Origin of the sequence: Sphingomonas sp. ATCC 31555 (assembly GCF_000282895.1) — a bacterium.
Taxonomy (GTDB): Bacteria; Pseudomonadota; Alphaproteobacteria; order Sphingomonadales; family Sphingomonadaceae; genus Sphingomonas.
Genome location: NZ_ALBQ01000001.1, coordinates 1 through 56,868 on the forward strand (window position 1 = coordinate 1; position 56,868 = coordinate 56,868).

General features: G+C 66.8%; 53 protein-coding genes (1 of these 53 only partly in view). 21 read left to right on the plus strand and 32 right to left on the minus strand.

Features of this window, described 5'->3' with window-relative positions; all coding sequences use genetic code 11:
* Positions 1–115 precede the first annotated feature (115 nt).
* Positions 116–1,270, minus strand: coding sequence for an isovaleryl-CoA dehydrogenase (locus tag B215_RS0100005; protein ID WP_019367565.1), 1,155 nt, complete (start codon positions 1,268–1,270; stop codon positions 116–118).
* 90 nt (positions 1,271–1,360) lie between these two features.
* On the opposite strand from B215_RS0100005, the gene B215_RS19290 reads away from it, so the two are divergent.
* From B215_RS19290 to B215_RS0100020, 3 genes are all read left to right on the plus strand, one after another.
* Positions 1,361–2,233, plus strand: a complete 873-nt coding sequence (locus tag B215_RS19290) for a LysR family transcriptional regulator (protein ID WP_019367566.1) — start codon at positions 1,361–1,363, stop codon at positions 2,231–2,233.
* A gap of 144 nt (positions 2,234–2,377) precedes the next feature.
* On the plus strand, positions 2,378–3,589 hold the full coding sequence (locus B215_RS0100015; RefSeq protein WP_037512611.1) for an MFS transporter: 1,212 nt from the start codon (positions 2,378–2,380) through the stop codon (positions 3,587–3,589).
* The gene (locus B215_RS0100020) at positions 3,586–5,211 is read left to right on the plus strand and encodes a glycoside hydrolase family 43 protein (protein WP_019367568.1); all 1,626 of its coding nucleotides are present in this window, start codon (positions 3,586–3,588) and stop codon (positions 5,209–5,211) included. The genes B215_RS0100015 and B215_RS0100020 overlap by 4 nt, the downstream gene beginning before the upstream one ends.
* On the opposite strand, the gene B215_RS0100025 is transcribed toward B215_RS0100020, so the two are convergent.
* From B215_RS0100025 to B215_RS0100045, 4 genes are all read right to left on the minus strand, one after another.
* Positions 5,181–6,245 (minus strand): LacI family DNA-binding transcriptional regulator, encoded by a 1,065-nt coding sequence (locus B215_RS0100025; protein WP_019367569.1) that lies wholly within the window; start codon positions 6,243–6,245, stop codon positions 5,181–5,183. The two genes, B215_RS0100020 and B215_RS0100025, sit on opposite strands and share 31 nt — an antisense overlap.
* 91 nt (positions 6,246–6,336) lie before the next feature.
* Positions 6,337–7,419 carry a DNA polymerase IV gene (gene dinB, locus B215_RS0100030; protein WP_019367570.1) on the minus strand — a complete coding sequence of 361 codons (1,083 nt, stop codon included), beginning with the start codon at positions 7,417–7,419 and terminating at the stop codon, positions 6,337–6,339.
* 810 nt (positions 7,420–8,229) lie between these two features.
* Entirely contained in the window at positions 8,230–11,148 is a 2,919-nt protein-coding gene (locus B215_RS0100040) for a glycosyl hydrolase 115 family protein (protein WP_443209507.1), read from the minus strand.
* A gap of 86 nt (positions 11,149–11,234) precedes the next feature.
* On the minus strand, positions 11,235–12,728 hold the full coding sequence (locus tag B215_RS0100045; RefSeq protein ID WP_019367573.1) for a tryptophan halogenase family protein: 1,494 nt from the start codon (positions 12,726–12,728) through the stop codon (positions 11,235–11,237).
* A 118-nt stretch (positions 12,729–12,846) separates the two neighbouring features.
* Here B215_RS0100045 and B215_RS0100050 point away from each other — a divergent pair, with 118 nt between their 5' ends.
* Positions 12,847–13,203, plus strand: coding sequence for an L-rhamnose mutarotase (locus B215_RS0100050; protein WP_019367574.1), 357 nt, complete (start codon positions 12,847–12,849; stop codon positions 13,201–13,203).
* 14 nt (positions 13,204–13,217) lie between these two features.
* On the opposite strand, the gene B215_RS0100055 is transcribed toward B215_RS0100050, so the two are convergent.
* Both B215_RS0100055 and B215_RS0100060 read right to left on the minus strand, forming a co-directional pair.
* Positions 13,218–14,225: a zinc-binding alcohol dehydrogenase family protein gene (locus B215_RS0100055; RefSeq protein ID WP_019367575.1), complete on the minus strand. Its 1,008-nt coding sequence runs from the start codon at positions 14,223–14,225 to the stop codon at positions 13,218–13,220.
* A gap of 75 nt (positions 14,226–14,300) precedes the next feature.
* Positions 14,301–15,131 carry an amidohydrolase family protein gene (locus B215_RS0100060; protein WP_026008782.1) on the minus strand — a complete coding sequence of 277 codons (831 nt, stop codon included), beginning with the start codon at positions 15,129–15,131 and terminating at the stop codon, positions 14,301–14,303.
* A 171-nt stretch (positions 15,132–15,302) separates the two neighbouring features.
* On the opposite strand from B215_RS0100060, the gene B215_RS19295 reads away from it, so the two are divergent.
* Complete coding sequence (locus tag B215_RS19295) at positions 15,303–16,562, plus strand: SDR family oxidoreductase (RefSeq protein ID WP_019367577.1); 1,260 nt, start codon at positions 15,303–15,305, stop codon at positions 16,560–16,562.
* A gap of 12 nt (positions 16,563–16,574) precedes the next feature.
* Here the strand turns inward: B215_RS19295 and B215_RS0100070 are convergent, their stop codons facing one another.
* Positions 16,575–18,422 carry a CocE/NonD family hydrolase gene (locus B215_RS0100070; protein WP_019367578.1) on the minus strand — a complete coding sequence of 616 codons (1,848 nt, stop codon included), beginning with the start codon at positions 18,420–18,422 and terminating at the stop codon, positions 16,575–16,577.
* A gap of 83 nt (positions 18,423–18,505) precedes the next feature.
* Positions 18,506–19,474: a class II fructose-bisphosphatase gene (glpX, locus tag B215_RS0100075; RefSeq protein WP_026008783.1), complete on the minus strand. Its 969-nt coding sequence runs from the start codon at positions 19,472–19,474 to the stop codon at positions 18,506–18,508.
* A gap of 158 nt (positions 19,475–19,632) precedes the next feature.
* Between glpX and B215_RS0100080 the strand changes: the two genes are divergently transcribed.
* On the plus strand, positions 19,633–19,986 hold the full coding sequence (locus tag B215_RS0100080) for a hypothetical protein (RefSeq protein ID WP_050990095.1): 354 nt from the start codon (positions 19,633–19,635) through the stop codon (positions 19,984–19,986).
* 68 nt (positions 19,987–20,054) lie between these two features.
* Positions 20,055–20,381, plus strand: coding sequence for a hypothetical protein (locus tag B215_RS0100085; RefSeq protein WP_050990093.1), 327 nt, complete (start codon positions 20,055–20,057; stop codon positions 20,379–20,381).
* Positions 20,382–20,388: 7 nt separating this feature from the next.
* On the opposite strand, the gene B215_RS0100090 is transcribed toward B215_RS0100085, so the two are convergent.
* The 3 genes from B215_RS0100090 to B215_RS0100100 all read right to left on the minus strand — a co-directional run bounded on the left by B215_RS0100090 (position 20,389) and on the right by B215_RS0100100 (position 23,350).
* Entirely contained in the window at positions 20,389–21,681 is a 1,293-nt protein-coding gene (locus B215_RS0100090) for a homoserine dehydrogenase (RefSeq protein ID WP_019367582.1), read from the minus strand.
* Between the two features lie 136 nt (positions 21,682–21,817).
* Positions 21,818–22,765, minus strand: coding sequence for an isopenicillin N synthase family dioxygenase (locus B215_RS0100095; protein ID WP_019367583.1), 948 nt, complete (start codon positions 22,763–22,765; stop codon positions 21,818–21,820).
* Between the two features lie 93 nt (positions 22,766–22,858).
* A complete protein-coding gene (locus B215_RS0100100) occupies positions 22,859–23,350 on the minus strand; it encodes a hypothetical protein (protein ID WP_019367584.1) in 492 nt (163 codons plus the stop codon).
* A gap of 104 nt (positions 23,351–23,454) precedes the next feature.
* Here B215_RS0100100 and B215_RS0100105 point away from each other — a divergent pair, with 104 nt between their 5' ends.
* From B215_RS0100105 to B215_RS0100135, 7 genes are all read left to right on the plus strand, one after another.
* Positions 23,455–24,690 (plus strand): multidrug effflux MFS transporter, encoded by a 1,236-nt coding sequence (locus B215_RS0100105; protein ID WP_019367585.1) that lies wholly within the window; start codon positions 23,455–23,457, stop codon positions 24,688–24,690.
* 79 nt (positions 24,691–24,769) lie between these two features.
* On the plus strand, positions 24,770–25,111 hold the full coding sequence (locus B215_RS0100110; RefSeq protein ID WP_019367586.1) for a hypothetical protein: 342 nt from the start codon (positions 24,770–24,772) through the stop codon (positions 25,109–25,111).
* A gap of 118 nt (positions 25,112–25,229) precedes the next feature.
* A complete protein-coding gene (locus B215_RS0100115) occupies positions 25,230–25,634 on the plus strand; it encodes an ExbD/TolR family protein (protein WP_019367587.1) in 405 nt (134 codons plus the stop codon).
* A 31-nt stretch (positions 25,635–25,665) separates the two neighbouring features.
* Entirely contained in the window at positions 25,666–26,328 is a 663-nt protein-coding gene (locus B215_RS0100120; RefSeq protein WP_019367588.1) for a hypothetical protein, read from the plus strand.
* A 9-nt stretch (positions 26,329–26,337) separates the two neighbouring features.
* Entirely contained in the window at positions 26,338–26,745 is a 408-nt protein-coding gene (locus tag B215_RS0100125) for an acyl-CoA thioesterase (protein WP_019367589.1), read from the plus strand.
* A gap of 67 nt (positions 26,746–26,812) precedes the next feature.
* On the plus strand, positions 26,813–27,505 hold the full coding sequence (locus tag B215_RS0100130) for an extensin family protein (protein ID WP_019367590.1): 693 nt from the start codon (positions 26,813–26,815) through the stop codon (positions 27,503–27,505).
* 39 nt (positions 27,506–27,544) lie between these two features.
* Positions 27,545–28,420 carry an LOG family protein gene (locus B215_RS0100135; RefSeq protein WP_019367591.1) on the plus strand — a complete coding sequence of 292 codons (876 nt, stop codon included), beginning with the start codon at positions 27,545–27,547 and terminating at the stop codon, positions 28,418–28,420.
* A gap of 9 nt (positions 28,421–28,429) precedes the next feature.
* Here the strand turns inward: B215_RS0100135 and B215_RS0100140 are convergent, their stop codons facing one another.
* The 6 genes from B215_RS0100140 to B215_RS0100165 all read right to left on the minus strand — a co-directional run bounded on the left by B215_RS0100140 (position 28,430) and on the right by B215_RS0100165 (position 36,220).
* The gene (locus B215_RS0100140) at positions 28,430–29,455 is read right to left on the minus strand and encodes an alanine racemase (RefSeq protein WP_037512597.1); all 1,026 of its coding nucleotides are present in this window, start codon (positions 29,453–29,455) and stop codon (positions 28,430–28,432) included.
* Between the two features lie 9 nt (positions 29,456–29,464).
* Positions 29,465–31,051, minus strand: a complete 1,587-nt coding sequence (locus B215_RS0100145; RefSeq protein ID WP_019367593.1) for an MFS transporter — start codon at positions 31,049–31,051, stop codon at positions 29,465–29,467.
* A 76-nt stretch (positions 31,052–31,127) separates the two neighbouring features.
* Complete coding sequence (locus B215_RS0100150) at positions 31,128–31,814, minus strand: StrG-like protein (protein ID WP_236704521.1); 687 nt, start codon at positions 31,812–31,814, stop codon at positions 31,128–31,130.
* Positions 31,811–32,740: a hypothetical protein gene (locus B215_RS0100155; RefSeq protein ID WP_019367595.1), complete on the minus strand. Its 930-nt coding sequence runs from the start codon at positions 32,738–32,740 to the stop codon at positions 31,811–31,813. Before B215_RS0100155 ends, B215_RS0100150 begins: the two co-directional genes overlap by 4 nt.
* 50 nt (positions 32,741–32,790) lie before the next feature.
* On the minus strand, positions 32,791–34,143 hold the full coding sequence (locus B215_RS0100160; protein WP_019367596.1) for an SAM-dependent methyltransferase: 1,353 nt from the start codon (positions 34,141–34,143) through the stop codon (positions 32,791–32,793).
* 205 nt (positions 34,144–34,348) lie between these two features.
* On the minus strand, positions 34,349–36,220 hold the full coding sequence (locus B215_RS0100165) for an ABC-F family ATP-binding cassette domain-containing protein (protein WP_019367597.1): 1,872 nt from the start codon (positions 36,218–36,220) through the stop codon (positions 34,349–34,351).
* Positions 36,221–36,352: 132 nt separating this feature from the next.
* Between B215_RS0100165 and B215_RS0100170 the strand changes: the two genes are divergently transcribed.
* Together B215_RS0100170 and pdeM are read left to right on the plus strand one after the other, a co-directional pair.
* On the plus strand, positions 36,353–37,759 hold the full coding sequence (locus B215_RS0100170) for a M20/M25/M40 family metallo-hydrolase (RefSeq protein WP_019367598.1): 1,407 nt from the start codon (positions 36,353–36,355) through the stop codon (positions 37,757–37,759).
* Positions 37,760–37,800: 41 nt separating this feature from the next.
* Positions 37,801–38,463 carry a ligase-associated DNA damage response endonuclease PdeM gene (pdeM, locus tag B215_RS0100175; RefSeq protein ID WP_019367599.1) on the plus strand — a complete coding sequence of 221 codons (663 nt, stop codon included), beginning with the start codon at positions 37,801–37,803 and terminating at the stop codon, positions 38,461–38,463.
* Positions 38,464–38,487: 24 nt separating this feature from the next.
* Here pdeM and B215_RS20745 read toward each other — a convergent pair whose 3' ends face one another.
* Positions 38,488–38,634 (minus strand): hypothetical protein, encoded by a 147-nt coding sequence (locus B215_RS20745; protein ID WP_201785402.1) that lies wholly within the window; start codon positions 38,632–38,634, stop codon positions 38,488–38,490.
* Positions 38,635–38,650: 16 nt separating this feature from the next.
* Between B215_RS20745 and B215_RS20750 the strand changes: the two genes are divergently transcribed.
* On the plus strand, positions 38,651–38,737 hold the full coding sequence (locus B215_RS20750) for a helix-turn-helix domain-containing protein (RefSeq protein WP_236704523.1): 87 nt from the start codon (positions 38,651–38,653) through the stop codon (positions 38,735–38,737).
* Positions 38,738–38,837: 100 nt separating this feature from the next.
* Here the strand turns inward: B215_RS20750 and B215_RS0100185 are convergent, their stop codons facing one another.
* From B215_RS0100185 to B215_RS0100205, 5 genes are all read right to left on the minus strand, one after another.
* Positions 38,838–39,563 carry a head GIN domain-containing protein gene (locus B215_RS0100185; protein WP_019367601.1) on the minus strand — a complete coding sequence of 242 codons (726 nt, stop codon included), beginning with the start codon at positions 39,561–39,563 and terminating at the stop codon, positions 38,838–38,840.
* A 112-nt stretch (positions 39,564–39,675) separates the two neighbouring features.
* Entirely contained in the window at positions 39,676–40,209 is a 534-nt protein-coding gene (locus tag B215_RS0100190; protein WP_019367602.1) for a CarD family transcriptional regulator, read from the minus strand.
* 259 nt (positions 40,210–40,468) lie between these two features.
* On the minus strand, positions 40,469–40,807 hold the full coding sequence (fdxA, locus tag B215_RS0100195) for a ferredoxin FdxA (protein ID WP_019367603.1): 339 nt from the start codon (positions 40,805–40,807) through the stop codon (positions 40,469–40,471).
* A 67-nt stretch (positions 40,808–40,874) separates the two neighbouring features.
* Positions 40,875–41,186, minus strand: coding sequence for an RNA-binding S4 domain-containing protein (locus tag B215_RS0100200; RefSeq protein WP_019367604.1), 312 nt, complete (start codon positions 41,184–41,186; stop codon positions 40,875–40,877).
* Positions 41,179–43,656, minus strand: a complete 2,478-nt coding sequence (locus B215_RS0100205) for a helicase-related protein (protein WP_019367605.1) — start codon at positions 43,654–43,656, stop codon at positions 41,179–41,181. Before B215_RS0100205 ends, B215_RS0100200 begins: the two co-directional genes overlap by 8 nt.
* Positions 43,657–43,893: 237 nt before the next feature.
* Between B215_RS0100205 and B215_RS0100210 the strand changes: the two genes are divergently transcribed.
* A complete protein-coding gene (locus B215_RS0100210) occupies positions 43,894–45,372 on the plus strand; it encodes a M23 family metallopeptidase (protein ID WP_037512627.1) in 1,479 nt (492 codons plus the stop codon).
* A 21-nt stretch (positions 45,373–45,393) separates the two neighbouring features.
* On the opposite strand, the gene B215_RS0100215 is transcribed toward B215_RS0100210, so the two are convergent.
* From B215_RS0100215 to B215_RS0100245, 7 genes are all read right to left on the minus strand, one after another.
* Positions 45,394–47,055, minus strand: a complete 1,662-nt coding sequence (locus tag B215_RS0100215; RefSeq protein WP_019367607.1) for an ATP-binding protein — start codon at positions 47,053–47,055, stop codon at positions 45,394–45,396.
* A gap of 66 nt (positions 47,056–47,121) precedes the next feature.
* The gene (locus B215_RS0100220) at positions 47,122–47,844 is read right to left on the minus strand and encodes a TIGR02186 family protein (protein ID WP_019367608.1); all 723 of its coding nucleotides are present in this window, start codon (positions 47,842–47,844) and stop codon (positions 47,122–47,124) included.
* A gap of 38 nt (positions 47,845–47,882) precedes the next feature.
* Positions 47,883–48,797, minus strand: a complete 915-nt coding sequence (locus B215_RS0100225) for a sulfite exporter TauE/SafE family protein (RefSeq protein WP_019367609.1) — start codon at positions 48,795–48,797, stop codon at positions 47,883–47,885.
* Between the two features lie 71 nt (positions 48,798–48,868).
* Positions 48,869–49,882 carry a hypothetical protein gene (locus B215_RS20500; RefSeq protein ID WP_019367610.1) on the minus strand — a complete coding sequence of 338 codons (1,014 nt, stop codon included), beginning with the start codon at positions 49,880–49,882 and terminating at the stop codon, positions 48,869–48,871.
* Positions 49,879–51,261, minus strand: coding sequence for a glycosyl transferase family protein (locus B215_RS0100235; RefSeq protein ID WP_019367611.1), 1,383 nt, complete (start codon positions 51,259–51,261; stop codon positions 49,879–49,881). Before B215_RS0100235 ends, B215_RS20500 begins: the two co-directional genes overlap by 4 nt.
* A 323-nt stretch (positions 51,262–51,584) precedes the next feature.
* Positions 51,585–52,109, minus strand: a complete 525-nt coding sequence (locus B215_RS0100240; protein WP_019367612.1) for an RcnB family protein — start codon at positions 52,107–52,109, stop codon at positions 51,585–51,587.
* A gap of 116 nt (positions 52,110–52,225) precedes the next feature.
* Complete coding sequence (locus B215_RS0100245; RefSeq protein WP_019367613.1) at positions 52,226–52,708, minus strand: outer membrane protein assembly factor BamE; 483 nt, start codon at positions 52,706–52,708, stop codon at positions 52,226–52,228.
* A gap of 116 nt (positions 52,709–52,824) precedes the next feature.
* Between B215_RS0100245 and B215_RS0100250 the strand changes: the two genes are divergently transcribed.
* Positions 52,825–53,337, plus strand: coding sequence for a ubiquinol-cytochrome C chaperone family protein (locus tag B215_RS0100250; protein WP_019367614.1), 513 nt, complete (start codon positions 52,825–52,827; stop codon positions 53,335–53,337).
* The gene (locus B215_RS0100255; protein WP_019367615.1) at positions 53,334–53,861 is read left to right on the plus strand and encodes a YceD family protein; all 528 of its coding nucleotides are present in this window, start codon (positions 53,334–53,336) and stop codon (positions 53,859–53,861) included. Before B215_RS0100250 ends, B215_RS0100255 begins: the two co-directional genes overlap by 4 nt.
* On the opposite strand, the gene B215_RS0100260 is transcribed toward B215_RS0100255, so the two are convergent.
* Positions 53,836–54,507: a TetR/AcrR family transcriptional regulator gene (locus tag B215_RS0100260; protein WP_019367616.1), complete on the minus strand. Its 672-nt coding sequence runs from the start codon at positions 54,505–54,507 to the stop codon at positions 53,836–53,838. The genes B215_RS0100255 and B215_RS0100260 overlap by 26 nt on opposite strands.
* Positions 54,508–54,619: 112 nt before the next feature.
* Here B215_RS0100260 and B215_RS0100265 point away from each other — a divergent pair, with 112 nt between their 5' ends.
* Positions 54,620–56,868, plus strand: the 5' portion of a protein-coding gene (locus tag B215_RS0100265; protein WP_026008788.1) for a TonB-dependent receptor. It continues 85 nt past the right edge of the window; the window shows 2,249 of its 2,334 coding nt (coding positions 1–2,249); its start codon is at positions 54,620–54,622; its stop codon lies beyond the right edge, outside the window.

The following is a 56,868-nucleotide window of genomic DNA, read 5'->3' on the forward strand; positions in this document are numbered from 1 at the left end:
CGGGATCCTGCCCTTCGAACGAGTTCCGCGCCTCGCGGCGCGGCCCCTCCACCACGCGCCTGCGGCGCGCGGTCCCCCTCCCCGAGCTTCGCCCGGGGAGGAATTTGGGTCCGGCTCACGCCGCAGCCCCCAGCAATTCGCGGCCGATCAGCATGCGGCGGATCTCGTTGGTCCCCGCGCCGATGTCGAGCAGCTTGGCGTCGCGGAGGAAGCGTTCGACCGGCCAGTCCTTGGTATAGCCGGCGCCGCCCAGCGCCTGCACCGCCTCGCCCGCCACGCGGAAGGCGTTCTCGCTGGCGAGCAGGATCGCGCCGGCCGCGTCGAAGCGGGTCGTCTTGCCCGCATCGCAGCTGCGCGCCACGGCATAGACATAGGCCCGGGCGGAATTGAGCGCGACATACATGTCGGCGATCTTGGCCTGCATCAGCTGGAAGCTGCCGATCGCCTGGCCGAACTGCTTGCGTTCGCGCAGATAGGGCAGGACCACGTCGAGGCATGCCTGCATGATGCCGAGCTGGATGCCGGCGAGCACGGTCCGCTCATAGTCGAGCCCGCTCATCAGCACCGCGACGCCGCCATTGAGCGGGCCCATCACGTTCGCCTCGGGCACTTCGCAGTCGGTGAACACCAGTTCGGAGGTGGGTGAGCCGCGCATGCCCATCTTGTCGATCTTCTGGCCGATCGCGAAGCCGGGCATGTCCTTCTCGATCAGGAAGGTCGTGATGCCGCGCGAGCCTTCGCCGGTCTTGGCATAGACCACCAGCGTGTCGGCGTATGCCGCGTTGGTGATCCAGAACTTGGTGCCGTTGAGCACATAGCCGCCTTGCACCTTCTCCGCCTTGAGCTTCATCGAGACGACGTCCGATCCGGCGCCCGCCTCGGACATGGCGAGGCTGCCGACATGCTCGCCCGAGACCAGCTTGGGGAGATACTTGGCCTTCTGCTCCGCATTGCCCCAGCGGGCGATCTGGTTGACGCAGAGGTTCGAGTGCGCGCCGTAGCTGAGGCCGATCGAGGCCGAGGCGCGGGCGACTTCCTCGCAGGCGATGACATGTTCGAGATAGCCGAGGCCGAGGCCGCCATCGGCTTCGGGGACGGTGATGCCGTGCAGGCCGAGTTCGCCCATCGCCGCCCAGAGTTCGTCGCGCGGGAACCAGTCTTCCGCATCGATGCGCGCAGCGAGCGGGGCGATGCGGTCGCGCGCGAACCGCGCCGTCGTCTCGCGGATCATGTCGGCGGACTCACCGAGCGCGAAATCGAAATCGGGCATGCTGCACCTCTCCTATTTTGCCGCCCTTGTAACGCTCCCGGGCACGAAAAGAAAATTGAAGCTTCTGGTATCCGTGCATAGACAGCTTCTATGATCGACCGGTATTTGATCCGCTATTTCCTTGCCGTGATCGATCAGGGCAGCTTCTCGCGTGCGGCGCAGCAATGCAACGTCTCGCAACCGACGCTTTCGATCGGCATCGCCAAGCTGGAGACGCTGCTCGACCAGAAGCTGTTCGATCGCAGCAATCGCCGCGTCGCGCTGACCGAGGCGGGCAGCCGGTTTGCCGATCATGCCCGTCGGATCGAGGCGGAGTTCTTGGCGGCCGAGCGCCTCTCCCCCGCTGCCGCGCCTGGAATACCAATACGGCTGGGGGTGCTGGCGAGCATCGCGGTGCCGATACTGCAGGCTGGGTTGGCGGCGATCGCCGGCGAAACCGCGCTGGAGATGACGGAAGGTCGCGGGCGCGAACTGGACGCACTGCTAGATCGCGGGCGGCTGGATGCGATCCTGACGGCTACGCCGCGCAGCGGTCTGCCGACGCGCAATATTCTGCGCGAAGGCTATGCTATGGCCCTGCCCCTCGGGCACCCTCACGCGGGACGAGGCGCGGTCGCCGCCGAGGCACTGGCGGGCGAAACGATGCTGGTGCGGCGACACTGCGAGGCGCTGCCTCAAATCAGCCGCTTCTTCACCAGCCGCGGCGTGCGCCCGGTGATGGCGGCGCGGACGCTGAGCGACGCCCATGCCCTCGCTTATGTCGAGGCGGGGCTAGGCATCACCATGGTGCCGGAGAGCTTTGCGCGCCCCGGCTTGGTGCTGGTGCGGATCACCGGTTTCGACCTGCAGCGCACGATCGCAGTGCAGGCGCGCGCGCAGGACGCATGGCGGATAGAACCCGGCGGCGCGCTCGATCGCTTTGCCGCGGCATGCTTGGTGCAGGCGGGAGGCGCCAGCGGCTGACGGCCCGGCCGATCGGCGCGGGGCAGGATCTTAATGGTCGTATGCCGTTGCGTTTGGCGGCGCTTCTGCCTAGCGTCTGGCCAATTGTTCACGTTAACGGAGCGCACCTTGCGCCGGACCTTCCTTCCGCATCTGCGCTGGACGATGATTGCGCTGTTCGTCGGTGCAATGGTCCTGAACTATCTGGCCCGATCGGTGCTGGGCGTCGCGGCACCGTTGATCCTCGCGGAGCAGGCGATCAGCAACCAGCAATATGGCTGGATCACCGGAGCATTCCAAATCGGCGTGATGTTCCAGCCGCTGGCAGGCTATCTGCTCGACGGCGTCGGACTTCGGCTGGGCTTCGCGCTGTGCGTCGCCCTGTGGTCACTGCTCACCATGGCCCATGGATTCGCCACCGGCTGGATCAGCTTCGCGGCGCTGCGTGGCCTGCTTGGCCTGGCAGAGGGATCGGCGCAGCCGGCGGGGCAGAAGCTGGTGGCGGAATGGTTTCCGGCGCGCGAGCGCGGTGTTGCCGGCGGCATCTACAATATCGGGGCGTCGTTCGGCGCCATCCTGGCGCCGCCGCTCGTCGCCTGGGCGGTAATGACGCAGAGCTGGCGGCTCGCCTTTTTCGCCGCCGGCGCAATGGGGCTGGCGTGGTCCGCGCTGTGGCTGGTCTGGTACCGCGGACCGGCAAGCCATCCGCGGCTGGGCGAGGCGGAACGCCGGCTGATCGACGAAGGGCAGGAAGCGCGCCTTTCCGCCAGCGGCACCCGTGCCTCGATCCCCGCGCTGCTCCGCCGCCGCGACCTTTGGGGCATCGCCCTGCCCCGGCTGCTCGCCGATCCGGTATGGGGGATGCTGTCCTTCTGGATGCCGCTGTACCTGGCGCGCGTCCGCGGCTTCGATCTCGGCCAGATCGCGCTGTTCGCCTGGCTGCCCTTCCTCGCCGCCGATCTCGGCTGCCTCTTCGGCCCCGCCGTGGCGGCATTTCTGCAGCGACGCGGCATCGCACTGATCGATGCCCGGCGTTGGGCATTCACGCTGGGCGCGGTGATGATGACGGGCATGGCGTTCGTCGGCATGGTCGACAGCCCTTATGCCGCGATCGCGCTGCTCTGCCTCGGCGGCTTCGCGCATCAGACGCTGTCGGTGACCGTCATCACCATGGCCTCCGACCTATTCCGCCGCAACGAAGTGGCGACCGCCGCGGGGCTGGCCGGCCTGGCCGGCAATCTGGGCGTGCTGGTCTTCTCGCTCGCGCTGGGCGGGTTGGTCGACCAGGTCGGCTACGGCCCCTTCTTTCTCCTGCTCGGCGTGCTCGATCTGCTCGGCGCCGCGCTTCTCTGGACTCTGGTACGCAAGCCCGCATGACGCACTTCCGCAATCCGATTCTTACCGGTTTCAACCCCGATCCATCGATCCTGCGCGTCGGGGAGGATTTCTACCTCGCGACCTCGACCTTCGAATGGTTCCCCGGGGTGCAGATCCACCACAGCCGCGATCTGGTGCACTGGCGGCTGGTCGGCCGGCCGCTGTCGCGCGCCACGCAGCTCGACATGCGCGGCGATCCCGATTCCTGCGGCGTCTGGGCGCCGGACCTGAGCCATGCGGACGGGCGCTTCTGGCTCGCCTATACCGATGTGAAGCGCTACGGCCAGACGACCGTGAGCGGCGCCGACGGCGCATCGCTGCGCGACTTCCACAATTACGTCGTGGTGGCGGATGCGATCGACGGACCGTGGTCGAATCCGGTGCGCGTCAACAGCAGCGGCTTCGATCCTGCGATCTTCCACGATGATGACGGCCGCAGCTGGTTTCTCAACATGCTGTGGGATCACCGGCCCGGCTGCACCCGCTTCGCCGGCATCGTCGCGCAGGAACTGGACCGCACCACACTGCAGCTCGTGGGCGAGCGGCGACGGATCTTCGCCGGCACCGAACGCGGCTTCACCGAAGGACCGCACCTCTACAAGCGCGACGGCTGGTACCATCTGCTGGTGGCCGAGGGCGGCACCGGCTGGGACCATGCGGTTGTGATGGCGCGCTCCCGGTCTCTGTTCGGGCCCTATACAGTGCACCCGGACGGCGCGGTGGTGAGTGCGAATGGCCGGCAGGAAGGCGCGATAACCCGCGCCGGGCATGGCGACCTCGTCGAGCTCGCCGACGGCACGCCGTGGCTCGCCTATCTGTGCGGGCGGCCGCTGCCCGGCATGGCGCGCTGCGTGCTGGGCCGCGAAACCGCGATCCAGCCGATGCGCTGGGACGCGGAGGGCTGGCTGCGCACGCTGGACGGATCGGGCGCGCCCGACCCCGCCCCGCCGCTGCCGCCGCTGCCGCCCAGCCCCTGGCCGAGCGTGGCCGACGAGGGGCGGTTCGACGGCCCCGATCTGCCGATGGCATTCCAGTGGCTGCGCACGCCCGAGCCCGATCGGCTGTTCAGCCTGTCCGCGCGACCCGGCTGGCTACGGCTGTTCGGACGCGAGACGATCGGCAGCCATTTCGAGCAGGCGCTCGTTGCGCGCCGCCAGACCGCCTTTAGCTTTACCGCGACGACGCGCCTCGACTTCGCCCCGGCGCATTTCCAGCAGGCGGCGGGGCTCACCTGCTATTACAACAGCACCAAGTTCCATTATCTGCACGTCACCACCGACGATGCCGGCCAGCGCGTGCTGGCGCTGCTATCCGCCGACCCCGAAACCGGGTGCAGCGGCGAGGTGGTGGCGAACGGCCTGCCAAACGGGCCGATCGAGCTGCGCGTCGCGGTGGACCATGCGGCGCTGCGCTTCGCATGGCGCGGCGCTGGAGAAGAACATTGGCACGCGGTGGGCGGCACACTCGACGCCAGCATCCTTTCCGACGAAGTGACCGTGCCCGGCCTGCCGAACTTCACCGGCACCTTCGTCGGCATGGCGTGCCAGGACCTGTCCGGCGCCGGCGGTCATGCCGATTTCGCTTGGTTCAGCTATGTCGAGGAGCCTGCCGCGGAGGGCTGATCGCTGGGCGGCACACCGGTGGAGTCGCGCTGAACGACACTATAATCTAGGATTCGATCGCGGCGGGGGCGCGCCTTGCCGCCGGCCGCGCGGGCCTCGCTCGCCACCAGCGCCAGCGCTTCGGCGGCAAGCCGGCGCACGGGCTGGTGCACGGTGGTGAGAGGCGGCCACAGGGTGACGGCGGCGGTGGTATCGTCGAACCCGACGACGGTGAGCTGACGCGGCACGTCCAGCTGGCGGCGATGCGCGACGGAGACGATGGCGGCGGCCATATCGTCGTTGCTGGCAAAGATCGCCGTCGGCGGCATGGACGCGTCGAGCAGCTGCTCGCCCGCGGCCAAGCCGGAGGCATAGCTGAAATCGCCCTGCGCCACCTGCACCTCCACGCCGGCGGTTTCCTGCACGGCCTCGCGGAAACCGGCCAGCCGCTCCGCGCTAGCCGCCTGATCGGGATTGCCCAGCACGAAGCCGAGCCGGCGATGGCCGAGGTCGAGCAGATGCCGAGTCATCTCATAGGCGGCACGGCGGTCGTCGATCCGCACGCAGGCAGCCCCGCGGACGCGATAGGCGCCGATTGCCGCCATCGGCACGCCGGCGCGGAGCAGTGCCTGCACCACCGCAGGCGATTCCCCCAGCGGCGGGGCGAGGATGATGCCGGAGAGGCCGGTGCTGGCGAACTTCGCCAGTTCCGCCGGCGCTGGCGGGCGCCCGCCTTCGCCCTTCAACAGCACCAGCCGTGCCCCCCGGATCGATGCTTCCTCGAACACGCCGGTCAGGAACTCGCTCATGAACGCCGCGCTGGGATTGGAATAGACCACGCCGATGCGCAGTTCGGCGGAGGTGACCAGGCTGCGCGCCGCGACATTGGGCACATAGGCCAGATCGGCAACGGCCTTTTCCACCGCCGCGCGGGTTTCCGCACTCACGCCGCTACGGCCGTTGATGACACGCGACACCGTCATCGCCGAAACGCCCGCGCGCGCCGCCACATCGATGATCGTGGCACTTTGCGCCGGCTTCCCCGCCCTTGCCACTATGCGTTTCCTCCGTTGATCCCCAGCGCGGCGTACGCGATGGAAACCGATCGGAAAAGCCGGGAAGCGCCCCCTGCCCCTTCGGGCGTGTTCAGCCTTGGAGCCGAAACAGCGGCAGATCCGCCGCTTCGTCGCGCCGTTCGAAGTTGGAGATGCTGGCGCCGACCAGCCGGATACCCTTCTCCGTCGGCAACACCGTTCGCACCAACGCGATACAGGCATCGTGCAGCTGCGCGCGGGTAGCGAACGGCGCGGGATGGGTGCGACTGCGCGTAACGATCTGGAAATCGGCGTACTTCACCTTCACTGTAGCGGTGCGGGCGAACATGCCGGTACGCTCCACCCAGTCCCACACATCGTCGGCCTGGCCGAGCACCGCCGCCTCGATTTCGGCATCGACGGTAAGGTCGCGGCCAAAGGTGGTTTCCGAGCCCGACGACTTTCGCTCGCGATTGGGATTGACCGGCCGATCGTCGATTCCACGCGCGATCTGATGATACCAGTCGGCGCTGCTGCCGAAATGCTGCTGCAGAAAGGCCAGCGACTTCGCCCGCAGATCGGCGCCGGTTTCGATCCCCAGCCTTCGCATCTTGGCGGCGGTCACCGGCCCCACCCCGTGGAAGCGCGACACCGGCAGTGTCTCCACCCAGGCCGCGCCCATTTCCGGCGTCACAGCGAACTGGCCGTTGGGCTTGCGATGATCCGAGGCGAGCTTGGCGAGGAACTTGTTGTACGATACGCCCGCCGAAGCGGTGAGGCCGGTTTCGGCGAGGATGCGGGCGCGGATTTCCTTCGCGTTCGCCCAGGCGGTGCCGAGGCCGCGGCGATCCTCGGTCACATCCAGATAAGCTTCGTCGAGTGACAGCGGCTGGATCAGGTCGGTATAGTCGGCGAAGATCGCGTGGATCGCTTGCGACACTGCCTTGTATACCTCGAAACGCGGCCGCACGAAGATCAGGTCCGGGCAGCGCCGAAGCGCCGTGACCGACGGCAGCGCCGAGCGCACGCCGAACGTGCGCGCCTCATAGCTCGCCGCCGCCACCACCCCGCGCGCCGCAGCCGACCCCACCGCCACCGGCTTGCCGCGCAGGGCCGGATCGTCGCGCTGCTCGACGGAGGCGTAAAAAGCATCCATGTCGATATGCAGAATCTTGCGGACGGGCGGGGCAGCCATGGCGCGGCTATACCGCCGGACGAACGAAGAGGGAACAACGTTTGCGGCGCGCCGCCGGGCTAGCGCATTGTGAAGCGGCCGGTTGGCCGGCTAGGGAAGCGGCATGCCGACTATTCTCCGCCGCCTAGCCCTGTTGCTTGCCTGCCTGTTCTCGATCCTGCCGGCGGCGGCCAAGACAATCCTGTTTATCGGCAACAGCTTTACCTACGGCGCCAATTCGCCGGTGATGCGCTACCGGCCCGATCGGGTGAGCGACCTGAATCGCGAAGGAATCGGCGGCGTTCCGGCGCTGTACAAGACCTTCGCGCTGGAGGCAGGGCTGGACTGGCAGGTTAGCTTGGAAACCGCAGGCGCGAAGGATCTCGCCTGGCACCTCGCCCAGCGTCGCGCGCTGATCGATCGGCGCTGGGACGTGGTGGTGCTGCAGGGATACAGCACGCTGGACGGGGAACGCCCTGGCGACCCGACGCGTCATCTCGCCGCCGCACGCGCGCTGGCCGCGCTGTTTCATCGGCAGAACCCGGCCGCGCAGGTGCACCTGGTCGCCACCTGGTCGCGCGCTGACCAGACCTATCGCCAGTCCGGCCACTGGTTCGGACTGCCGATCGCGCGCATGGCGGAGGATTTGTTCGCGGCGAGCCGACTGGCGCTGGCGCCCGGCTATGGCATTCGCGCCGTGCTGCCGGTGGGCACCGCGTGGAACCGGGCGATGCGCGAGGGCTATGCCGATCCCAATCCCTATGACGGCATCGGCTTCGGCTTGATCAATCTGTGGACCTGGGACCAGTATCACGCCAGCGCGGAGGGCTATTATCTGGAAGCGCTGATCGAATTCGGCGCGATCACCGGGCATGATCCACGCAGGCTGGGGCCGCGCGAGCGCGCCGCCGAGGATCTGGGGATCAACCCAGAGATCGCCCGGCGGCTGCGCGAGACAGCGGCCGCCGAACTGGCGGCTCCGCGCCTCGGCGGCGCACTATAATAGTCCGGCGCGCCATCGAGCCGCACGTCGATGCGGTCGAGCAGGAAGCCGGGATCCATGGCGAAGACCTCGATCCGGTGCGCGCCGGCAGCGAGCTGGCCCAGCTTGAGCGTGCGTACCGCGCTGTTGGAAAGAACGTTCGCTTTCCATTCGTCGCTGCGGCCGTGAGTCTCATAATCGAGCACGTTGATCGCCCCGCCATCCACCCGCACGCCGATGCGCAGGCGGTTGGCGGAGGTGAGCGCATGGACCGGCAGGCCGACGATCTTCAGCTCGGCATCGCCCTTGTTGCCGAGCTGGAAGGGCAGGACGAGCGGAGCGGTGGCATCAGCCCGATCGCTGGAGGGCAGGTCGAGCTTGCTGCGCAGCACCGCGCCGCGTGAGCCTAGTTCGGCGATCCGCTCCCACGGCGTGCCGGCCAGTTTGAGGTCGGCAGGGGTGAGGGAGAGGATGTGGTTCACCTCCGGCGTCGCGTCCCCCGCCGGGAAGGGCTGGAGGACCGGCTCCAGATAAACCATCGTACCGTGGCAGCGTATCTTGCCTGCCGCGATCGCGCCCTTGCCGTCATAGGTCACCGCGACGCGCATCTCGTAGCCGTTGCTTGCGTCGAGCCGGCCAGAACGCGCGGAGAGCTCGACGCCTTCCAGCCCTTCGACCGTCCAGTCGCTCACCGCGCCCTTGCCATAGACGGTCATGAACCGCGTCTCGGCCTTGCCCGGCACGAAAGCGAGGGCGCGAGCATCGGCGCCGCACTGCGCGACCAGGGGGAGATCGATCTTCGGATAAGTTGGCTCGGCGAACACCGCGAGCCGGCGCGGCGCCATGTCCATAATACCGCGCCATTTGCCGCCCTTCTGGGCGTTGTATGCCGCGGTGTCGGCGACGATCGCCTGGTGCGCGGCACGGGCCTGATCGGCGAGCGCATTGGCGCTGGCACGACCCTGACGGGCATAGAGCGCGGCGAGATCGAGTTTGAGGTTGCGCTCGTTGAGCTTGGCCGCGCCGCGCACCGGGTAGAGCACCAACTGGAAGAAGGCGTCGCGGCGATCGGCGGGCATGCTCGCGCCCAATGCTTCGGCCTTCTCCAGCAGCGCCTGATAGCGGGCGATCCGCGCCTGCGCTTCGTCGCCGCCCGAGCGGACATAGTCGGAGATGCGGATCGGCGTCTCGGGCTCGACGGTGCTGAAGCCCATGAACTCGGGCTTCCGCTCCCAAGCGAGATCGTAATAGTCCATGAGGACGTCGGCGATGGCCGGCCCCTGCGCTCCGAACTGCGCGGTCGCCCAGTCGTAAAGCTGCGCCCGCACCGGCTTGTTCAGCAGCGTCGCATCGAAGGCGACATCGAGGAAGTAGCTGGCCAGCACTTCGCCGGGCTTGATGTCGCCGACATTGACGACCCACAGCTTGCGCGTACCAGTTTGCCAGGCACGGTCGAGCTGTTCGCGGATCAGCCCGGGATGGGTGGTCGCCAGCCACAGATAGTCGTGCGGCCGGCCCCAATAGCTGATGTGATAGTAGAGGCCCGAGCCACCTTTCCGCGCCCGTTCGGCGGCGGTGGGCAGTTGGCTCAGATAGCCGTAATTGTCCTCGGGCCAGACGAGCGTCACGTCCTCAGGCACCTTCAGCCCGCTGCGATAGACGTCTAGCACTTCCTTGTAGAGGGTGAGCACCTGCGGCACCTGCTCCGCCGGCTTGCCCTGCGCGGTGGCGAGCAGCCCACGCTGCAGGTCGATCGCCTGGGTCGTCGCGGCGAGCGCCTGTTCGGGGCTCTTGGCCCCCTCCAGCGCCGAGTCATGCTTGCCGCGCAGGCCGATCGTATAAACGTTCTCGAAGCCCTTCACGTCGTCCACGCGGCGGCGCCAATAGTCGACCATGCGCTCGCGATTGGTGAAGAAGTTGAAGGGGCCCTCGGCCTTCTCGTCCCACTCGCGCACGTTGTTGCGCATCATCGGCTCGGCATGCGAGGTGCCGACGACGATGGCATAGGCCTTGGCCATCTCGGCATTGCCGGGGATCTGGTAGAAGGGCTTGGTGCTTTCGTGCATCGCCGGCCAGATCAGATTGGCCTTGAGCCGCCACATCAGCTCGAAGACGCGCGCATAGGTCTTGGGGCCGATATCGCCTGTCTCGGGCTCATAGGTCTTGGCCGCCCAGGGCTGAAGCCCCCAATCCTCATCGTTGAGGAAGATGCCGCGATACTGGACCGAGGGCGCCTCGGACAGCAGCCGGCGGCCGTCGACGACCAGCCGGTCGGCCCGGCGTGGGGTCACGTCCGCCCACCATTCCCAGGCCGAGATGCCGATCGCGCGGCTAAGGTCGACCGTGCCCCAGATCGCGCCGCGCGGGTCCGATCCCGCGATCAGCAGATAGGATCGCCCGCGATGCTGCCGGGACGGCGCAAGAACGCGGATATAGCGTTCCCATTGTCCATCCAGCGCGGCGAGATCGATCCTCGCATCGGCCGCAACCTGCCGGACGAGGGCGGAATCCTTCTGGCCGATCACAATGCAAAGGCGCTGGCAGGCATCGAGGTCACCGGCCACCACCGGCACCTTGCCCGTGCGCTTGACAATATCGCCTGCAAGCAGATCGCCTGCGCGCTTCGCCGAGCCGCCATCGTCATGGACGATGGCGGGAACGGTGCGGCCATCGAACAGCACCGCCTCTTGCGCCGATGCGGTGGCGGGAGCCGCCAGCAGCAGCGGCGCAGCCCAGCCGGCCATGGTCCGCGATCGACGCCCGTTCATCCCGCCCTCCCCGCTCGTGTCGGTGCCGGGATGTCGCCGGCGCCCGCCTGCGTCAAGCGGGAGGTATGACAAAAGTCCTCTATTGGTCAGGCCGCAACCTTCTCCCGCCCGCAATATTGGTGGAGGAAGGCGCCGTGCGCGGGCAGCTTGGCGAATTGCGCGGCGATGCCGGCGCGCAAATCCGCCAGCGCCCGCTCCAGATCTGCAGTGGGAATTTCGCCCGGCATCGGATGATGCGCGCGGGGCACCACCCCCTGCCCCAGCATCACCGCATTCCAGCTATCGACGCGGAACAGATCCTCGCTGCCCTGATAGGCGTTCGCCCCTTCCTCGAACAGCGCGATCCGCGCGGCCAGGCTGTCTGGAATGGCGCGGGCGGCATGGTCGCGCCAGAAGGGCTCTGGCCTGTCGTTCAGCTTGTAGTGCAGAATGATGAAGTCGCGGATATGTTCGGCCTCCGCCCGCGCCTGCGCGTTGAAGCGCTGGGCGGCCGCCGTCATGTCGTGGCGCAGCGGGAAGTTCTGCAGCAGGCGCGTGACGGCGATCATCACCAGATGGATGCTGGTGGATTCGAGCGGCTCGATAAAGCCGCTCGCCAGGCCCAGCGCGACGCAGTTGCGGTTCCAGCTCTTCTTGCGCATCCCCGTGGTGAAGCGGATCAGCCGCGGATCGAACAGCGCGCGCCCCGGCACCGCCGCAAGCAGCTGTTCGCGCGCCGAATCGTCGTCCAGATAGTCGCTGGCATAGACGAAACCATTGCCCATCCGGTGCTGCAGCGGAATGCGCCAGCGCCAGCCCGCCCCATGTGCGATGGCGCGGGTATAGGGCACCGGCGGCTCGGTAGTTTCGGACTGGACGGCAAAGGCGCGATCGGTGGGCAGCCAGTGCCGCCAGTCGTCATAGCCGGTTTCCAGCGCGCCTTCGATCAGCAACGCGCGGAAGCCGGTGCAATCGATGAAAAGGTCGCCTGCCACCCGCTCGCCGCTTTCCAGCAGCAGCGCGGCGATGTTGCCGCTTTCGCCGTCGCGATCGATACGGGTGATCTGGCCCTCAACGCGGCGCACCCCCGCCGGCTCGGCCAGCCCGCGCAGGAACGCGGCATAGGCGGTGGCATCGAGATGATAGGCATAGCCGAGCGGGGCCGGATCGCCGGTGGCGAAGCGGTTGGACAGCGCCGCCTGCGTCTCCAGCGAATAATCGCCATAGTCCCCGCCAAAGCCGCGCGCGCGCGCCTCGAGCCAGAAATGCTGAAAGTCGGCGAGCGGCAGCGACCGGCCGATCGTGCCAAAGGGGTGGAAGTAGCGCACGCCCTCGCGCAGCCAATGCTCGAACGAGATGCCCAGTTTAAAGCTGGCATTGGTTTCGCGCATGAACACCGGCTCGCGGATGCCGAGCAGCGCGTGGAAGCTGCGCGCGGGGGGGGTGGTCGATTCGCCCACGCCGACCGTGCCGATCGCGTCCGATTCGACCAGCGTGATATCGATCCGCGCGCCGAGATGCCGCACCAGCGCCGCCGCGGCCACCCAGCCAGCGGTACCGCCACCGGCAATCACCACCCGAAACTTGTTCTGCTCCGCCATCCTCGTTCCCCTGTTCGGTTGCCCGCCGCTTCTGCAGCCGCACGCGCGCCCGTGCTTTGACCTTAAACGACAAGTGGCTGACAACGCGAGCGGCCTTGTGCAACGGCTAGCGCGGGCTATGAACCTGGCCATGCGCCATATCCTGCTGCTTGACCTGCACGACGATCCCGAGGCGCTTGCCGCCTATCGCCACTGGCACCGCCCCGGCGGACCGCCCGCGGCGGTCAACCGGTCGATTCGCGAAGCAGGCATCGAATCGATGGAAATCTGGCAGGCGGGCGACCGGCTGGTAATGGTGATGGAGACCGGCGCCGACTTTGATCCCGACGCCAAACGCGCGCGCGACGCCGCCGATCCCGACGTGCAGGCCTGGGAACGGTTGATGGACGGCTTCCAGCGCCGCCTGGCCTTCGCGCCCGAGGGCGTGAAATGGGTGCCCACCGAGCGAATCTATTCGCTCGACGAGCAGCCCTGAGGATCCGCGACCGGTTACAGCTCCACGATCGCCTTCAGCACCGTATCGGCTTCGGCGATCAGTTCCGGAATACGCTGCGGCACCGTCTCGATGGCGAGGCTGTGGGTGTGGAGGATGTCGGTCGGGATGTCGCCCGAACGCATCGCCGCAATTACTCGCTGAAAATCGCTAGCCAGCGCGTTGCGGCTGGCAAGCATCACGGTTTCTCGCTTGTGGAATTCCGGATCGGCGAAACTAAGCTCGCCGGGGGCCACGCCGACCAGCACAAGCGCACCGCCATGGCCGACGAAGTCGAGGCTGCGGCGCATTGCCGCGAGCGATCCGGACGCATCGACCACTACGTCGAACATGTCGCCATGGGTGCGCTCCGCCAGCACGCCGGCCAGCGAGTCATCGGCAACCAGTCCGTCAAAGCCCAGCTTGTCACGCGCGAAGGCAAGGCGCGGCGCGCGCTGATCGACCAGGATCACCTCGAACCCGTCGAGCCGGCCGAACAGCGCCGATGCGATGCCGATCGGCCCGGCGCCGACCACGAGCATTCGCCCCTCGCCATTCCTGGGCGCGCGCGAGATCGCATGGGCGCCGATCGCGAGGAATTCCACCATCGCCGCCTGATCGAGCGTGAGCCCGGCAGCATCGATCACTGCGCGCTCCGGCACCACGAGCAGGTCGCACATCCCGCCATCGCTGTGCACGCCGAGCACGTTGATGTTGACGCAGGCATTGGGCCGGCCCTTGCGACACGCGATGCAGTGCCCGCAGGCGAGATAGGGGTTGATCGCTACAACGCTGCCGATCGCCAGACCGGTACCCTCGCCGAGCGCGACAATCTCGCCTCCCAGTTCGTGGCCCATCACCCGCGGGTAGCTAAGGAACGGATGCCGGCCGGAGAAGATATGGTAATCGGTGCCGCACAATCCCACGCGCCGCACGCGGATCAGCACCTCGCCCGGGCCAGGGCTGGGCGCTTCGCGCTGGACTTCGGCAAGCCGGAAGGGTTCTTGGCAGATGATTGCGCGCATGATCGGTCTCCTGCCCGTGCCTTGCCACGCAGTTTCGCGCATACGCAAGGGCATTTGCGCTAGTGAAACACTACTTTAAACTGGCGTGATTGCATACGCAGCCATCGCGTTACCGCCGAAGATTGCGGGCGCCGCATCGGGGCAGTGGCGCGCGACGAACCGTTCGACGATATCGAACGTATCGCGATAGCGCCCCGCCAGTATGCAAACCGGCCAATCGGATCCCCAGACCACCCGATCGGTGCCGAACTGGGTGAAGACATGCTCCAGATAACGGTCGAAATCGGCGGGCCGCCAAGCGGCGTGATCGGCCTCGGTGATCAGCCCCGATACCTTGCAGAACAGCGTGGGGTGGCGCGCCGCCGCCGCAATCTGATCGGCCCAAGGCTGCCACGCCCCGGCACGGATATCGGGCTTGGCGGCATGGTCCAGCACCAGCCGGCCGGATCCGCAGCGATCGAGGAAGCGGGGCAGCGTCGCCAGCTGTGCGGCATTCACCAGCACGTCATAGGTAAGGCCCTGCGCCAGCACCGCGCGCACCCCGGCGACAAAGGCATCGCCGAGCAGGAAATCGGCGTCCAACTCGTCCTGCACGACATGGCGATAGCCGAGGATCGCCTGCCCTTCCCGCCGCGCCAGCAGATCGGCAATGTCCGGTGCGCGCAGATCGATCCAGCCGACCACGCCGGCGATGCGCGGTTGGCGCGCGGCGCAGGCGAGCAGAAAATCGGTTTCGACCTCGCTCTGCCGCGCCTGCACGGCAATGGCGCGATCGACGGCCGCGGTCTCCATTGCCGCCGCCAGCGCGTCGGTATCGAAATCGCAGGCGATCGCGCTGTCCGGTTCGATCCAGCCGAACGCGTCCATGGTGTAGGTCCAGAGGTGGTGGTGAGCATCGATCCGCATCGGCCATCGATAGCGCATGCGGCGGGCCGGGAGAATGGGCCGCGCGCCGCCATGCGTTCGTTGGCCGCGCCCCCTGCGACTTTCCCAAAATTATTTGTTCGCAAGGATTTGCAACCCCGACGCACTTGCCCGGTTGTCTTGCCTGAACCCTGCCCGATATGGAGACGGAACATGCCCCCAGCTGCGCGTGCTGCAATTCGCGACGGCCGCGCCGCGCACCGCCCCCGGCTGGCGGTGATCACCGGCGCATCGAGCGGGATCGGGCTGGCGACCGCAGAGCTTCTCGCCGCCCGCGGCTGGCGGCTGGTGCTGGCCGCGCGCGACGCCGATGCGCTGCAGGCTGTGGCCGAACGCTTGCGCGGCACGGCGGCGGGCGTGCACGTGATCGCCACCGATGTGGGCAATGCAACGGCGGTGCAGGCGCTGGCGCAAGCCGCCCTGGGCTTGGGCGGCGCGATCGACCTGTGGTTCGCCAATGTCGGCATCGGCGCGGTCGGGCGGTTCGAGCAGGTGCCGGTCGACGCGCACGAGCAGGTGCTGCGATCCAACCTAATCGGCCATCTCTACGAAGCCCATGCGGTGCTGCCGATCTTCCTCGATCAGCGCCATGGCATTTTCGTCAACATGATCTCGATGATCGGCTTCACGGCGGCACCGCTGGGGGCGGCCTATTCCGCCAGCAAGTTCGGGCTGATCGGCCTGTCGAAATCGCTGCGGGCGGAGCTGACCGCCTACGCCGACATTCACATCTGCGACGTCTATCCGGCACTGGTCGACACGCCCGCGCTGGCGCACGCCGCCAACTATACCGGCAAGAAGATCCGCCCGCCAACGCCGATGCTGGATCCGCGACGCGTAGCAGCGGCGGTTGCGCGGCTGGCGGACCATCCCCGCCCCACCACCCTGGTCGGCGCGCAGACATGGGCGGCGCGGATAGGGCATGCGCTCGCACCCGGCTTGAGTCTGGCGCTGATCGATCGCTGGTTCGAAAGCTATTTCGCCGGTGCGGAACGAGTGGCGACCACGTCGGGCAATCTCTTCCAGCCGCCAGGCGACGAGAGCCGTGTCGATGGTGGTTTCCGGCGCCCGGTCCGCCGCCGCCTTCCCCTATTGCTCGCCGCCGGGGCCGTCGGCGCTATTGGCGCGGCCGTCCTGCTGCGCCAGCGCCGCGTAGTGGGCAGCGATCCATCCACCGCTAAGGAATTTCCGATGACCGAGAATCCCTCCCACGAACGCAAGGACGACGAACAGCGCACCCATGCGGTCGATGCCCAGCAGCCGCTGCCGCGCGAGGGCCGTGTAGATGCGCTGGCTGGGCCGCAGCCGGACGGCATCCCGATGACCGGCGAGGAAGACCCGCTGGTGGAAGTGGAGCAGTTCAGCGACGCGGTACGCTGCTTTTCGGCGAGCGAGCGGGGCAAGGACGGATAGGGTTCCGTCCCGTCAGCGCACCACCGGCAGCGTCACCGCCGATCCAGCGCACACCCGCTGAGTCGCCTTCTGATAGTCCTCCGGCCTGGCCTTGTAGATGTTCGGCACGAAGGTCTGCGGGTTGCGGTCGATCACCGGGAACCAGCTCGACTGCACCTGCACCATGATGCGGTGGCCCTTCTTGAACACATGGTCATGGTCGCGCAGGGGAAAGTCCCAGGCCGTGACTTGATCCGGCACCAACGGCGTCGCCTGTTCGAAGCTCTTCAGATAGCGGCCGCGGCGGATTTCCATCGCGATCGGCAGCTGGTAGCCGTTCAAGCCCTTCGCATAGGCGCCCAGCGCGCTCGGCGCCTTCTCCACATTCTCCGGAAACACGTCGATCAGCTTGACGACGAAGTCGCTGTCGGTGCCGCTGGTCGAAGCCATCAGCTTGGCGGTCACTCCGCCGGTGACGGTCAGGTCGTTCTCCAGCGGCGCGGAGACGTAGCTGAGCACGTCGGGCCGGTCGTCGACGAAGCGCTGGTCCTCCGCCTCCCACCATCGCCAGTCGGGCGTGGCATAGGTGGCGGACATTGGCCGAGGGCGAAACGGCACCGGGCGCGCCGGATCACTGACATAGTCGCGGCAGCCCTCGCCCTGTGTCGGCGCGGTGAAGCTGAGCGAACCGTCGCCGTGCAAATACAGGTTCGTCGCCTGCGCATTGGCGAGTGGATAGCTTTGGTAGGTCTTCCACTGCCACGAGCCCGACTGAAAGCTCTTCAGCGCGAAGTCCGGCTTGGTGCCGGTTCCGTGCAGCCAATAGGCGAAGAACGGCGCCTCGATCTGCTCCATGAACTGGACGCCGCTGTCGACGCCGAACGGAATCCGCCCGAGGCTGTTCGCCGGCGTATGCCAGGTGCCGTGTGCCCAGGGACCCGCGACCATCAGCGCCAGCTTGTCCGGATCGTTCTGGCGCTGCTTTTCCCAGATCTTCCAGCTGCCCCAAGGATCTTCCTGATCCCAGTATCCGGCGACGTTGAGCGTCGGCACGCTCGTCTTGCCCAGGCCGTTCGACCAGACCTGCTTCTTCCAGTGATCGTCATAGTCCGGATGCTCGATCATCTCGCGGAAGCGGGGCACCCGGCCCTTGAAATACTTCTTCTCGATCTCGTCCGGAGAGCCGGCGTGGAGGAACCAGTCATAGGTGTCGTAGCGATCGTACACGTTGATGCCGTCATTGGTCTTGTCGGCCTGCAGGCTGTTCACCCAGTCGGTGGCGTAGGTCAGCCGCATCGCGCCCCAGCGATGAAGATCGTCGTTCTTCCAGTAATCGATCCAGGCCGCCTGCGGGCTGGTCGCCTTGAGCGCCGGATGCGGCTTGGCAAGCGCGATGGCGGCGGGGAAGCCGGGGTAGGAGACGCCCCACATGCCGACCTTGCCGTTGTTGGGCTTTACGTTCTTCACCAGCCAGTCGATCGAGTCATAGGCGTCGGTCGCCTCGTCGACCGCGCCCTTCCCGGTCTTTACTTCGGTGGAGAGCGTGAAGGGGCCGCCTTCGGACTTGAAGCGGCCCCGCATGTCCTGGAACACGAAGATATAGCCGTCGCGCACCAGCGGCGCCCAGCTGTTCGGCACACGCCCCGGCGCAGCATCGGGCGAGCCATAGGGGCTGCGCTGGAACAGGATCGGCAGAGGACCCTTGGCGCCCTTGGGGCGGAGGATGACGGTGTGGAGCTTCACCCCGTCGCGCATCGGGATCATCGCCTCTTCGAAGGTGAAGGGCGCTTCGGTCGCGGTGGGGGCAGGCTGGGGCGGCGCTGCGGCCGCCAGAGGTGCGGCAAGCGCCGCAAGTGCTACCGTAACCAGCCAGTGCCGCATCTTCGTCGATCCCCCAGAAAGCGAGGGTGACTTAGTGCGGCAAGACGCCGCCGGGATCAAGCCGGCGGCGCCCTTGTCGCCAATCAGTCGATGCGGTGTTCGCCCTTCACCCAGCGCACCGTGCCCGAGCTGGCGCGCATCACCACGCTCTCGGTGGTCATCTTGCCGCGCACCCGCTTGACGCCAGCGAGCAACGAGCCGTCGGTCACGCCGGTCGCCGCGAAGATGCAGTCGCCCTTGGCGAGTTCCTCGAGGCTGTAGACCTTGTCGAGATCCTCGATGCCCCATTTAGCGGCGCGAGCGCGCTCATCGTCGTTGCGGAAGACGAGACGGCCCTGGAACTGGCCGCCGACGCAGCGCAGCGCAGCGCAGGCGAGCACGCCCTCGGGTGCGCCGCCCTGGCCCATATACACGTCGATGGTGGTGGTCGGGTCGGTAGTGGCGATCACGCCGGCGACGTCGCCGTCCGGGATCAGCATGATGCCGCAGCCGATGCTGCGCAGCTCCGCGATCAGCTTTTCGTGGCGGGTACGATCGAGCACGCACGCGATGATCTCGCTGGGCTTCACCCCCTTCGCCGCGGCGATGGCATGCACATTCTCGGTGGGCGTCTTGTTGAGATCGATCACGCCTTGCGGATAGCCTGGGCCAACGGCGATCTTGTCCATGTAGACGTCGGGTGCGTTGAGCAGGTTGCCTTCCTCAGCCACGGCCAGCACCGCCAGCGCGTTCGGCCCGGCCTTGGCGGTGATCGTCGTGCCTTCGAGCGGATCGAGCGCGATATCGATCTTCGGGCCCTTGCCGATCGCGGAACCGACCTTTTCGCCGATATAGAGCATCGGCGCCTCGTCGCGCTCGCCTTCGCCGATGACGACGGTGCCGTCCATGTAGAGCTGGTTCAGCGCCTCGCGCATCGCCTCCACAGCGGCGGCATCGGCGGCCTTTTCGTCACCCCGCCCGATCAGGCTGGAGGCAGCAATTGCGGCGGCTTCGGTGACGCGCACCATTTCGAGCACCAGGACACGGTCGAGTACATGGCTTGCGTTCGTCATCGGATTCAACATCCCCTCGTTCGATGTTGCGATGCGATAGGGGGCCAGGCGCAGCATGTCGAGGTTGCTAACGTTGTCATGTTCTCCTTGCGCGACTTGATGATTTCTTGTCGATTCAGCGCTACAATTTTGGGGATTCGCACCTGGGGGTCGAAGCCATGTTGCTGCCGCTGCTGTTGCTTGCCCAGACCAGCGCTGTTTCGAGCGCCCTTACCGACTATCGCACGCGCACCCGAGCCGAAATTCCTTGCCGAACGTCGGATGACCAGGGCGAGATCATCGTCTGCGCGCGGCGCGAGGCGGATCGATACCGGGTACCCTTCGTCTCCGCCGCCCCGGGGCGCGAGGGCGACGCGGCGCGGCTGAACCTGCTGATCGGCGATCCCGATCAGCAGGGCATCACGCCCTGCGGCCAGGGCGCGTTCACCGTGAAGTGCGGGTCGGTCGGGCTGGCCGCCACTGTTGGGGCCGATGGACAGGTCCGCTATGTCCGACGCGAGCCGGCGCCCTGATCACTGCAGATCCACGCAACCACGTACGCTGCGGCGCGTTGCGGGGAATGGGGACAACAGGAGGGCCTATGTTGTTGATCGCTCTAGCATTGCAAAGCGCCGCCATCGCCAGGCCTGCCGTGACGCCCGCCCGCCCGAAAATCACCAGGGCGATGCTGCGCCGCTCCGCTCGTCCCGCCGCGCCCGCAACCGCATCGCTGCTCGGCGCGTGCCGCACTGCCGAAAGCTGCGAGCGACACAGCCCGACCACCCGCTTCCGCCTCACCGCAGCGCGCGATCCGATGATCGATCGCAAGCTGGAGATGGTTCGCGCCGCCTCCGGCCCGAGCTGCGGGCTGATCGGGATGCCGGTATGCCCGGCACGCGGCCGGCGGCTGCTCCACTTCGCCTATTGAGGCGTTCTCACGCGTCGAGGATGTGCATCCACATCGGCTCGCCGGTGAGGCTCTGCGAGCCGCGCAGCTTCTCCAGCGCCTGAGCGATGCTCCACTCGGGCGCCTCGTGCGTGACGATGGCGACGAGCGCGCTGCCGTCGGGGCTCACGCCGCGCTGGATCAGGCTTTCGATCGAAACGCCCGCGTCGCGCATCGCGGCGGCAATTTCCGCCAGCACGCCGACGCGGTCCGCCACGGTGAAGCGCACATAGGATCGGCCGCGCCGCTCGCCGCTGTCCGCCGCCGGCTGGGCGACGAGCGCATCCGCCGGCATCGCATAGGGCGCGCCGAACTCGCCGCGGGCGATGTCGATCAGATCGGCGACCACTGCGCTGGCGGTCGGGCCATCGCCCGCGCCTGCACCCTGGAACAGCAATCGACCGACGAAGTTGCCTTCCGCCACCACCGCGTTGGTCGAACCCGTCACATGCGCGAGCGGATGGCTGAGCGGCACGAGATGCGGGTGGACGCGCTGGAACAGCCCGTGCGCACCGGCATCGGCGATGCCCAGCAGCCGCACCCGGTAACCGAGCGTCGCCGCCTCGGCGATGTCGGCCGCCAGGATGTGGCGGATGCCGCTCGCCTTCAGGTCGCCAAACGCCGGCTGGGTGCCGAAGGCGAGGCTGGCGAGGATCGACAGCTTGTGCGCGGCATCAATGCCGTCGATGTCGAAGGTGGGGTCCGCCTCGGCATAGCCGAGCGCCTGTGCCTCGGCGAGTATCTCGGCGAAGTCGCGGCCCTCGGCCTCCATCTTGGACAGGATGAAATTACAGGTGCCGTTGAGGATGCCGTAGACCCGACTGATCGCGTTGGCCGCAGCACCTTCGCGCAGTCCCTTGATCACCGGCACGCCCCCGGCCACGGCAGCTTCGAACTTCAGCGCCACCTGCGCGCCTTCGGCGATCTTGGCCAGTTCCAGCCCGTGATGCGCGATCATCGCCTTGTTGGCGGTTACGAAGCTCTTGTTCGCACCCAGCGCCGCGCGGGCGAGCGCCAGCGCCGGGCCGTCCGACCCGCCCACCAGTTCCACCACCACGTCCGCCTGGGCGTGGCGGGCCAGTTCTACGGGATCGTCCACCCACTCGAAGCGCGACAGATCGATGCCGCGATCCTTGCTGCGATCGCGAGCGGAGACGGCGACGACCTCAATGGGCCGGCCCGCGCGGCGCGTAATCAGCTCGGCATTGGTGTCGAGCAGGCGAATCCCGCCGCCGCCCACCGTTCCGAGCCCCGCCAGTGCCACGCGCAACGCTTCCGCCATTCGTCGTTCCTCTGAGTGTCTACAGCAAGGCGGCGGCAGAAGCGCTATCGCTCCGCCGCCGCTGGGTGTTCCCTAGCGTCTTCCGTTCACGGAATGGAAGACAGATTTTGTCGCGCTAGCCCGCTTTCGCGATCGGTTATTTCTTGATGAGGCCAATCTCCACCAGTCGCTCGTGCAGATAGTCGTGCGCGGTGATCGGCTCCGGATACCGGTTCGGGTTGGCATCGCTGATGCAGCCCGGCAATGTCTTGATCAGGAAATCGGGCGCCGGATGCAGGAAGAACGGCATCGAATAGCGCGAATGGCCGCGACGCTCCGCCGGCGGGTTGACTACCCGGTGCGTCGTTGACGGCAGGACATGGTTGGTCAGGCGCTGCAGCATGTCGCCCACATTGATCACCATAGCGCCTTCGGGCGGCTTGATGGCCATCCACTTGCCGTCGCGGTCGAGCAGTTCGAGGCCCGCTTCTTCCGCGCCAAGCAGCAGGGTGATCAGGTTGATATCCTCGTGCGCGCCGGCGCGAACTTCGGGCGCGTCGGCTGCAACTGGCGGATAGTGAAGCAGGCGCAGCACCGAATTGCCGTCCTTCACCGCCGGATCGAACCAGTCGGGGGCGAGTCCCAAATACCGCGCCACTGCCGACAGCAGCCGGTCGCCGGCGGCATCGAACGCGGCGAACAGCTCGACAAAGGTTTCGCGGAACCCTTCCGGCGCCGCCGGCCACACGTTCGGCGCCATCACCTCGGCGAAGCGGTGGCCGGCGGCCAGCTCGCGCCCGATGTGCCAGAATTCCTTCAGGTCGACATGGCTGGCGCCTTTGGCGATCTCGGTCTTGAACGGGGTGTAGCCGCGAGCGCCACCGCCGCCGGGGATGAAATAGCCGCGCTTCTCTTCCTCCGGCAGGTCGAAAAACGCCTTGGTGAGGCGCCAAGCGCGCTCGATCAGTTCATGCGGCACGCCGTGATCGCGCACCACCGCGAAGCCGAACCGCTGAAAGGATCCGCCGAAGGCCTGAGCGAAGCCATCGGGATCGCCGGCCTGCTCCCGCAGCGACAGCACCGGAATTTCGGCTAGGGTATCCAAGGTAATCTCTCCGAACACAAAGCTTGTGGTTAGACGCGGCGGCCGTGGCGGCACAAGCTTGGGAAACTTCCCGATGGCGGCCGCCGCGGCGCCTCAGCGGCCGACCTGCATCAGCCCCTTGGTCTTGCCTTCGCCGGCGCTGCCGAGCTGCAGGGCAAAGGGCGTGCCGTCTTCGGTGGTGCCGATCAGATTGGCGTCCTTGGTCGTTACCTTGAACCCTTGCTTCGTCATGTTGTCGCGAAACCAGTCGCGCACCACCGTAGGCTCGGCGGGGCTTTCGAACTCGACGATCACCTTGCCGTCTCCCGTCTTGTCGCGCTCGCCCCCGTTCAGCTTCAAGTTGCGCAGCGTGGAACCCGGATAGAGCGTGACGCCCTCGATGTCGAAATCCTTGGCGTTGAGCGCAACCTTGGGCAGCGTGATTGAGCCTTCGATGCCCGGCGCCTTGATCTGCACGCGGCCGCTTTCGTCCGTGGCGATCACTGCATTGCCATCGGCATCGTTGTCGTCGATCGAAATGCTCGAGCCCCCATTGCACGCGGCAAGCGCGGCGGTCAGCAACAGCGGGACGAGATAGCGAGTCATCGAGACAATCCTCCGGTGGTTCCGAATGGCAATGTTGGTGTGGGCGGGCTTCCGTCAACCCGAAAAGGGGTGACGCGCCCGTAGCCTTAGGCCATTGCGGCCGAATGGATTCGCCGTCTCGCAGCATCGCCCCGGCCCAACAGGCGCCGCTTGGCTTCGCCGAATTCGTGACGCTGGCCGCCGCGTTGATGGCGCTGACCGCGCTCGGCATCGATTCGATGCTGCCGGCGCTGCCTGCGATCGGCGAGAGCCTGGGCGTCGATTCGGCCAATCATCGCCAGTTCGTCATCACCGCCTTCCTGATCGGATTCGGCACCGCCCAGCTGATTTATGGCCCTTTGTCCGATCGCTATGGCAGGCGACCGGTGCTGCTGATCGCGCTCGGCTTCTATGTGGTGACCAGCGGCATTGCTGCCCTTTCCGGCAGCTTCGCGCTGCTGCTGGTGTCGCGCGTGGCGATGGGCACTGCCGCGGCGGGGTCGCGGGTGGTGACGGTGGCGCTGGTGCGCGATTGCTATGCCGGGCGGGCGATGGCGCGGGTGATGAGCCTGGTGTTCATCGTGTTCATGGCGGCGCCGATCTTCGCTCCCGCCGTGGGCCAGGCGATCCTGTCGGCCGGCGGATCGTGGCGCACGATCTTCTGGGGCTGCGGTGCGATCGGCGCGGCGGTGTTCCTGTGGTTTGCGCTCCGGATGCCGGAGACGCTGGGGCGGGAGAACCGTCAGTCGCTGCACCCGATGCGGGTGATTGCCGATTACGGCACGATGCTGCGCGATCGCGCGGCGGTGGGCTACACCATTGCCACCGCGCTTCTTTCCGGCGCGCTGTTCGGCTTTATCGGTTCGGTGCAGCAAATCATGTCCGACGTTTTCCACCGCCCCGAGCTCCTGACGCCGGTATTCGCGACGGTTGCGGGTACGATGGCGGTGGGATCGTTCCTCAACTCGCGCATCGTGATGCGATTGGGCACGCGGGTGATCTCCCACACGGCGCTGGTGGGGCTCACTCTGGTAGCGGGGGTGCATCTGCTCGTCACGCTGCTGGCGCTGGAGACGCTGTGGAGCTTCGCCATCCTGCAGGCACTGATGATGGCGTGCTTCGGCCTCGCCACGTCCAACTTCTCGGCGATGGCGATGGAGAAGATGGGCGCGATTGCCGGCACCGCCTCCAGCCTGCAGGGCTTCGTCACCACGCTGGCGGGGGCGCTGATCGGCGCGGCGATTGGCCAGGCCTTCGATGGCACCACCGTTCCGCTGTACAGCGGATTTCTCCTAATGGGCGGCCTGTCGATCGTGGTAGTAGCGATCACCGAGCGCGGACGGATGTTTCGCCCCAGCTGACTCGGGAACGGAGCCGGGGGCCCCGCCGTTGCGCTTTCCGACCTCGCGATTCCCGCGAGGCAAGCGATGAGGTTTGGCGATGGGCGGCATTCAGGGTCCCGGCGACGACGGCTATGACGCGGAAGGCTATGACGAGAGCCAGCGCGCAGAAATTCTCGAGGTGACGGGCGATGGGCCGGACAACGGCGCCATGCTTACCGATCTCAACCCCGACCTTGGCGGCCGCGAGGACGAGGACGACGATCTCGACGAACTCTCCATGGAAGACGACGAGATCGGCGAGGAAGACGACGCCGCCGAGGAGGATGAGGACGACCTCGACGAGGACGACATCCAGGACGATTTCGACGACGACGATGTCGATGACGAAGATCTGGACGAAGAACTGGACGACGGCGACGACGTCGCACTCCGCCCCTGATAAGCATTCGCATGGCGCGACGCGGTGGGACCGTTCCCCCCCCCGTCGCGCCGCTTTCTAGGCTTGCGCCACACGCCGGTAGCGTTACGATATACCGTAGCAACATGGAGCTGAGGACATGCGCAAGTTCGTGCCTGCCACCGATGCCGCACCGATCGGCGCGATCAACGTGACGCCGTTCATCGATGTGATGCTCGTGCTGCTGATCGTGATGATCCTGAGCATGCCGATGGTTTCTCACAAGGTCCCGGTCGACCTGCCGAGCGGCAAGGGTGTGCCGAGCGACGACGCCACGCACCGCCTGGCGATCGACCGGGAGGGAGCGTTGTTCTGGGATGGAGCGCCCCTGGCGGACGCAGCGCTGCCCGCCAAACTTGCCGGCCTGCGCACCGATGCCGCCGTGCTTCATCTGCAGACCGATCCCGAGGCGCGGTACGAGCGGTTCGACACCGTCCTCGCGACGATCAAGCGCGCTAACATCGTCAAGCTGGGCTTTGTCGGCAACCAGCCGCTTCCCGATTGAGGAACCCGCGCATCCGATTCTTCGTTCGCAAATGTCCAAAACGAAAGAACATTGGATGCGCCTGACCCCTGCCCTGCTCGCCGTCTCCCTCGCCGCCTGTTCGAGCGGTGGCGAGCCAGCGGGTGAGGGAAATGCAGCCTTCAACGCCCTGCCTGCCGCCAACGCGGTGCAGCCGGACAACGCCGAGGCGCCACTGGAGCCGCTATCCCCACCGGCGCCGGGGCAACCCGGCGGGTTGCCCGACGATCGGACGCCGGTGAGCGAAGCGCCCTTCACGCCCGACAGCGCACAGGGCGCGGCCAATGTGGTCCAAACCTATTATGCGCTGATCGAGGCGGGCCGATACGCCGATGCCTGGGCGCTGTGGAGCGACGGTGGCAAGGCGTCGGGAGGCGATGCCGCACAGTTCGCGACGCGCTTCGCAACCTATTCCGAATATCACGCTAATGTGGGCGCCCCGGGCGCGATCGAGGCCGGCGCGGGCCAACGCTATGTAACGGTGCCGGTGCAAGTCTATGCCCGGATCCGGGCTACCGGGAAGCCCTTCTACCAACTCGGCGCTGTAACCCTGCACCGGACCGGCGACATCGACGGGGCGACGCCCGAGCAGCGCCAATGGCGGATCCGCGCGATCAAGTTCGAGGACGATCCGGGCCGACCGACAATAGCTGTCCCCGGCGGTGATCATCGCTAGATTGGCGCCATGGCCCGCTTCTCTCGCACCATCACTGCCGGCTCGGCCGATATCGACGAACTGGGGCATGTGAACAACGCCGTCTGGGTCGCGTGGATTCAGGACATTGCCGTGGCGCATTGGAATGCACGCGCGACCGAAGCCGAGCGCGATGCCTGCGTCTGGGTCGTGACGCGGCACGAGATCGACTATCGCGGCAATCTGCGCGCCGGCGAGCAGGTGACAGCCGAAACCTGGATCCCCGATCCGCCACGCGGCGCACGGTTCAACCGCCACGTCCAGTTCCTGTCCGGCGACGGCAAGGTGCTGGTGGCGGCGGTGACCAGCTGGGCGCTGCTCGATCGTGCCAGCGGCCGGCTGATGCGCGTGCCGGCCGAGATGGCCGATCGTTTTCGCGAGACCGCCACCGAGGCCTGACGAAGCGACTCGCACGCGCGACGGGCGGTGGTTCGCGCCAGCACCGATTTGCCCTATCCTGCCACCAATGGTTTCCCGGCGCGTCCCCCTTTCGCTGGCGGCTTTGGCGCTGCCCTTGCTGCTTTCGGCCTGCCTGTTCGGCAGCGGCGGCAGCGAAAAGCGCCCCGCACAGAGCCGCCAGCCTTCGCGCGGCCCGATCACGCTCCGCGAGCCCACGCCGCGCGACACGCAGCAATGCTTTACCGATCTTTCTCGCAGCGGCATTCGCTACAGCCCGTTGCCCGATCGCGATTTCGGCGGCGGATGCGTGGTGCGCGGCGCCGTGCAGCTGCTGGACATCGGCGTGCCGGTGAGTGGGATCAAGTCGATGCGGTGCCCGCTTGCCCGCGCCTTCACTGGCTGGGTGCAGTTCGCGGTCGCACCGGCGGCGCGGCAGATGCTGGGCAGCGATCTGGTGCGGGTGGAAACCTTCGGCACCTATTCCTGCCGCGCCGTGGTTGGGCGGCCCGAATCCGCGACCAAGCTGTCTGAGCACGGGCTGGCCAATGCCGTCGACGTTTCCGGCTTCGTGCTGAAGGACGGCCGGCGCGTGACGATCCTGCGCGACTGGCAATCCTCCGACCCTGCCGTCCGCCGCTTCCTGGAGGCAGTGCACGGATCGGCCTGCAAGCGCTTTGCGACGGTACTGAGCCCACGCTACAACGCGGCGCACCGCGATCATTTCCACTTCGACATGGGGCGCGGGCCCTTCTGCGCTTGACGCTTTCCAAGCGCGCCGGAACGTCCTAATCGGCCTTGGATGAGTGACACGAGAGTCCCGTCGCGCGTCTTCCGTCCCGCCCAGGAGGAAGCGGAAAGCGCCAATACCGCCACCGGCACCCCGCAGACCGAGCACCCCGCCTATCGCTTGGCGTTCCAGGACATGGACTTCCTGCTGCGCGAGGATCTGCGGCCGATCCGCTTCCAGCTGGAACTGCTGAAGCCCCAGCTGCTGCTGGACGAAGCCAATATTGCCTCCACCTTCGTGATCTATGGCTCGGCTCGAATTCCGGAGCCGGCCAAGGCAGAAGCCGTGCTCGCGCTGGCCGAAACCGAGCAGCAGAAGCGGATCGCGAACAGCCTGGTCGCCAAGTCGAAATATTACGACGTGGCGCGCCGGCTGGGCCAGATCGCCAGCAACTTCCCGCTCGATGCGGCGGGCAAGCGCCACTTCGTCGTGACGTCGGGCGGCGGCCCGTCGATCATGGAAGCAGCCAATCGCGGCGCGCAGGATGTTGGCGCGGAGACGATCGGGCTGAACATTGTGCTACCGCACGAACAGGCGCCGAACCCCTATGTCACGCCGTCGCTGAGCATGCAGTTCCACTATTTCGCGCTGCGCAAGATGCACTTCCTGCTCCATGCGCGCGCGGTGGCCGTGTTCCCGGGCGGGTTCGGCACCTTCGACGAAAGCTTCGAACTGCTTACGCTGATCCAGACCGGCAAGATCGATCCGATCCCGGTCCTGTTCTACGGAAAGGAATTCTGGAACCGCGTCGTCAATTTCGAGGCGCTGTGCGAGGAAGGCGTGATCTCCCCGCGCGACCTGAACCTGTTCCACTTCTGCGAAACCGCTGAAGAGGGTTGGGAAATCGTTCAGGACTTCTGGCGGAACAAGGAAAAGCCGGCCGCCTGAGGGCGCCGGCTATTCCCATATCCGATCGAACCGTGCGCCCAGGCCGGTCAGCAGCTCATATTGCGAGAGTCCGCTGACTGCCGCGGTTTCAGGCAGGTCATAGTCGATCGCGACCCAGTCGCCCTCGCTCAGGTGCGGCGCGGCGTCGACGCTCAGCGCGGTCAGGTCCATCGAGATGCGGCCTAGCACGGGCAGCACCGCATCCCCTGCCCGGCCGCGCCCGCGATCGGAGAAGCAGCGCAGATAGCCATCGGCATAGCCGAGGTTCAGGATCGCCACTTCCATGTCCCGCGGCGCGGTGAAAGTGGCATTGTAGCCGATCGTCTCGCCGGCGGCGACGCGGCGCCGCTGCAGGATCTGCGCTTCGGGCGTCGCCACCTGGCGAATGCCGGCATGGCCGTCGCGATATCGGCCGCCATAGAGCGCAATGCCGGGACGGGTGAGATCGAAATGATAGTCTGGCCCGAGCGCGATGCCCGCGCTGTTCGCCAGGCTCATCCGTCGCGCGGAGGTGCGGCCGGCCAGCGCGGCGAAGCGATCACGCTGACGACCATTCAGCGGCACATCCTCCTCCGCCGAGACCAGATGGCTGAGCAGCGTATCGATCGCGAGCCCGTCGAGCAGCCCTTGGGCAACCTGTTCGGGCGAAACGCCCAGCCGGTTCATGCCGGTATCGACCATCACGTCGCAGTTGCCGCCGCCAGCCTCGCGCCAACGCCGCACCTGCTCGGCGCTGGCGAGGACCGGGCGAAGCTGGGGCGGGCGATCGGCGAGGTCTTCGGCACGGATGCCGTGAAGCACGGAGAGGCCGACGCCCAGATCGGCCAGTGCGCGCGCCTCGCTCCAGGTAGCGACGAAAAAGTCGCGGCAGCCCGCCGCCGCCAGCCGCTCGACCACGCCCCGCGCACCCAGACCATAGCCGTTCGCCTTCACCGCCGCCCCGCACGCTGCGCGGCCACTCAGCCCATCGAGCAATCGCCAGTTCGCGACGAGGGCGGCAGCGTCAAGGCGGAGACGAAGCGGAGAGGGGATCATGCCCCGCGGTTAGCGCCCTCGTTCGCGCAACGCCACCGTCTCCTTCAGCCCCAGCATCGTCACGACCAGCGCCATCGCCACCACTGCCATGGTGTACCACAGCCCTGCCACCGGGTTCCCGGTGCGCGCGACGATGTACTGGCTGATGAAGGGAAGGAAGCCGCCGAAATAGCCGGTGCCGATGTGATAGGGGATCGACATCGACGAATAGCGGATGCGTGAGGGGAACATCTCGCTGAGCAGCGCCGCCACCGGGCCGAAGGTGGCGCCGCACAGTGCCATCAGCACCGTCATCGCCACCAGGATCATTGCGATGTCGAGCGGCGGCGGCACGATGCGGTCGAAGCGATAGCCGGCATCCTTCAGCGCGGCATCCACCGCAGCCGGTTCTGTCTGCGGCACGACCTGCCCGCCGATCGTGACGACCACGCTGGGCGCCGTGTCGGTGGTATAGATCACCCCGCGCTTCGACAGGTGGTCGAGCATCCGTCCGCATTCGTCGCGCTGAACGGCCGCGAAGGGATCATAGGCGCAGTGCGGGCCGGAGACGACCACCGGCGCGCGCAGCGCCGCCTTGGCCAGGCTCGGGTTTGCCGCACTACCGATCACGTAAAAACAGGGGAATAGCAGCAGCAGCGTCAGCGCATAGCCGATGACGATCGGCGGCTTGCGACCTACCCGGTCAGAGATTTTCCCGAACAGGATGAAGAAGCCCACCCCGATAAGCGCACCTGCGCCGGTGATCAGCTGCGCCGCCGTCTGGTCCAGCCGCATCGGGCCGGAAAGGAAGGACAACACCGAAAACATCGACGTGTACCAGATCACGGTCAATCCGGCGGCGATGCCGAACAGCGCGACCGCAAGCCGGCGCTTGTTGCCGGGATAGGTGAAGCTTTCAAGGAACGGGTTTCCCGCGGTTTCGCCTGCCTCCTTCATCGCTCTGAAGACCGGGCTTTCGGAAAGCTTGAGGCGCATCCACAGCGAAATCGCCAGCAGCACCATCGAGAACAAGAACGGCAGCCGCCAGCCCCACGCATCCCAGACCGGCGCAAAACCGAGCTTGAACAGCAGCACCACCGCCAGGCTGAGGATGAAGCCGCCAACGACGCTCGCCTGGATGAAACTGGTATGATAGCCGGCGCGGCCGGGCGGAGAGTGTTCCGCCACATAGATCGCGGCGCCGCCATATTCGCCGCCGAGCGCCAGCCCTTGTGCAACGCGCAGCACCAGTATCAGGATCGGCGCGATTGCACCGATCGTCGCATAGCCGGGCACCAGCCCGATGCCTGCGGTGGCCAGCCCCATCAGGGTGATGGTGACGAGGAAGGTGTATTTCCGCCCCATCCGATCCCCCAGAAAGCCGAACAGCACGGCGCCGAGCGGCCGAAAGCCGAAGCCCACCGCAAAGGTTGCCCAGGAAAGCAGCGTCGCCATCACCTCGTTCCCGGAGGGGAAGAAAGTGCGGCCGAGGATGCCGGTAGCGGTAAGCGTGCCCCAGATGAAGAAATCATACCATTCGAACACGGTGCCGAGCGACGATGCGCCGATCACCATCCGCATCTCGCCCGCGGTTGGTTCGCGAACCCCCTCCGTCATCCTGTTCTTCCTCCCAGCCCGCGCCGGTTTTACAGGATTTGCGAAGAGCGTCGAGCGGCGGAATTGCGATCGGAAGCTAAACGGACACGCGGAAATCGAACGAAATCCTGGTGCCGCCGCTCATATTGTCGAGCGTGCCGTGCTGCAAATGCGTGCCGTAGAACATCAGCGCCTGGCCATATTCCAGCGTGACGGGCTGGAAGTCGCTAAGGCCGGGCGCGGATTCGAAGTACAGGCTGTTGCTGCCATAGACGCGCGTGACCGGCAGCCAGATATTGAGCGCGGTATCGCGCTGGCCATATTCGCGATCGGTGTGGAACCGCAGGATCGCGCGCGATCCATGAAAATTCACGCGCATCATCGCCTGCGGCTGCTGACTGACGATGCGCGTCACAAAGTCCGAAATGCGATGATGGATAAGGCTGTCTAGCAGCGGCATCGCGCGGTCGATCACGGCGGACCGCAGCGCCTTGCTCACGTCCCAACTGTTGCGCAGCGTCGCGGTGTTCGGCAGCGCATGCACCGGATCCGGTGGGTTCCAGCGCGGATCCTGGTGCAGCGCCTCCAGCGAATCGGTGCCAAAATAGTCGCGGACGACTGCCCGCAGATCCCAGCGCCGAACATCATAGTCGAAAACGAAGGCCATGGGCAGGCGATTGGCGCCCAGCGTGATGCTGTGGTCGCTCAAGCGGCCGTGATGTGCCTGCTCCATAGCCATCGTAAGAACGTCGCTCTGCGGCATGGGATGTGGTTCGGCGTTCACGCTGCCTTGGCAAGCCGCACCGCATGCCGCAGCAACCCTTTTGCTGCGCGCCGGTCCACATCGGGCCGCAGCAGCTTACGAGTTCCGCCAGAGGGATTGTTGGTATCCTGGGCTGCGATGACTTCCACCACTTCCACGATCACTTCGGTCATCACTTCGGTGGTGACTTCGGTCGTCACTTCCGTGGTAACCTCCGTCGTGACTTCCGTGGTCACTTCGGTGGTAACTTCCGTCGTCACTTCGGTGGTTTCGCTCACCATGACGGCGATCATCATGATCGTCGGCGCGCCGGTGGTCGCGGTCGTGCCGGTGACGTTGACATAGGTGGGCTGATCGCCCGCCGTCCACATCATCCCGTAGAAGGTGAGGTTGCCGCTGCTCTTGGCGAACTGAAGGATGGCGTTCTGGGGATTGCCGTCGGCGCTGAACCAGGCAAGCTGATCGATCTCGCCGCTCGAGGTCTGCTCGCCCGTATAGACGGCCTTGTTCACCAGCGCGCCGGAATAGGTGACGTTGGGCGCTTCGATCAGCAGCGTCTGCCCGGTTGAGGTCGCCTGGCCGCTGCTGGTGACGCTGTAGAGGTTATAGGTACCGTTCCAGGTGGAAAGCGATTGCGATGCCACCCCTGCATTGCCGAACAGGTTGTTCGACGCCGGCAGCGCGGCGCTGCCTTGCGCATATTTGCCGACGAAGCCGTTGACGCCCGAGCTCTGGTAGAATGTGAGGCTCGCGGAACTGCCATTGCCGCTGCTCGCCGACCAACTGACGGCAGTACTGCCGCTGAAGCTGGGATTGACGATCGCCACACCATTGACGGAGATCGACTGCGTACTCGTGTCGATCACGACGGGCCCGGGCACATAGGTGGTGCCGTCCGGCTGGAGCCAACTCGTCATGTAGGTGCCGGATGGATCGAAGCTAGCCATAAACCTCTCCTTTCGGGATCGATGCACGCCATCCTGGGACGGCGCAGTCCTCACGCAGTTACGAGTTCCGAGCTTTCGGCGGCATCGTCATCATCTTCGCCGACGACGACATGCTCCATTGCGCGGGTGATGGCCGCCGGCGTGGTGGCGTAGCCATGCTGCTGCAACCAGGCGCCGACGACGCCCTCATATTCGCCGAGCGGCATGGTGCCGCTTTCCACTTCGGCTGCGGCTGCATCCTGCAGATCGTGGTAGGCGCCCGCCAGTTCCGGCCGCAGCAGCGCATCGCCGACGAAGCGAGTCGCTTCCTTTTCCGGATCGCGCTTGAACATCATGCGGGTGACCCCGTGATGCTGCATCAGCAACTGCCGTCGCTCATCTGCCGTCAGGCCCTCACGCCGTTCGAGATAGGCACGAGGTTCGAGGCGGAACGCATCCTGCGCGCGGGGATCGAGCGCCAGTTCGAGCAGCGTTTCGTAGAGCGGTTCGGACGCGAAGCTGAACTTGTACCCGGGTGGCACCGCATGATTGTGGTTATTGCGCCGCGCCACTTCGGCCAGCACGGCATAATCCTCGCGGTTGCAGATCAGCGGATCGCGCCGCGCCTCGTTCACCTTCACGAAGCCCAGCCGCTGTCGCATTGCATCGTCTGCAAGCGCAGCGTCTTTGGCGGGCAGGAAGAAGGTGGAGATGCCGGACACCGTCCGCTTCACCTCCGGATCCCGATAGTCGGCGATCCGGTGGCGATCGATCGTCGGCTCGCCCGAAAACATGTTGGCGACATAGTTGATCGCGATATGATCGGGGCCGTAGATTTCTTCGAGATAATCGAGCAGCACCTCGAACTTGTCGTTCTGATACCCGCCGAACTTGAAGCCCAGGTCGCCGATGCATCCCACCTGCCACAGCACGAAATTGGCGCTCGTATCGATATGGCGGCGACGCAGCAGGAAATCGGTCGCTTCGTAGATCTGGAGGCCCGGGACGCTGGGATCCACACCGAGATCGGCGTAGAGACAGTCTTCTGCGGAAACCGCCGGCAGCATCACGGCGTGATAGCCTTCGCTGCGGGCGATCGCGATCGCGTTGTGGGAAGGTGTGACGAACACGCCCGGATGGCCATAGAAGAGAGCGCAGACATATTTGCCCGCGCGCACTTCCTGCATCGTTCGCTCGATCATCTGCGTATAGGTGATGATCCGTGACTTATCGTCCGCATAATATTGGTATAGATCGAAGCTGTTCTTATTCTGCTTCTGTATCCATATATCGGTGACCGGATCCGCTGCAGCATAGAGCACGATATCTGCGTTACGAATGTGCTGCTGCGCTTCCAGCGTAAAGTGCGAAACCGCCTTGATGCCGGAACCGATGACGACAAGCCTCCCCTTACCCTCTTCCATATGTCCCTCGCTAATTGACGGCATCTTCTGAAACTACGTCAATCAAGAGCGGCATTCACCGATGTTCGGAACTATAATGGAGGAAGACTATAGAGGACTTTGGTCCGTTACGGGTTCATTTCTACAGAATATGGTCGTAGCCACGATGGACGGCGACTCCGCGAGTCCCGCTTGCCGCTGCAGGCGCCAGCCGGGCCCAGTCGCGTCAGGGCGCGAGCTGTTCGAGCGCTTCGCTGGCTTCCATCCAGATCAGCTCCGCCGCCTCGATCTTCGCGGCGACATCGGCGCGGCGCTTCATCAGGTCGGTCATGGTCAACTTGGTCAGCGCGGGCTCGGCATTGGAGGGATCGAACATCGCCTTGTCGAGCGCCGACAGCTGACCCTGCAGCTTGACCACCTCGGCCTCTGCCGCCTTGGCCGCCTTGCGCAGGGCGTTGCCCTTCTCGCGCGCCTCGGCAGCGGCGCGGCGTGCGTCCTTGCGGTTTTCCTTCGAGGCGCCGCCCTTCGATCCCGCCGGATCCTTGGCGAGCACGAAGGCGATATAATCGTCGAGGCTGCCGTCGAACTCGCGCGCAGTGCCCTGGTCGACCAGCACCAGCCGGTCCGCCGTCATCTCCAGCATGTGGCGATCGTGGCTGACCACCACGACCGTGCCGGTATAGCCGTTGAGCGCCTGAATGAGCGCCTCGCGCGCGTCGACGTCGAGGTGGTTGGTCGGCTCGTCGAGGATCAACAAATGCGGCGCATCGCGGGTGATCAATGCCAGCGCCAGGCGTGCCCGCTCGCCGCCCGAAAGCTTGCCGACCTTGGTCGTCGCCTTGTCGCCCGAAAAGCCGAAGCGGCCGAGCTGCGCGCGCACCGCGCCCGGGCTGGCCCCCGCCATGTTGCGCGTCATGTGCTGCAGCGGCGTGTCGTCGCGGTCGAGTTCCTCCACCTGATACTGGGTGAAGTATCCCACCTTCATCTTGCCGCTGCTGTTGATCGCGCCATCCATCGGCGTCAGCTGCGCGGCGAGCAGCCGGGCGAGCGTGGTCTTGCCGTTGCCGTTGCGGCCGAGCAGCGCGATGCGATCGTCGGGATCGATCCGCAGGTTGAGCCGCTGGAGGATCGGCGTCTCGCCATAGCCGACGCTGGCCATGTCGAGCGTGATCAGCGGCGGGCGCAGCTCGTCCGGATTTGGGAAGTCGAAGCTGAGCGAGGGATCGTCGACCAGCTCGGCGATCGGCTGCATCCGGGCCAGCGCCTTCTGCCGGCTCTGCGCCTGCTTGGCTGTCGAGGCGCGGGCCGAGTTGCGCGCGATGTAATCCTGCAGCTTCTCGCGCTCGGCCTGCTGCTTGGCGCGCGCGGCGGCGAGCTGGGCCTGGCGCTCGGCGCGCTGGCGCTCGAATGCGTCATAGCCGCCGGGATAGAGCGTCAGCTTGCCGCGCTCGAGGTGCAGGATGTGATCGACGACATTGTTGAGGAAGTCACGCTCGTGGCTGACCAGCAGGATCGTCGCCGGATAGGACTTCAGAAAGTCCTCCAGCCACAGCACCGCTTCGAGGTCGAGGTGGTTCGAAGGCTCGTCGAGCAGCAGCAGGTCGGGCTGCGAGAAGAGCAGGCTGGCCAGCGCCACGCGCATCCGCCAGCCGCCCGAGAAACTCTCCAGCTCGCGGTGCTGCATCTCTTCGTCGAAGCCGAGCCCGACCAGGATGCGCGCCGCGCGCGAAGGCGCGGCATGCGCGTCGATCGCGATGAGCCGCTCATGGATCTCGCCGATGCGATCGGGATCGTGGCTGGTTTCGCTTTCCTCGAGCAGCGCGGCGCGCTCGATATCGGCGGCGAGCACCGTCTCGAACGGTGTGGCGGTGCCGCCGGGCGCTTCTTGCGCGATATAGCCCAGCTTCGCGCCGCGCGGCATGTCGATGCTGCCGCCATCGGGTTCGAGCTGGCTGGCGATGACCTTTACCAGCGTCGACTTGCCGGCGCCGTTGCGGCCGATCAGGCCGATGCGTCCGCGCGGCGGCAGCTTGGCCGTGGCGTTGTCGAGGATCGTGCGCCCGCCAAGGCGCACCGTGATATCGGTGAGGTTGAGCATGATCGGCAGCCGCCTAGCGCAAGCCGGCGGCCGGCACCAGCCGCTGGGCGCGCCCGGCACAGCGATTGCGCGCCCGATGCTGCCCCTTGGCCGGGGTTGCCGCCGTCGCGCGTCGGGCGTAGCCGGACCGGCATGACCGACTCCACTCTCGCCTTCGCCGATGCCCAGCTGGACGCCAGCATCGAGCGCCTGGCCGCGCTGATGCGCGTGCCCTCCGTCTCCACCGATCCCGCCTATGCCGCCGAATGCCGCCGCGCTGCCGAGCAGCTTGCCGCCGAACTGGCCGAGCTCGGCTTCGCGGCCCGCGTTGCCGATACACCGGGCCACCCGATGGTGGTTGCGCACCATGACGGCGACGGGCCGCACGTGCTGTTCTATGGCCATTACGATGTGCAGCCGGTCGACCCGATCGCGCTGTGGACCCGCGATCCGTTTGATCCGTGGATCGACACGCGCGCAGACAGTTCGAAGACGATCGTCGGCCGCGGCGCCTCGGACGACAAGGGCCAGCTGCGCACCTTTATCGAAGCGTGCCGCGCCTGGAAGGCCGCCGAGGGCCGACTGCCCTGCCGCGTCACCATTCTGTTTGAAGGCGAGGAGGAATCGGGGTCGACCAGCCTGGAGCCGTTCCTTCATGCCCATGCCGAGGAACTGAAAGCCGATTTCGCGCTGATCTGCGACACGCTGATGTGGGATCGCGATACTCCCGGCATCACCATCGGCCTGCGCGGCATGGCAGCCGGCCAGGTGACGGTGCGCGGGCCTTCGCGCGACCTGCACTCCGGCCTCTATGGGGGGGCGGCGCGCAATCCGATCCAGCTGCTCGCCGGCATCCTCGGCGAGATGAAGGATGCGGACGGCCGCGTCACGCTCGACGGCTTCTATGACGGCGTGCCGGATACCGATCCGACCGTGCTCGAAAGCTGGAACAAGCTGGGCTTCGATGCGGCCGACTTCCTGGGTGAAGTGGGCCTGCGGGTGCCGGCCGGCGAGGCGGGCAAGACGGTGCTGGAACAGGTCTGGTCGCGCCCGACGGCCGAGATCAACGGCATCTGGGGCGGCTATATCGGCGAAGGCTTCAAGACGGTGATCCCTGCCGAAGCCCATGCCAAGGTGAGTTTCCGACTGGTCGGCACACAGGACCCCGATCAGGTGTGGGAGGCGTTCCAGGCGCATGTCCGCCGCCGTCTGCCCGAGGATTGCTCGGCCGAGTTCGTCACGCGCGGCCCCGGCAGCTTCGCGATCAGCCTGGCGAGCGACAGCGGTCCTTTGGCAGCCACCCAGGCCGCGCTCGATGCAGAATGGGGCAAATCCGCGCTGCTCGGCTGCGGCGGATCGATCCCGGTGGTCAATTCGATCCGCTCGATCCTGGGGATGGACAGCGTGATGGTCGGCTTCGCGCTGCCCGACGACAACATCCATTCGCCCAACGAAAAATACGAGCTGAAGAGCTTCCATAAGGGCATCCGTTCCTGGGTTCGGATCCTCGGTGCACTCGGTGAGACGACCCGAGTCCAGGCGGAGACCACCGTAGCCTGACGCCCATTGACGCCGGCACGCGGAAGCGGGATAGCACGCCCATGGTTCCCCTTTCGTTCGCCGGCCATGACTTTCGCGCGCTGCCCGAAGGCGCCCTCTATTGGCCGGCGCGGCGGGCGTTGCTCGTCGCCGACCTGCATTTTGAAAAGGCGAGCTGGTTCGCGCTCGGCGGGCAGATGCTACCGCCGTACGACTCGCTGGCGACGTTGGCGGCGCTGACCGCGGTGGTGGAACGGCTGCGGCCGACGGAACTCTGGTGCCTGGGCGACAGTTTCCACGACACCAAGGGGTGCGAGCGCCTGCCCGCCGAGGCGCGGGCGACGCTGACGGCACTGACCGGCGGGCTCGCCTGGCACTGGATCACCGGCAATCACGATCGCGTGCTGGTCGATTCGTGCGGCGGCGTGGTGCACGCCGAAGCCGAGGTCGACGGGCTGATGCTGCGCCACGAAGCGCTGGCCGGAGAGGCACGGCCCGAGCTTTCCGGTCATTTTCACCCGAAGCTGCGGCTCACAGTTCGCGGCCGGCATGTCGCGCGGCGCTGCTTCGTGGCAACGCAGAGCAAGCTGATCCTGCCGGCGTTCGGCGCGCTCACCGGCGGGCTGGATGCGGGGCATCCAGAGATCGTTCGCGCGGTGGGTCCCGGCGCCGAAGCGCTGGTGGCGACCGAACACAAGCTGCTGCGCTTCCCGCTGGCGGCCTGACCGGCGCGCGCCCGGGCACCGGCATCAGCCGTACAGATCGTTGCGCACACCATGCGCATAGTGCGCGTCGATGGCCTCCTTGGCAGACGCGTCCTGCTGGGTCATGGCGGCGAGCATTTGCCCCGGCGTAGGCAGGCTTTTCCGATCCAGATAGGAGGGGCGCGCCGTCACTACCGTCGCGCTGGATCTGGGCTATGACAGCGTCAGTGCCTTCATCGCCTTCTTCAAACGCTCACTCGGCGTCACGCCATCGGCCTATTTCCGGCGGAGTTGAAAGCGATCTGCCCGCGCCTGGTCGCCGTCGCGTAGGGCAGCACCGCGGAGCGAGCGCGAGAACGCTCCCGCTGGCGGCGGGAGCTTCGACACCGATCATCTCACGAACACTTCGCCGCACCCGAGCCCACTTTGCTGACGTCGCACTTGGCGCCGCCGCGCAGTTCGACATCGCCTGAGCCCAGGATTGCGATGGAGGCCGCGCCCGGCACGTTCGCGCGCACATTGCCCGATCCCGCAATCGAGATGTCTGCACCCTTTGCGGTCAGACTCTCGCCGTGGAGATCGCCCGATCCCGCCACGGAAACATCCAGCGACTCCGCGCGCCCTGCAACGGTGATGTTGCCCGAACCGGCGATCGACAGCGATGCCTTGTTCGCCGAAAGCGCGGCGATATCGAGGTCACCCGATCCTGCCACGGCGCCGTCAAAGGCGCCTTCCGCGCGATCGACCCGCATCGTGCCCGAACCCGCCACCACGGCATCGGTCAGCTTCGGCAATACGACATGGATCTTCGCCCCGCGATCGCCGCCGCCGAGCCAACTGCTGCCGCCGCTCTTGCGCCCGACTTGCAGCGTATCGCCGTCGAGGCGGATGTCGAGCTGATCGAGTACCTTGGGATCCCCTTCCGCCTGGACCGAAAAGGCGTTGCCGATGCGCACATCCACATCGTCCGAACTTTTAAGTGCCACGCCGGTGAAGCCGCTGGCGGCGAAGCTGCGCGTGCCGCCGGTGCCGCTTCCCTCAACCTTGGCGCCGCTATTTCCCCAGCTCGCGTTGCAGGCGGTGGCGAGGGGCAGCAGGACAAGGGCTGGCAACAGACGCATGAGAAACCTCCCGATCGTGTGTTGCCGGTATAATACACGATCGAACGGTAACGAAAAGGGGGCGCGGCCGATTTGGCCCGCCCCCTTTTGATCCGACCCGTTCCGCGCCCAATCAGGCGGGAATCTTGTCCTTGTTGTGGATCGCCGCGGCCTTGCGCAGGATATCCAGGATCTTCTCCAGCGCCGCCGGCTCGGTCAGCTCTTCCATCGCGGCGAGTTCGCGCGCGAGGCGGCTGGCCGCACCTTCAAAGATCTGGCGTTCGGAATAGCTCTGCTCGGGCTGGTCGTCCGCACGGAACAGATCGCGCACCACTTCGGCGATCGACACTAGGTCGCCCGAGTTGATCTTCGCTTCATATTCCTGGGCGCGGCGCGACCACATGGTACGCTTGACCTTGGGCTTGCCCTTCAACGTGTCGAGCGCTTCGCGCAGCGTCTTGTCGCTGGAGAGCTTGCGCATGCCAACGCTTTCCGCCTTGTTGGTCGGTACGCGCAGCGTCATTTTCTCTTTTTCGAAACGAAGTACGTAGAGCTCGAGCTGCATGCCTGCAATTTCCTGCTTCTGCAGCTCGATAACACGGCCAACACCGTGCTTGGGGTAAACGACATAATCGCCGACGTCGAAGGACAGCGCCTTTGCAGCCATGTGCGAGGAACCTTTCGTGAATTACCGGCCCCGGTGGGATTGCGGAGCCCGTCCGGAACCGCGAGGCGCGGCGGATAGGCTGGATCGGGGCATACGCTAGCGTCTCCGGGCGGAAGCGAGTCTAAATGCCTCCGTCGCAGTCCTTTTAACATGCTCGTAATAAAATTACCAGCCAAACGTCACCAGCGCCGCACAGAAAACTGCACGACGTGGCCCAAATCGGGCGCGGTTGGCGGTATTCCGGCGACTGCCGCCGGGATCAGGATCCGCTGCCGGGATTGGGCGAGAAATATTTGTCGAACTTGTCCGCCTCGGCCTTCATCGCATCCGCATCGGCAGGCGCTTCGCCCTTGATGGTGATGTTGGGCCACTGCTCCGAATAGACACGGTTCAGCTCGAGCCACTTTTCCAGGCCGTTTTCGGTATCCGGCAGGATCGCCTCTGCGGGGCACTCGGGCTCGCACACGCCGCAATCGATGCACTCGCTGGGGTTGATGACGAGCATGTTCTCGCCTTCATAGAAGCAGTCCACCGGACAAACCTCGACACAATCCATGTACTTGCACCGGATGCATGCGTCGGTGACGACATAGGTCATGGGAGAAACAGTCCTTGGTTGCGAACGATCAATGCGGGGGTCCTGCTATGCGCGGGAGGCGCGCACGTCAATCTCGGGACACACTCTGAACGCCGGGATCGGTCACGAGATCCTCGTAACAACCCCGCGCCTCGCCCGGCGGGCCCCGCCGGATCGGCAGCGCGGTGACGCGCAGCACCCGTACCTTGCCCAGAATCGGAAAGGCCAGAATCGCACCGACCCGCACCGAGGCGGAAGATCGCTCCACCCGGCGACCATCGATCCGCAGCAGCCCCTTTTCGCACAACGCCTGCGCCCCGCTGCGAGTCTTCACGATCCGCGCGTACCAGAGGAAGCGATCTAGCCGCATCGCCGGGCCATGGCCTTGCGGTTCAGCCATTGCGCAGCGCTGCCAGCGCGGCGAAGGCGTTGCCGGGCGCTACGACCGGCTTGGGCTTGGCAAGCGGGGTCAGTCCCTGCCAAATCCAACGCTGCGGGGCGTCGGCGTCGCCGCGCGCGGTGCGGAAGCCGAGCTGTGCCATCAGCCGGGCGATCGTCTCCGGCTTGAGGCCGATCGAGGTAGCAAGTGCCGGATCGGGCGCGAAGGGCTTGCGGCCCTGGCGCGCTTCGTGCGCGGCGCGGGCGATACGCTCGACCAGGTCGACACGCACCGCCTGCGCGCCGAAGGGGCGAAATCCATGGGCGAGATCCGCGCCTGCGGCGTCGCGCGGCAGCACGACGGCGGCATCGGGCGGCACCTGCTCCAGCCCCATCAGCGCGCGGCGACGGGCGGCGGCACGCGGCTTGAGCAGCGAAGGTGCGAACACGTCGAGCGTTCCGATCGTCATGCCGATCTTGCGCAGCCGGTGGCGCGCCGAGCCGTCGAGCGCTTCCAGCATCCCGCCCGCCGCGCGGCGGGGCAGGAGGCCGCCCTGTTCGAGCAGCGCAGTCGCGAGCGCGCGCAAGGGGGCCCCTGCCGCTTCCTCCCGGGTGATCGCGTCGAGCTTGGCAAGAACCGGAAGATCGGCCTGCACCCGCTCGGCGAACCAGCGCTCCAGCCGCGTCTGCACGGCGGTCTTGGCTTGCGGGTCCAGCACATCGAGCGCACGATCGAGCTGCACGCGCGGCCGCACCAGGTTTGCGCCCGGCTTGAGCAGCGCGACATCGTGGCCGCGCCAGTGGATCGCGGTGCCGATCTGCGCCAGCTCGCCGTCCGGCGCGTCCGCCAACGCGGAGCCGCGGCGGCGATATTCCCCCGCGAGCCGCTTCTCGGCGGCGGCGAGCAGCATCCGCTTGTCGCCCGCCCGGGCCTCGGCGGCGACCTTGAAACGGAAGCCTTCCAGCGTGCCGAGCGGATGCTCCTCGACGCTCACTTCGCCTTCAGGGCCGATCGTCACCGGCAGCGTGGAAGCGTCCGCGCCGATCTGGCGCAGCAGCACCGTGGTGCGCTTGTCCACAAAGCGCTGGGTTAGGCTGGCATGCAGCGCGTCGGACAGCTTCTCCTCGATCGCGCGGGTCCGCTCGGCCCAGTGCGCAGGCTGCTCCAGCCAATCGGCGCGGTGGGCGATATAGGCCCAGCTTCTCGCCGCGGCGATGCGGCCGGCGAGCGTCTCGACATCGCCGCCCATATTATCGAGCCGCTGGATCTCGTCGGCGAACCATTGATGCGGCAGATGCCCGCGCCCTTCGGAAAGGTGCCCGAAGATGCGCCCGACGAAGCGCGCATGGGGATCGACGCCCAGCTTGCGGAAATCCGGCAGGCCGCACGCCGCCCAGAGCCGCGCCACCATGCGCGGGCTGCGCACCCGCGCGCGGACCCAGTCCTCGTCGGCCAGGCGTTTGAGCACCGCCAGGTCGGTAGCCTGGGGGGCAGCGCGCAGCACCTCGGCCTGAGGCCGGGCCTCCAGGCTGGCGACCAGCGCATCGATACTGGAAAAGTCCGGCTCGCCCTGCCGCCAATAGAGATGCTCGAGCTTCGGCACCTGATGGCCCTCGATCGCCAGCACTTCCTCGGGCGTGAAGGCGCTCGGCCCCTCTTCGTGCAGCGCGCCGAAAGTGCCGTCCTTCTGGTGGCGCCCGGCGCGACCGGCGATCTGCGCCATCTCGGCGATGGTCAGCCGCCGCTGGCGCCGCCCGTCGAACTTGTGGAGCGAGGCGAAGGCGACATGGTGGACATCCATGTTGAGCCCCATGCCGATCGCATCGGTGGCGACGAGATAATCGACCTCGCCCGCCTGGAACATCGCCACCTGGGCGTTGCGGGTGCGCGGGGACAGCGCTCCCATCACCACGGCCGCACCGCCCCGCAGGCGGCGCAGCGCCTCGGCCACGGCATAGACTTCCTCGGCCGAGAAGGCGACGATCGCCGAGCGGCGCGGCAGGCGGGACAGCTTCTTGGCACCGGCATAGCTGAGCGTGGAGAAGCGCGGCCGGCCGACGATCTCGGCTTCCGGCACCAGCGCCTTCAGCATCGGCCGCAGACTGTCCGAGCCCAGAATCATGGTCTCCTCGCGGCCCCGCGCGCGCAGCAGCCGATCGGTGAAGACATGGCCGCGCTCCGGATCGGCGCCCAGCTGCGCTTCGTCGAGCGCAACGAACGCCGTCTCGCGTTCCAGCGGCATGCTCTCCGCCGTACAGCAGAACCAGCGGGCCTTGGGCGGCAGGATCTTCTCCTCGCCGGTGATCAGCGCGACTTCGGTGGGACCCTTCATCCGCACGACCCGGTCGTAGACCTCGCGCGCTAGCAGCCGCAGCGGGAACCCGATCATGCCGCTGGCATGGCCGCACATCCGTTCGACCGCGAGGTGGGTCTTGCCGGTATTGGTGGGCCCAAGCACTGCCGTGACGGGCGAACGGGCGAACTGGCTCATGTTGCCGTCCAAGATCGTCGCGCACGTCGCGTAAGGCAACTCCCCCGCGCCGGCTTTTCCGCGCTCCCGCGCCGGTTTCGGCCGAATCGGCCGTTTCGGCGCAGCTTCCGCACGGACTGGCGCGAACAACTGCCGAAGCTGGCGAACTTAATTTGACTTTAAGGCCCCAAACCCAGAGTCCTTCGATGGACGCGTCGCTTCATGCCGCGCGCAATCGGGCATCAAAGGCAGCATCGCTTGTTCTTTCGCGACGATCATGGCTCGGGCCTTGCCGGTGGCGGCGGCGGTCTGGCGCGCGCGATCCCTGCCGTGGTGCCTGCGAAGCTGGGCCATCGCCTCGCCGGGCTCGATCTCGTTCCCGATCTTGGCGCCGACATCGGATCGCCCACCTGGTTCCGCGGCGCCGCGACCTGTGCTGCGCTATGCGCTGCCACCTGGATGCTGGCGCCCAGCGTCGACCAGCCGATCCTGGGCATCGCCCCCGCCCCGCTTTCCGGCAAGGCCGAACAGGCGCAGCAGGCGCAGGCGATCGCGCCGCTCGCCAGCGGGTCGCGCACCGGCATTCATGCCGCGCCCACGCGCCTTGTCCAACCGCTAGGCGACACGCCCGAACGGCCGATCATCGAGCACGAAGCGAAGCTGGGAAGCGGCACGATGCTGCGCAGTGTGCTGCAACGGTCCGGCGTGGGCGAAGCCGATGCCGGGATTGCCGCGCGCCTGGTCGCCGATGCGATGCCGCTGGGCAGCATCCAGCGCAACACCCTGCTGGAGATGACGCTCGGCCGGCGGCCGGACAAGTCGCAGCCACGCCCGCTGGAGCGGCTCGCCTTCCGTGCTGCATTCGATCGGCGGATCGAGATCACCCGCACCGGCGCGGCACTCGCCATCAAATCGATTCCGATCGCGATCGATAGGACACCGCTGCGTGTCCAGGGGCTGATCGGATCCAGCCTCTATCGCTCCGCCCGCGCCGCCGGTGCCCCCGCGAAGGCGGTTGAGGCGTTCCTGCGCACCGTTTCCAGCCGGGTCCCCGTGTCGCGACTGGGCGCTTCGTGCAAGTTCGACCTGATCCTGGGTCAGGCGCGCGCCGCAACGGGCGAAGTGCAATATGGCCAGCTGATGTATGCCGGCGTCACCGGCTGCGCCAACGGCATCAAGCTGGCCCCTTGGGAAAGCGGCGGCAAGACCGAATGGTTCGATGCCGGTGGCACGGGCGGCAAAACCGGCATGATGACGATGCCGGTCAATGGCCGCTTCTCCTCCGCCTTCGGCATGCGGACGCATCCGATCCTCGGCTTCAACCGGATGCACAAGGGGATCGACATCGCCGCGCCTTACGGGTCCCCCGTCTATGCGGCGGTCGATGGCGTGGTGCGTGTGGCTGGCCGCTCCGCCGGCTATGGCAACCTTGTCCGCATCGATCATGGCAGCGGATTCGGCACAGGCTATGCGCATCTGAGCAAGATCCTGGTCCGTCCGGGACAATCGGTGCGCAAGGGCCAGCAGATCGCCCGCAGCGGCAATTCGGGCTTGTCGACCGGCCCGCATCTCCATTTCGAAACGACCCGCAACGGCGCCGCCGTTAATCCGCGCGGCGTGTCGTTCGTCTCGGTACGGCGCCTGACCGGCGGCGCGCTGGGGGCGTTCCAGGCGCGGCTGCGCAGCCTCATGGCGGTGCCGGTGGGGCATGGCGCCCAGCCCGAGGACGCCGAATAGCCTTTCCCTAAGGAACGCCGGTCAGCGTCCTTGGGCGCGCCAGCGGCGGATCGTGCGCTCCAGCATCGCCTCCTCTCCACCCGCCTCGCGCCAGAGGGTAGAGAAGTGCGGATCGTCGGAGGCTGGGCGCTTGCTAGGCTCCAGCTCGTCGAACACCAGCCGCACCGGCGTGGCCACGCCTTCGCCGACCGCGATACATTCGCGGTTCCGCAGCGCCGGCACCGCGTCGAGAAAGCCACGGGTTCCTTCCGGCATGGCGGCGCGTACGAACGCCTGGTCGCGCTCGTTGTTGAGCCGCATCGTCAGAATCGTGCCGCACTGCGAAAGCACGCCTTCGGCCAAGTCCGAGGGCCGCTGAGTGATCAGACCCAGCGAGACGCCGTACTTCCGGCCTTCCTTCGCAATGCGACTGAGGATGCGCCCGACGGAGGAGCCCAAGGCGGCGCCTTCGCTGGGCACATAGCGGTGCGCTTCCTCGCACACGAGCAGCACCGGTCGCCGCGCCTCTCCGCGCGACCAGATCGCGAAATCGAAGACGAGGCGGCTGAGCACGGCGACCACGACAGCGGTGATCTCGCTCGGCACGCCGGAAACATCGATGATCGAGATCGGCTTGCCGCCGCCCGGCAGACGGAAGATGCGCGCGAGGAAGCCGGCCATCGTATCCGCCACCAACATGCCGGAGAACATGAAGGCGTAGCGCGGGTCGCCCTTCACCTCGTCAATCTTGGCGCGCAGGCGAAGATAAGGCGCGGTATCGGTCGCCTTGTCGATGCGGCCCATTTCCTGCGTAAGCGCGTTGGTCAGGTCCGAGAGCAGATAGGGTACCGGCGCGTCGACCGTGAGCTTGCCGATCTCCTGCCCGAGCCGGTTCCTGGCCCGCGCGGCGAGCAGGCATTTGGCGAGGATATCGGCATCCACCTGCCGTTCCGGCCCCGCGGCGGTGAGGAACACCTCGCAATGTTCCTCGAAGTTCATCAGCCAATAGGGCAGTTGCAGGTTCGACACGTCGAACAACGCGCCCTGTTCGGCGAAGGCGCTGCCATATTCGCCGTGCGGATCGATCATGACGATATGGCCTTGCGGCGCCAGCGCGCAGATTCGGTGGAGCAGCAGCGCCGCCGCCGTAGACTTGCCGGTGCCGGTGGAGCCGAGCAGGGCGAAATGCCGACCGAGCAGCGCATCCACCGCAAGGGCGGCGCGGATGTCCCGGGTCGGGTAGACCGTGCCTACGTCGATATGGACGCTGGACTCCGCCGCATACACGTCGCGCAAATCGGCGGCCGGCATGGCGAACACCGCCGCACCCGGCAGCGGATAGCGTGTCACGCCCCGATGGAAGCGATGGAGCCTGCCGGTCAGCCGTTCCTCGTCGCCCTCTCCCAGCAGATCGATCTGCGCGGCGATACGGCCCGCCTCGTCAAGCCGGGCGGTGCGGAGGCTCGCCACTAACCAGCGCGTGCCGACGCGGATCTTCACGGGCGTTCCCACCTGCCCGGCCTGCGCCAGCAGCGTATCGGCATGGGCCGCGAGCGCGTCGAGCGCGGCCGGATCGAGCAGCACTTCGCTGGACGCGCCGCCGATTTGCAGCACCGCCCCGATCGGGACAAGCGCAGCCGCAGAAGGCGGAATCGCGTTGGCTGCATCCGGTTCGAACACTAGCCTGCTGGACACGCCTTCCATCGTCCTTCCCCCAAAAAGGAAACACTGCATGGACCGGCCGAAGTAAAGATTGCGTGTGGCAGGCGCTCAGAATCGCCGCCAGAGCGCGCCCGCGCCCCAGCCGAACAGGAACGATACACCGACGGCGACCAGGCCATAGACAATCGAATGCTGGTCGGCGCTGGTCGCGACGAACCGCTCGAAGCCCGATTTGCGGATCTCGATCGGGCGGACCGCCGCGGCGAGCACGCGGCCGTCGCGGATCAGGAAGGTCTCTGCGGTGAAGCGGCCCACCGGCACCCGTGCCGGGATGGTCAGCCGGGCGCGATACAGGACGCCGTCGGTAATCTCCACGGCGCGCGGTGCTTCGTAGAACAGCCGGCTGCGCTGCTTGAGATCGACGAAGCCGCGATCGAACCGTGCCTGCACGTCCGGCGAAGCGGCGGAGGCGGGCGACAGCTGCAGGCTTTCCAACCCCAGTTCGTAGATCGCGCGGGTGCGCTCGTCGACCAGCTCGTTGATCGGACGCGACGAGGCCATGGCGTAGAAGCTGGGTGCCGAGCGATAGCGCATCTGATCGGCGTTCACCCAGATGCCCGCTACCTTGCTCTTTTCGCGGACCACCACCGATTCGGTCGGCCCTTTCACCACCACCACCACATCGGCCGGCTTCTGGCCCTGCGCCGTGGCATGGCCGCCGGGATAGAGGATTGCGCCGAACAGCAGCAGCTCCGCGCCGGTAAAGCTGTACGCGATCTCGATGTCGCGCTGCGAAACGTCCGGCACCAGTTCCGGCTTGGCCTGCCCCATCACCAACGGGGCAAGCAGCGCCAGAAACCCTGCGCGTCTCACGCCGCGGTCACCGAATAGATTTCGTCGGGCCGCCAGGCGAGGCCTAGCAGCATCCGCGCTGCCACGCCCAGCACGATCACGGCGAGCAACAGCCGCAGATATTCGGGCTTTGCCTTGGCGGCGAAGCGGGCACCGAGCTGCGCGCCGATAACCGATCCCAGCAGCAGCAGGATCGCAAGCACGATATCCACCGCCTTGGTGGTAGTGGCATGCACCATCGTTGCGACCGCCGTGGTGAACAGCGTCTGGAACAGCGAGGTGCCGACCACCGTCTGCGTGCCCATGCCCAGGATGTAGAGCATCGCCGGCACCAGGATGAAGCCGCCGCCCACACCGAGCAACATGGTGAGAATGCCGGTAAAGAAGCCGAGCAGCAGCGGCGCCAGCGGCGAGATGTAGAGACCGGAGGCGTAGAAGCGCCAGCGGAACGGCAACGCCGCCACCATCGGATGATGCCGCCGCTTGCGTGCCTTGGCCACGGCCTTGCCCCGCGAGACGCGGATCACGCCGACCGACTCGCGGAACATCAGCCCGCCGATCGATCCGAGCAGCACGACATAGAGCACGCCGATCACCACATCGATCTGCCCGCTCGCCTGAAGCACCGTGAACAGCCACGCACCCATGATGCTGCCGAGGATGCCCCCGGCAACCAGCACTGCGCCCATCTGCAGGTCCACTCCCTTGCGGCGGAGATGGGCGAAGACCCCCGAAACGCTGGCGCCCGTCACCTGGCTGGCGGCAGAGGCGGCGGCGACAGTCGGCGGAATGCCGTAAAAGATCAGCAGCGGCGTGGTGAGGAAGCCCCCGCCGACCCCGAACATGCCCGACAACAGGCCGACGCCGAGCCCAAGGGCGACGATGAACAGCGCGTTGACCGACAGGTTGGCGATCGGGAGATAGAGATCCATGCGTGCCTAGCTCTACTCGCTTTGCACATGGCTGCGAAAGGGCGAAGCCACGTCCGTCGGCGCTTTCGCGATCAGAAATCGCTGCCGATCGACAATGCCAGCCCCGATCCAGGCCGGATGTTACCTGCGATCCGCTGTCGCCAATCGAGCGCGATCCGTGCCCGACTGCCGCCCAGCGGCACGCTCAGCAGCAACGACGGCCCCACATCGAGGCGCTGCGCATCCCGCTGGGCCGCGCCCCATCCTCCCATGCCGATCGAAACTTGCGTGCCCTGCGCGTCCGACAGGCGTCGGGTCAGGCGCGCCGCGCCATCGGCATAGCCGTCCGCCCGCTCGCGGAGCACCGCGCCCGCCTGACCATAGGCTTCGACGCGCAATCGCCCGAAGGCGCGATCGATCCCCAGGATCACGCCGACGCCGCTGCCGCCCGGCGCGCCGTCCAGGCCGATGCGTCGTTCGACCAGCACGCGCACCGGCGATGCGGTCCGCCATTCCAACCCCAGCGCCGCCTCGATCCCGGATCCCGCAAGCGGCCCTGCCAAGCGCGCGGTCACCGCCAGGCGCGGCGTGCTGTGGAAGCTTCGCGCAATCCGCAGTCCATATTGGCTCCCGCCGATCTGGCCGCCGCCGGGCGCGGCGCCGATGCCCCTGCCCGGCCGTGCGACGAGCCATAGGCTCGCCTGCCACAAGTCCCCGATCCCGGCCGGTTCGGACCGGAGGGCAGCGGGTTCCGCTTGCGGCAGGGGATCCACCAGCCGACCGGCCGCCAACGGTCCCTCCTTCCAGGATATCGGAAGGATTGGAATGGCCTCCGCGAGCGGCGGCGCCTTCATCTCCGCTCGCAGCGATGGGGCTCGCAAAGCAACGGGTTGCGCTACGCGTCGTACCGGGCCGCGTGGCGCCACGGGCTGCGGCACCGCAGCGGCGACGGGTTCGGCGCGCGGCCGCCGCTGCACCGGCACCTGCTCGACCGCAGAGGCGAGGTCCGCAGCTCCCGGCAGCAGCATCGCCACGCGCAGCCCGATCCAGCCGACAAGCACGCCCGCGACGAAGCGCAGCGGCCGCCCCCTACCCGCGCGATTCATGCCGCCGTCCGTCGGGACTCCAGCGCGTCTCCGGGGAAATGGTGCGCCGTCTTGTCCCAGCGCAGCGGCCCTCCCCGCAACAGGCCGATATAGATCCAAAGGGCGCGGCGCGCGGCGAGCAGCGCAATCGCATTGGCGGCCAGCATCCGCGGGATCGACCATGCCGCCTCGCGCCAGCCATGGCTACATCCCACCAGCAGTACCCGCATCAGCAGCCGCCAGACGAGCAGGCCGGCGTTGAACGTCAGCAATTGCATGGCCCAGCCTTCGAGGCCGTGCGGCGCGGTACCGGCGACCAGGTGCAGCGCGCCCGAAACGCCCCACAGGATCAATGCGCAATAGGCCAGCGCCAGTACCGGCATCGCCAGCGTCACGCGTCGATCGCGCATCCGCATCCAGTGGTCGCCCAGATCACGCCATCGCCCCCAGCCGGTGCGGTCCCAACCCGCCAGAGCTATCCCGGCCATCCAGCGCGCCTTTTGCCGAACCGCGGCCGACAGCGTTGCCGGGAAGAAGGCGCGTACCGCGACGAGCGAGCCGCTCTCCGTATCGAACGCTCGCACGAACGCGCAACGCGCACCCAGCGCCCGCAGCGTGAGCCCCAGCTCATAGTCTTCGGTGAGGCTGGCGGCATCGAACGGCGCACCGCGCCGGTCGGCGATCCGCTGCAGCAGGTCGCGCCGGATCGCACAGCCCACTCCGGCCAGCGGCATGCCCGCACCCAAGCGCTGGCGCACCGGCAGCGTCGCGCCATGCGCCTGTGCGAACTCGTCGAGATAATGGCCGGAGACCAGCCGCGATCCGGGCGCGACGAGCGGCACCACCGGCAGCTGCACCGCGCCATGCGTCGCGATCCATGCGGCGAACACGCGCAGTTCGGCCGGATGCACGACATCCTCGGCATCGTGCAGCACGATCGCATCGACCCGTGCGCCCGCCGCCGCCTCGTCGCGCAGCAGGGCGCGCCAAAGCGTGTTCAGGCAATCGGCCTTGGTGGTGGGGCCGGGATGGGTGCCTATCACCAGGCGCACCCGGACGTCCTCTCCCGCTACACGCGCCACCGCCGCGATGGTGGCAGCGTCATTAGGATAGGTGCCGACATAGAGGTGATACGCGCTCCCCGGCCAACGGGCGAGCGTCGCGCGCAGCATCGGCTCGATCACCGCCGATTCGTCCCAGGCGGGCACGAAAATGGCGAACCGCTTCCCCCGTGCCCCCTCCGCGATATCGGCGACAGGCTTGCCACGCCCGCTGAAGAACAAGGTGGTGGTGATATAGATTAGGTCGACCAACAGGTCATCGATACCCCCGATCGCCATGAAAACCGCTGCGAATAGCGTCACTTCATGCGCGATTGCATCGACGGCAGCCATCATCATCGTTCCCCCTCGATGAATCCGATTTGGACCGTCCGACGATGATTCTCTGCGCGCCCCCTGCGATCATCGTCGTAACTTGTTGAGAGCTGTAGAGGATGCAGGACAGGATCGTCCATCCTTGCGGAGCGATATGCCACCATTTCGGATCGAACGGGCTGATCGCATCCCGGGCGGCGGCAGCACCCGCTTATGAGACACGAAAATCATCTTATTAAAAATACGGAACTTTTCCCCTTCGCACCCGTTCAGACCGGCTATTCCTTTCGGAAGACCCCTTAAACTTGAAACGGCCGGGCACCCCGGGGTGCCCGGCCGAATTCTTGTTATCGGTAGAAGCCCGGCAGAACCCGGATCACGCGGCCGCGGCGCCGGTCCACCAACAGCATGTCGCCATAGTGGCGCACCCACACCCGGTTCACGCCCGCCGGCGGCAGGTGGTAGCGCCAAGGGCTCGCGATTACATAGCGCGGCCCGTAATAAACCTGTCCGATCCGCGCACCCGGCTGGAAGCGGGAATAGCGGAACGGCGCGCGCCACGAACCGCGCGCGTACAGGTCGCCGTGCCGTTCGCGCCATACGCGCCAGTCATTGTCCGCCCAGCGCCGGTCGCGATCGCGCAGGTCTTCGCGGAATTCGCGATGCGCCTCGCGCAGATCGCGCCGCTCCTCGCGAATTCGCCGCGGATCGCCCGACCGCTCGGCGCGCGCCAGATCCCGTCTTTCGCTGCGAATCTCGCGCACGTCCCCGCGCAGTTCGGCGCGCGACTGGGCCATCGCGCTTGCCGGCATCACCACCATCGCCGGTGCGGCAACGGCAACCAGCAGCGCTGCGGTGACAAACTTCTTCATTGGAGCCTCCATCCTCGTTGATCCCCGCCGGCAGCTGGGCCGGCATGGGATGGAAGATGGAGCGCGCCGGCTGAACGATCCGAAAACCGATTCGTCAGCCACCGTAAAGCTTCAGCCTAGGGTCCGGTATTGCCGCCGCCACCGCCGCCGGCGCCGGCACCAGGTGCGCCCACCGTACCGATATTGCCGAACAGATCCTGGAAGAAGCTGCGGCCGCGGCCGAGCGTCGGCGTGGTCTTGCCATAGGGGCTGATCAAAGCCGCCAGTTCCGCGCCGGTCTGGTCCACCGCCGCCACATTGCCCGACGCATCGAAGCGGACGCGCAGCGTCGTCTGCGTCTTTACGCGCGGATTACGGAAGGCGAAGTTGCTGCTGTCGCGCGAGACGTAGAACCACTCGCCTTCGTTGAACTGGCTGGTGAAGCTGGGCTGGCCCAGCATCTGCGCCACCGATTCGCGCGTATCGATCCCCGGCTGCACCGAAGCGACCAGATCGTGATCGACCACATAGCCCTGATGCGTCCGCACCGGCGTACAGGCGGTGGTGCCGAGCACGACCAACAACGCGGCGGTGCCGAGCGTGCGAACGGGAAGCGACATCGGGATCTCCAGGCAAACACATGCGGCCCGCGGATTGCATCCCGGGCCGAACGCCTCAATATGCGGCAAAATGCGGCCAAACAAGGTCGCTACCGAGGAAGGCGCGAACAACAGCGATGCAATGGCTCCAGCGGCTCTTCAATCGCCCCGATCGGGGCACCATGCCGCAGCTCTATGCCGGCGTGGTCGCGCGCGGCCGCGCACCGCACTGGTATGTCGAAGGCGCCGTGCCCGATACGGTGGACGGCCGGTTCGACATGATCGCGGCGCTGCTCTGCCTGGTCCTGCTGCGGCTGGAGACGGAGCCGAAGGGCATCGCCCCGAGCACCGCGCTCGCCGAATGCTTTATCGACGATATGGACGGCCAGCTGCGTGAGATCGGCATCGGCGACATCATCGTCGGCAAGCATGTCGGGCGGATGATGGGTATGCTGGGCGGCCGGCTCGGCGCCTATCGCACCGGTCTGGCCGAGGGCGACCTCGGTCCTGCGCTGGTCCGCAACCTCTATCGTGGCGAGGCACCCGCGCCCGCCGCGCTCACCCATGTCGAGGCGCGGCTGCGCGCCTTTCGCGACGCGCTGGCGGCCCTGCCGATCGACCGTGTGATCGCCGGAGAACTGCCCGAATGAACGCTCCCGAATTTTCCCGAACCCATCGGCTGGACAAGATCGGCATGGGCGAAAGCGCCATCGAGATTGCCGCCACCGAAGACGAGCGTATCGCGCTCAGCCGTCGCTTCGGCTTCAAATCGATCGAGAAGCTCGATGCCGTCTTCCACCTGCACCGCGATGCGCAGGGCGTGGTGGCGCGCGGCCATGTTTCCGCCCGGCTGACCCAGGCCTGCGTGGTCACCGACGATCCGCTGCCGGCCAAGGTCGAACAGGATTTCGCGATCCGGTTCGTCGCCGCGCCCGAGGCCGGCGCCGAGGAGGAAGTGGAGCTGACCGAGGACGAGTGCGACACCGTCTTCTACACCGGCGGCGCGATCGACTTGGGCGAGGCGGCAGCGGAGACGATGGCGCTGGAGATCGATCCCTATCCGCGCGGCCCCCGCGCGGCCGAGGTGCTGCGCGCGGCCGGGGTGAAGAGCGAGGAGGAACACCGCCCGGTGAACGCGCTGGCCGGCCTCAAGGATCTGTTGGCGAAGAAGTAGGCGCGCCGATTCCTCGCGCCAGCAGCTGCGCGACCACGTCGGCAATGGCTTCGGGCGGCGTATCGTCGTCCCATACGCTGTAGCGCAGGCCGAGAAACACGTTCATGCCCATGATCGCCCAGGCATGGATCTCGCTGACGTCGTCGCGCAGCTCGCCGCGCTCGGCCCCCGCCCGCAGCCGGGCGGCGATGCGGTCGGCAGTGCTGGCATAATGATGGCGGAAGCTGGCCGGGTCGACGAACTCGGCCTCGTCGATGATGCGATAGATTTCCTTGTGGGTGCGCGCGAAGCCGATAAAGGCTTGCAACGCGGCGCGTTCCGCATCGATCTGGTCGCGTGCCCCGCGTAGCGCGGGGGCGACATGCTCCCGCACCTGGTCGCTCATGTCGCGCACCAGCGCGCGGAACACCGCGTCCTTCGAATCGAAATAGGTATAGAAGCTGCCGAGCGCCACGCCCGCGCGTCGGGTAATGCCGCTGATCGATCCTTCGTGAAAGCCTTTCTCGCCGAATTCGGCGGCGGCCGCATCCAGGATCGACCGCAGCGTGCGGCGACCGCGCTCGGTGCGCGGCGCCTTGCCCTCGCTGGCCGATCCGCCGCCGTCGGAATCCGAAGTGGCCGATATGCCACGCTGGCCCGCCTTCATCCGCCTCCCCTTTCACTCCCAAGTTGAAACCCGGTTCAGGTTTCAGTATAGCCTCGCGCACCGGCTTACAACCCACGAAGAGATCGGGTTGAACCAGGGGAGGATTGATCGCATGTCACGCCACCGTTCCGTCCGCGCCGCATTGTTCGCCAGCGTTGCGCTGTTTGCCGCGGCGCCGGCCTTTGCGCAGGAATCGCCTGCCAGCACCCAGGAACCCGCTGCCAACGGCATCCCCGCGGAAGGCGAAATCATCGTCACCGCGCGCCGGCGGGAAGAAAGCCTGCTCGACGTGCCGATCGCCGTCAGCGCGATCAGCGGCGAACAGTTGAGTGCGCAGGGCGCGCTCGACATCACCGATATCACGAACGCCGTGCCGAACGTGACGCTGGAAGTCTCGCGCGGCACCAACAACACGCTTTCCGCCTTCATTCGCGGCGTCGGCCAGCAGGATCCTGTCGCCGGCTTCGAAGCCGGTGTCGGCCTATATCTCGACGACGTCTATCTGAACCGGCCGCAGGCCGCCGTGCTCGACATCTACGACGTCGAACGGATCGAGGTGCTGCGCGGCCCGCAGGGTACGCTCTACGGCCGCAACACCATTGGCGGCGCGGTGAAATATGTAACCAAGCGCATCGGTGCCGATCCTTCGCTGCAGCTGCGCGGCGCCTATGGCTCGTACAACCAGGCCGATCTGGTGGTCAGCGCCAGCGCGCCGATCGCCGATACCGGCCTGAAGGTCAGCGCAGCCGGTGCCCGCCTCAGCCGCGGCGGCTTCGGGACAAACCTCACCACCGGACAGGACAATTACAACAAGGATCTGTGGGCGGCGCGCGGCACGATCGAGTACGAGCCCAGCAACAGCGCCTTCTTCCGCATCTCCGGCGACTATACCCACGACAAGAGCAACCCGCGCGGCGGCCATCGCCTGATCCCCGGCATCGTCAGCGGCACGCCGGTACTGGCCGACAAGTTCGACTCGCGCGGCGGCCTCGTCACGCCGCGCCAGGACGTGAAGGCCTGGGGCGTGACCGGACTGGCCGAACTCTACGCGACGGACTGGCTGACGCTGCGCTCGATCACCGCCTATCGCAAGGATGACAGCGCCACGCCGATCGATTTCGACGCGCTCGCCGCCGTCCAGGTCGACGTGCCGGCCTTCTACAACAACAAGCAGTTCAGCCAGGAAACCCAGCTGCTGGTGGATACGGGCAGCTTCTCCGGCCTGCTCGGCGTCTATTATCTCGATGCCAAGGCGCGCACCGTGTTCGACGTGCGCCTGCCCGGCGGCGTGACCGCGCTGACCTTCGGCGACGTCAACACCGATACCGTGGCCGTGTTCGGCGATTTCACCTACGATATCACGCCGATGCTCAGCGTGTCGGCGGGTGGCCGCTATACCTGGGATCAGCGCCAGTCGCGCGTGCTGCGCCAGACCTTCCTTGGCGGAGGATCGCCGTTCTTCGGCGGCACCGGCACGCTGTTCGCCACCACCTCGGATTTCCGCGGTACCGCCGACTTTGCGAAGTTCACCCCCCGCGCCTCGATCAGCTTCAAGCCGAGCAGCGATCACACGCTGTATGCAAGCTGGGCGGACGGCTTCAAGGGCGGCGGCTTCGATCCGCGCGGCCAAACCAGCGCCTGCCGAACGCCCAGCGGCACCACCTGCACCGCGCAGCAGGTGTACGACTTCATGTCGTTCGATCCCGAAACCGTCACCAGCTACGAAATCGGCTACAAGGCGTCGCTGTTCGACCGGCGGCTCAATGTCGCGTTGGCCGCATTCCACGCCGATTACACCGATGTGCAGGTGCCGGGGTCGATCGGCACCACGATCAACGGGCAGCAGACGTTCATCGGCATCACCACCAATGCCGGCAAGGCGCGGATGCGCGGCGTGGAGTTCGAGGGCAATCTGATCGCGGCGCGCGATCTGGCTGCGCCGGGTGGTACGCTCAACCTCAACTGGTCGGTCGGCTATCTCGATGCACGCTACAAGCAGTTCATCGATTCCCGCGGCATCGATGTCGCCAGTCGCCGCCGCATCCAGAACACCCCCGATTGGACCGCCAGCGGCACGATTGCTTATTCGGTGCCGGTGGGCAGCGAAGGCCAGGTAGCGGCGAGCTTTACCGCGTCGTACCGCAGCGCCTCGCAGCAGTTCGAACTACGCACGCCGATGCTGGACCAGCCGGGCTTCACCCTTTTCGACGCGAATTTGAATTGGGAGGTCAACAAGATGCTTTCGTTCGGCCTCCACGGCCGCAACCTGTTCGACAAGCGCTACATCGTCTCGGGCTACAACTTCCTCGCGCAGAACCCGGACACGGGCGCGTTCCTGCGCAACGCGGCGGGCGCCTATGT

Coding starts and splice junctions, on each gene's coding strand:
- B215_RS0100055 (WP_019367575.1), bottom strand. CDS start 14,225: ATGCGCGCAATCATCTGCCAAGAACCCTTCCGGCTTGCCGAAGTCCAG.
- B215_RS0100225 (WP_019367609.1), bottom strand. CDS start 48,797: ATGGATCTCTATCTCCCGATCGCCAACCTGTCGGTCAACGCGCTGTTC.
- B215_RS0100045 (WP_019367573.1), bottom strand. CDS start 12,728: ATGGCGGAGCAGAACAAGTTTCGGGTGGTGATTGCCGGTGGCGGTACC.
- B215_RS0100155 (WP_019367595.1), bottom strand. CDS start 32,740: ATGGCTAGCTTCGATCCATCCGGCACCTACATGACGAGTTGGCTCCAG.
- B215_RS0100100 (WP_019367584.1), bottom strand. CDS start 23,350: ATGACTCGCTATCTCGTCCCGCTGTTGCTGACCGCCGCGCTTGCCGCG.
- B215_RS0100255 (WP_019367615.1), top strand. CDS start 53,334: ATGAACGCTCCCGAATTTTCCCGAACCCATCGGCTGGACAAGATCGGC.
- B215_RS0100240 (WP_019367612.1), bottom strand. CDS start 52,109: ATGAAGAAGTTTGTCACCGCAGCGCTGCTGGTTGCCGTTGCCGCACCG.
- B215_RS0100080 (WP_050990095.1), top strand. CDS start 19,633: ATGTTGCTGCCGCTGCTGTTGCTTGCCCAGACCAGCGCTGTTTCGAGC.
- B215_RS0100090 (WP_019367582.1), bottom strand. CDS start 21,681: ATGGCGGAAGCGTTGCGCGTGGCACTGGCGGGGCTCGGAACGGTGGGC.
- B215_RS0100200 (WP_019367604.1), bottom strand. CDS start 41,186: ATGGCTGAACCGCAAGGCCATGGCCCGGCGATGCGGCTAGATCGCTTC.
- B215_RS0100060 (WP_026008782.1), bottom strand. CDS start 15,131: ATGCGGATCGATGCTCACCACCACCTCTGGACCTACACCATGGACGCG.
- B215_RS0100260 (WP_019367616.1), bottom strand. CDS start 54,507: ATGAAGGCGGGCCAGCGTGGCATATCGGCCACTTCGGATTCCGACGGC.
- pdeM (WP_019367599.1), top strand. CDS start 37,801: ATGGTTCCCCTTTCGTTCGCCGGCCATGACTTTCGCGCGCTGCCCGAA.
- B215_RS20500 (WP_019367610.1), bottom strand. CDS start 49,882: ATGAATCGCGCGGGTAGGGGGCGGCCGCTGCGCTTCGTCGCGGGCGTG.
- B215_RS0100120 (WP_019367588.1), top strand. CDS start 25,666: ATGTCCAAAACGAAAGAACATTGGATGCGCCTGACCCCTGCCCTGCTC.
- B215_RS0100185 (WP_019367601.1), bottom strand. CDS start 39,563: ATGCGTCTGTTGCCAGCCCTTGTCCTGCTGCCCCTCGCCACCGCCTGC.
- B215_RS0100020 (WP_019367568.1), top strand. CDS start 3,586: ATGACGCACTTCCGCAATCCGATTCTTACCGGTTTCAACCCCGATCCA.
- B215_RS0100050 (WP_019367574.1), top strand. CDS start 12,847: ATGAACCTGGCCATGCGCCATATCCTGCTGCTTGACCTGCACGACGAT.
- B215_RS0100070 (WP_019367578.1), bottom strand. CDS start 18,422: ATGCGGCACTGGCTGGTTACGGTAGCACTTGCGGCGCTTGCCGCACCT.
- B215_RS19290 (WP_019367566.1), top strand. CDS start 1,361: ATGATCGACCGGTATTTGATCCGCTATTTCCTTGCCGTGATCGATCAG.
- B215_RS0100160 (WP_019367596.1), bottom strand. CDS start 34,143: ATGGAAGAGGGTAAGGGGAGGCTTGTCGTCATCGGTTCCGGCATCAAG.
- B215_RS0100235 (WP_019367611.1), bottom strand. CDS start 51,261: ATGATGATGGCTGCCGTCGATGCAATCGCGCATGAAGTGACGCTATTC.
- B215_RS19295 (WP_019367577.1), top strand. CDS start 15,303: ATGCCCCCAGCTGCGCGTGCTGCAATTCGCGACGGCCGCGCCGCGCAC.
- glpX (WP_026008783.1), bottom strand. CDS start 19,474: ATGACGAACGCAAGCCATGTACTCGACCGTGTCCTGGTGCTCGAAATG.
- B215_RS0100040 (WP_443209507.1), bottom strand. CDS start 11,148: ATGAACGGGCGTCGATCGCGGACCATGGCCGGCTGGGCTGCGCCGCTG.
- dinB (WP_019367570.1), bottom strand. CDS start 7,419: ATGGCTGCCCCGCCCGTCCGCAAGATTCTGCATATCGACATGGATGCT.
- B215_RS0100005 (WP_019367565.1), bottom strand. CDS start 1,270: ATGCCCGATTTCGATTTCGCGCTCGGTGAGTCCGCCGACATGATCCGC.
- B215_RS0100245 (WP_019367613.1), bottom strand. CDS start 52,708: ATGTCGCTTCCCGTTCGCACGCTCGGCACCGCCGCGTTGTTGGTCGTG.
- B215_RS0100145 (WP_019367593.1), bottom strand. CDS start 31,051: ATGACGGAGGGGGTTCGCGAACCAACCGCGGGCGAGATGCGGATGGTG.
- B215_RS0100105 (WP_019367585.1), top strand. CDS start 23,455: ATGGATTCGCCGTCTCGCAGCATCGCCCCGGCCCAACAGGCGCCGCTT.
- B215_RS0100110 (WP_019367586.1), top strand. CDS start 24,770: ATGGGCGGCATTCAGGGTCCCGGCGACGACGGCTATGACGCGGAAGGC.
- B215_RS0100115 (WP_019367587.1), top strand. CDS start 25,230: ATGCGCAAGTTCGTGCCTGCCACCGATGCCGCACCGATCGGCGCGATC.
- B215_RS0100140 (WP_037512597.1), bottom strand. CDS start 29,455: ATGATCCCCTCTCCGCTTCGTCTCCGCCTTGACGCTGCCGCCCTCGTC.
- B215_RS0100015 (WP_037512611.1), top strand. CDS start 2,378: ATGATTGCGCTGTTCGTCGGTGCAATGGTCCTGAACTATCTGGCCCGA.
- B215_RS0100170 (WP_019367598.1), top strand. CDS start 36,353: ATGACCGACTCCACTCTCGCCTTCGCCGATGCCCAGCTGGACGCCAGC.
- B215_RS0100205 (WP_019367605.1), bottom strand. CDS start 43,656: ATGAGCCAGTTCGCCCGTTCGCCCGTCACGGCAGTGCTTGGGCCCACC.
- fdxA (WP_019367603.1), bottom strand. CDS start 40,807: ATGACCTATGTCGTCACCGACGCATGCATCCGGTGCAAGTACATGGAT.
- B215_RS0100250 (WP_019367614.1), top strand. CDS start 52,825: ATGCAATGGCTCCAGCGGCTCTTCAATCGCCCCGATCGGGGCACCATG.
- B215_RS0100085 (WP_050990093.1), top strand. CDS start 20,055: ATGTTGTTGATCGCTCTAGCATTGCAAAGCGCCGCCATCGCCAGGCCT.
- B215_RS0100190 (WP_019367602.1), bottom strand. CDS start 40,209: ATGGCTGCAAAGGCGCTGTCCTTCGACGTCGGCGATTATGTCGTTTAC.
- B215_RS0100125 (WP_019367589.1), top strand. CDS start 26,338: ATGGCCCGCTTCTCTCGCACCATCACTGCCGGCTCGGCCGATATCGAC.
- B215_RS0100220 (WP_019367608.1), bottom strand. CDS start 47,844: ATGGGGCAGGCCAAGCCGGAACTGGTGCCGGACGTTTCGCAGCGCGAC.
- B215_RS0100165 (WP_019367597.1), bottom strand. CDS start 36,220: ATGCTCAACCTCACCGATATCACGGTGCGCCTTGGCGGGCGCACGATC.
- B215_RS0100215 (WP_019367607.1), bottom strand. CDS start 47,055: ATGGAAGGCGTGTCCAGCAGGCTAGTGTTCGAACCGGATGCAGCCAAC.
- B215_RS0100135 (WP_019367591.1), top strand. CDS start 27,545: ATGAGTGACACGAGAGTCCCGTCGCGCGTCTTCCGTCCCGCCCAGGAG.
- B215_RS0100130 (WP_019367590.1), top strand. CDS start 26,813: ATGGTTTCCCGGCGCGTCCCCCTTTCGCTGGCGGCTTTGGCGCTGCCC.